General features: G+C 41.4%; 56 protein-coding genes and 1 pseudogene (2 of these 57 cut by a window edge). 31 read left to right on the top strand and 26 right to left on the bottom strand.

Features of this window, described 5'->3' with window-relative positions:
* The 9 genes from otnK to ACTG7L_RS06125 all read left to right on the top strand — a co-directional run.
* Window positions 1–358, top strand: the 3' end of a protein-coding gene (gene otnK, locus ACTG7L_RS06165; RefSeq protein WP_439327863.1) for a 3-oxo-tetronate kinase. Its footprint begins 884 nt before the window's first position; 358 of the gene's 1,242 nt are visible here — the last part of the coding sequence; its start codon lies off the left edge, out of view; it ends in the stop codon at window positions 356–358.
* On the top strand, window positions 355–987 hold the full coding sequence (otnC, locus tag ACTG7L_RS06160; protein WP_439327842.1) for a 3-oxo-tetronate 4-phosphate decarboxylase: 633 nt from the start codon (window positions 355–357) through the stop codon (window positions 985–987). Before otnK ends, otnC begins: the two co-directional genes overlap by 4 nt.
* A 2-nt stretch (window positions 988–989) precedes the next feature.
* Window positions 990–1,769 carry a 2-oxo-tetronate isomerase gene (gene otnI, locus ACTG7L_RS06155; protein WP_439240238.1) on the top strand — a complete coding sequence of 260 codons (780 nt, stop codon included), beginning with the start codon at window positions 990–992 and terminating at the stop codon, window positions 1,767–1,769.
* A gap of 116 nt (window positions 1,770–1,885) precedes the next feature.
* The gene (locus ACTG7L_RS06150; RefSeq protein WP_439240240.1) at window positions 1,886–3,238 is read left to right on the top strand and encodes a GntT/GntP/DsdX family permease; all 1,353 of its coding nucleotides are present in this window, start codon (window positions 1,886–1,888) and stop codon (window positions 3,236–3,238) included.
* 67 nt (window positions 3,239–3,305) lie between these two features.
* Window positions 3,306–4,658: an alpha/beta hydrolase-fold protein gene (locus tag ACTG7L_RS06145; RefSeq protein ID WP_439327841.1), complete on the top strand. Its 1,353-nt coding sequence runs from the start codon at window positions 3,306–3,308 to the stop codon at window positions 4,656–4,658.
* A gap of 14 nt (window positions 4,659–4,672) precedes the next feature.
* Window positions 4,673–5,632: a D-erythronate dehydrogenase gene (denD, locus tag ACTG7L_RS06140; RefSeq protein WP_439327840.1), complete on the top strand. Its 960-nt coding sequence runs from the start codon at window positions 4,673–4,675 to the stop codon at window positions 5,630–5,632.
* Window positions 5,633–5,641: 9 nt separating this feature from the next.
* A complete protein-coding gene (locus ACTG7L_RS06135; protein ID WP_439327839.1) occupies window positions 5,642–7,108 on the top strand; it encodes a GntT/GntP/DsdX family permease in 1,467 nt (488 codons plus the stop codon).
* A 17-nt stretch (window positions 7,109–7,125) separates the two neighbouring features.
* The gene (locus ACTG7L_RS06130) at window positions 7,126–7,812 is read left to right on the top strand and encodes a cyclase family protein (protein ID WP_439327862.1); all 687 of its coding nucleotides are present in this window, start codon (window positions 7,126–7,128) and stop codon (window positions 7,810–7,812) included.
* 58 nt (window positions 7,813–7,870) lie between these two features.
* Window positions 7,871–9,673, top strand: a complete 1,803-nt coding sequence (locus tag ACTG7L_RS06125) for an alpha/beta hydrolase (RefSeq protein ID WP_439327838.1) — start codon at window positions 7,871–7,873, stop codon at window positions 9,671–9,673.
* A 267-nt stretch (window positions 9,674–9,940) separates the two neighbouring features.
* Here ACTG7L_RS06125 and ACTG7L_RS06120 read toward each other — a convergent pair whose 3' ends face one another.
* Entirely contained in the window at window positions 9,941–10,759 is an 819-nt protein-coding gene (locus ACTG7L_RS06120; RefSeq protein WP_439327837.1) for a BRO family protein, read from the bottom strand.
* A 220-nt stretch (window positions 10,760–10,979) separates the two neighbouring features.
* On the opposite strand from ACTG7L_RS06120, the gene trmA reads away from it, so the two are divergent.
* The 3 genes from trmA to ACTG7L_RS06105 are packed head-to-tail and all read left to right on the top strand — an operon-like array spanning window position 10,980 to window position 13,736.
* Window positions 10,980–12,071: a tRNA (uridine(54)-C5)-methyltransferase TrmA gene (trmA, locus tag ACTG7L_RS06115; RefSeq protein WP_439327836.1), complete on the top strand. Its 1,092-nt coding sequence runs from the start codon at window positions 10,980–10,982 to the stop codon at window positions 12,069–12,071.
* A gap of 1 nt (window position 12,072) precedes the next feature.
* Window positions 12,073–12,972, top strand: a complete 900-nt coding sequence (locus tag ACTG7L_RS06110) for a cation diffusion facilitator family transporter (RefSeq protein WP_439327835.1) — start codon at window positions 12,073–12,075, stop codon at window positions 12,970–12,972.
* Complete coding sequence (locus tag ACTG7L_RS06105; protein WP_439327834.1) at window positions 12,969–13,736, top strand: class I SAM-dependent methyltransferase; 768 nt, start codon at window positions 12,969–12,971, stop codon at window positions 13,734–13,736. The genes ACTG7L_RS06110 and ACTG7L_RS06105 overlap by 4 nt, the downstream gene beginning before the upstream one ends.
* Here the strand turns inward: ACTG7L_RS06105 and ACTG7L_RS06100 are convergent.
* Together ACTG7L_RS06100 and mutS are read right to left on the bottom strand one after the other, a co-directional pair.
* Window positions 13,719–14,216 carry a hypothetical protein gene (locus ACTG7L_RS06100; protein ID WP_439327833.1) on the bottom strand — a complete coding sequence of 166 codons (498 nt, stop codon included), beginning with the start codon at window positions 14,214–14,216 and terminating at the stop codon, window positions 13,719–13,721. The genes ACTG7L_RS06105 and ACTG7L_RS06100 overlap by 18 nt on opposite strands.
* A gap of 85 nt (window positions 14,217–14,301) precedes the next feature.
* Window positions 14,302–16,872 (bottom strand): DNA mismatch repair protein MutS, encoded by a 2,571-nt coding sequence (mutS, locus tag ACTG7L_RS06095; RefSeq protein WP_439327832.1) that lies wholly within the window; start codon window positions 16,870–16,872, stop codon window positions 14,302–14,304.
* A gap of 293 nt (window positions 16,873–17,165) precedes the next feature.
* Between mutS and ACTG7L_RS06090 the strand changes: the two genes are divergently transcribed.
* The 5 genes from ACTG7L_RS06090 to ACTG7L_RS06070 all read left to right on the top strand — a co-directional run bounded on the left by ACTG7L_RS06090 (window position 17,166) and on the right by ACTG7L_RS06070 (window position 23,297).
* Window positions 17,166–18,197: an NAD(P)-dependent alcohol dehydrogenase gene (locus ACTG7L_RS06090; protein ID WP_439327831.1), complete on the top strand. Its 1,032-nt coding sequence runs from the start codon at window positions 17,166–17,168 to the stop codon at window positions 18,195–18,197.
* A 12-nt stretch (window positions 18,198–18,209) separates the two neighbouring features.
* Window positions 18,210–19,712, top strand: coding sequence for a xylulokinase (xylB, locus tag ACTG7L_RS06085; RefSeq protein WP_439327861.1), 1,503 nt, complete (start codon window positions 18,210–18,212; stop codon window positions 19,710–19,712).
* 2 nt (window positions 19,713–19,714) lie between these two features.
* Entirely contained in the window at window positions 19,715–21,208 is a 1,494-nt protein-coding gene (locus ACTG7L_RS06080; protein ID WP_439327830.1) for a sugar ABC transporter ATP-binding protein, read from the top strand.
* Between the two features lie 27 nt (window positions 21,209–21,235).
* Window positions 21,236–22,240 carry an ABC transporter permease gene (locus tag ACTG7L_RS06075; protein ID WP_439257525.1) on the top strand — a complete coding sequence of 335 codons (1,005 nt, stop codon included), beginning with the start codon at window positions 21,236–21,238 and terminating at the stop codon, window positions 22,238–22,240.
* A 64-nt stretch (window positions 22,241–22,304) separates the two neighbouring features.
* Window positions 22,305–23,297, top strand: a complete 993-nt coding sequence (locus tag ACTG7L_RS06070) for a substrate-binding domain-containing protein (RefSeq protein ID WP_439257524.1) — start codon at window positions 22,305–22,307, stop codon at window positions 23,295–23,297.
* Between the two features lie 107 nt (window positions 23,298–23,404).
* Here ACTG7L_RS06070 and cysE read toward each other — a convergent pair whose 3' ends face one another.
* The 5 genes from cysE to dtd form a co-directional block, all read right to left on the bottom strand.
* Window positions 23,405–24,202 (bottom strand): serine O-acetyltransferase, encoded by a 798-nt coding sequence (gene cysE, locus ACTG7L_RS06065; RefSeq protein ID WP_439257523.1) that lies wholly within the window; start codon window positions 24,200–24,202, stop codon window positions 23,405–23,407.
* Window positions 24,203–24,213: 11 nt separating this feature from the next.
* Window positions 24,214–25,218, bottom strand: coding sequence for an NAD(P)H-dependent glycerol-3-phosphate dehydrogenase (gpsA, locus tag ACTG7L_RS06060; protein ID WP_439240284.1), 1,005 nt, complete (start codon window positions 25,216–25,218; stop codon window positions 24,214–24,216).
* Between the two features lie 60 nt (window positions 25,219–25,278).
* Complete coding sequence (secB, locus tag ACTG7L_RS06055) at window positions 25,279–25,779, bottom strand: protein-export chaperone SecB (RefSeq protein WP_439257521.1); 501 nt, start codon at window positions 25,777–25,779, stop codon at window positions 25,279–25,281.
* A 9-nt stretch (window positions 25,780–25,788) separates the two neighbouring features.
* Window positions 25,789–26,226: a rhodanese-like domain-containing protein gene (locus ACTG7L_RS06050; RefSeq protein WP_439240288.1), complete on the bottom strand. Its 438-nt coding sequence runs from the start codon at window positions 26,224–26,226 to the stop codon at window positions 25,789–25,791.
* Between the two features lie 78 nt (window positions 26,227–26,304).
* On the bottom strand, window positions 26,305–26,739 hold the full coding sequence (gene dtd / locus ACTG7L_RS06045) for a D-aminoacyl-tRNA deacylase (RefSeq protein WP_439327829.1): 435 nt from the start codon (window positions 26,737–26,739) through the stop codon (window positions 26,305–26,307).
* Window positions 26,740–26,886: 147 nt separating this feature from the next.
* Between dtd and ACTG7L_RS06040 the strand changes: the two genes are divergently transcribed.
* Both ACTG7L_RS06040 and ACTG7L_RS06035 read left to right on the top strand, forming a co-directional pair.
* Window positions 26,887–27,171, top strand: coding sequence for a type II toxin-antitoxin system RelB/DinJ family antitoxin (locus ACTG7L_RS06040; RefSeq protein ID WP_439240292.1), 285 nt, complete (start codon window positions 26,887–26,889; stop codon window positions 27,169–27,171).
* Window positions 27,171–27,446, top strand: a complete 276-nt coding sequence (locus ACTG7L_RS06035; RefSeq protein WP_439327828.1) for a type II toxin-antitoxin system YafQ family toxin — start codon at window positions 27,171–27,173, stop codon at window positions 27,444–27,446. Before ACTG7L_RS06040 ends, ACTG7L_RS06035 begins: the two co-directional genes overlap by 1 nt.
* Window positions 27,447–27,573: 127 nt before the next feature.
* On the opposite strand, the gene glpQ is transcribed toward ACTG7L_RS06035, so the two are convergent.
* From glpQ to ACTG7L_RS06015, 4 genes are all read right to left on the bottom strand, one after another.
* On the bottom strand, window positions 27,574–28,659 hold the full coding sequence (glpQ, locus tag ACTG7L_RS06030) for a glycerophosphodiester phosphodiesterase (RefSeq protein ID WP_439327827.1): 1,086 nt from the start codon (window positions 28,657–28,659) through the stop codon (window positions 27,574–27,576).
* A gap of 72 nt (window positions 28,660–28,731) precedes the next feature.
* The gene (gene glpT / locus ACTG7L_RS06025) at window positions 28,732–30,171 is read right to left on the bottom strand and encodes a glycerol-3-phosphate transporter (protein ID WP_439327826.1); all 1,440 of its coding nucleotides are present in this window, start codon (window positions 30,169–30,171) and stop codon (window positions 28,732–28,734) included.
* 20 nt (window positions 30,172–30,191) lie between these two features.
* The gene (locus ACTG7L_RS06020; RefSeq protein WP_439327825.1) at window positions 30,192–31,748 is read right to left on the bottom strand and encodes an FAD-dependent oxidoreductase; all 1,557 of its coding nucleotides are present in this window, start codon (window positions 31,746–31,748) and stop codon (window positions 30,192–30,194) included.
* 168 nt (window positions 31,749–31,916) lie between these two features.
* Window positions 31,917–32,777, bottom strand: coding sequence for a virulence factor BrkB family protein (locus ACTG7L_RS06015; RefSeq protein WP_439257517.1), 861 nt, complete (start codon window positions 32,775–32,777; stop codon window positions 31,917–31,919).
* 64 nt (window positions 32,778–32,841) lie between these two features.
* Between ACTG7L_RS06015 and trmL the strand changes: the two genes are divergently transcribed.
* Entirely contained in the window at window positions 32,842–33,318 is a 477-nt protein-coding gene (gene trmL / locus ACTG7L_RS06010; protein ID WP_439327824.1) for a tRNA (uridine(34)/cytosine(34)/5-carboxymethylaminomethyluridine(34)-2'-O)-methyltransferase TrmL, read from the top strand.
* Between the two features lie 284 nt (window positions 33,319–33,602).
* On the opposite strand, the gene ACTG7L_RS06005 is transcribed toward trmL, so the two are convergent.
* The 3 genes from ACTG7L_RS06005 to ACTG7L_RS05995 all read right to left on the bottom strand — a co-directional run bounded on the left by ACTG7L_RS06005 (window position 33,603) and on the right by ACTG7L_RS05995 (window position 36,110).
* Window positions 33,603–34,643 (bottom strand): Gfo/Idh/MocA family protein, encoded by a 1,041-nt coding sequence (locus ACTG7L_RS06005; RefSeq protein WP_439327823.1) that lies wholly within the window; start codon window positions 34,641–34,643, stop codon window positions 33,603–33,605.
* A 207-nt stretch (window positions 34,644–34,850) separates the two neighbouring features.
* Window positions 34,851–35,387 carry an NADPH-dependent FMN reductase gene (locus ACTG7L_RS06000; RefSeq protein WP_439327822.1) on the bottom strand — a complete coding sequence of 179 codons (537 nt, stop codon included), beginning with the start codon at window positions 35,385–35,387 and terminating at the stop codon, window positions 34,851–34,853.
* A 33-nt stretch (window positions 35,388–35,420) separates the two neighbouring features.
* Window positions 35,421–36,110 carry a pirin family protein gene (locus ACTG7L_RS05995; RefSeq protein WP_439327821.1) on the bottom strand — a complete coding sequence of 230 codons (690 nt, stop codon included), beginning with the start codon at window positions 36,108–36,110 and terminating at the stop codon, window positions 35,421–35,423.
* Between the two features lie 238 nt (window positions 36,111–36,348).
* Here ACTG7L_RS05995 and ACTG7L_RS05990 point away from each other — a divergent pair, with 238 nt between their 5' ends.
* The 4 genes from ACTG7L_RS05990 to ACTG7L_RS05975 all read left to right on the top strand — a co-directional run bounded on the left by ACTG7L_RS05990 (window position 36,349) and on the right by ACTG7L_RS05975 (window position 39,311).
* Complete coding sequence (locus ACTG7L_RS05990) at window positions 36,349–36,738, top strand: RidA family protein (RefSeq protein ID WP_439240312.1); 390 nt, start codon at window positions 36,349–36,351, stop codon at window positions 36,736–36,738.
* Window position 36,739: 1 nt separating this feature from the next.
* Window positions 36,740–37,414, top strand: coding sequence for a phosphoglycolate phosphatase (locus ACTG7L_RS05985; protein WP_439327820.1), 675 nt, complete (start codon window positions 36,740–36,742; stop codon window positions 37,412–37,414).
* A 39-nt stretch (window positions 37,415–37,453) separates the two neighbouring features.
* Window positions 37,454–38,470 (top strand): tryptophan--tRNA ligase, encoded by a 1,017-nt coding sequence (gene trpS, locus ACTG7L_RS05980; protein ID WP_439327819.1) that lies wholly within the window; start codon window positions 37,454–37,456, stop codon window positions 38,468–38,470.
* Between the two features lie 205 nt (window positions 38,471–38,675).
* Window positions 38,676–39,311, top strand: a complete 636-nt coding sequence (locus ACTG7L_RS05975) for a hypothetical protein (protein ID WP_439327818.1) — start codon at window positions 38,676–38,678, stop codon at window positions 39,309–39,311.
* A 39-nt stretch (window positions 39,312–39,350) separates the two neighbouring features.
* On the opposite strand, the gene glpX is transcribed toward ACTG7L_RS05975, so the two are convergent.
* Window positions 39,351–40,364 (bottom strand): class II fructose-bisphosphatase, encoded by a 1,014-nt coding sequence (gene glpX / locus ACTG7L_RS05970; RefSeq protein ID WP_439327817.1) that lies wholly within the window; start codon window positions 40,362–40,364, stop codon window positions 39,351–39,353.
* Between the two features lie 183 nt (window positions 40,365–40,547).
* Between glpX and zapB the strand changes: the two genes are divergently transcribed.
* Entirely contained in the window at window positions 40,548–40,766 is a 219-nt protein-coding gene (gene zapB / locus ACTG7L_RS05965; protein ID WP_439240327.1) for a cell division protein ZapB, read from the top strand.
* Window positions 40,767–40,814: 48 nt separating this feature from the next.
* Here the strand turns inward: zapB and ACTG7L_RS05960 are convergent, their stop codons facing one another.
* A complete protein-coding gene (locus ACTG7L_RS05960) occupies window positions 40,815–41,633 on the bottom strand; it encodes a Cof-type HAD-IIB family hydrolase (protein ID WP_439327816.1) in 819 nt (272 codons plus the stop codon).
* Between the two features lie 151 nt (window positions 41,634–41,784).
* Between ACTG7L_RS05960 and ilvG the strand changes: the two genes are divergently transcribed.
* The 4 genes from ilvG (at window position 41,785) to ilvA (ending at window position 47,389) form a co-directional block, all read left to right on the top strand.
* Window positions 41,785–43,437 (top strand): acetolactate synthase 2 catalytic subunit, encoded by a 1,653-nt coding sequence (gene ilvG, locus ACTG7L_RS05955; protein WP_439327815.1) that lies wholly within the window; start codon window positions 41,785–41,787, stop codon window positions 43,435–43,437.
* Window positions 43,438–43,450: 13 nt separating this feature from the next.
* A complete protein-coding gene (gene ilvM, locus ACTG7L_RS05950; RefSeq protein ID WP_439240333.1) occupies window positions 43,451–43,675 on the top strand; it encodes an acetolactate synthase 2 small subunit in 225 nt (74 codons plus the stop codon).
* A 196-nt stretch (window positions 43,676–43,871) separates the two neighbouring features.
* Entirely contained in the window at window positions 43,872–45,707 is a 1,836-nt protein-coding gene (gene ilvD / locus ACTG7L_RS05945) for a dihydroxy-acid dehydratase (RefSeq protein ID WP_439327814.1), read from the top strand.
* A 140-nt stretch (window positions 45,708–45,847) separates the two neighbouring features.
* Entirely contained in the window at window positions 45,848–47,389 is a 1,542-nt protein-coding gene (gene ilvA / locus ACTG7L_RS05940; protein WP_439327813.1) for a threonine ammonia-lyase, biosynthetic, read from the top strand.
* A gap of 134 nt (window positions 47,390–47,523) precedes the next feature.
* On the opposite strand, the gene tuf is transcribed toward ilvA, so the two are convergent.
* The 4 genes from tuf to rpsL form a co-directional block, all read right to left on the bottom strand.
* Window positions 47,524–48,708, bottom strand: a complete 1,185-nt coding sequence (gene tuf, locus ACTG7L_RS05935) for an elongation factor Tu (protein WP_439327812.1) — start codon at window positions 48,706–48,708, stop codon at window positions 47,524–47,526.
* Window positions 48,709–48,777: 69 nt separating this feature from the next.
* Window positions 48,778–50,880 (bottom strand): elongation factor G, encoded by a 2,103-nt coding sequence (fusA, locus tag ACTG7L_RS05930; RefSeq protein ID WP_439327811.1) that lies wholly within the window; start codon window positions 50,878–50,880, stop codon window positions 48,778–48,780.
* A 97-nt stretch (window positions 50,881–50,977) separates the two neighbouring features.
* Entirely contained in the window at window positions 50,978–51,448 is a 471-nt protein-coding gene (gene rpsG / locus ACTG7L_RS05925) for a 30S ribosomal protein S7 (RefSeq protein WP_439240344.1), read from the bottom strand.
* 123 nt (window positions 51,449–51,571) lie between these two features.
* Window positions 51,572–51,946 carry a 30S ribosomal protein S12 gene (gene rpsL, locus ACTG7L_RS05920; RefSeq protein WP_034616415.1) on the bottom strand — a complete coding sequence of 125 codons (375 nt, stop codon included), beginning with the start codon at window positions 51,944–51,946 and terminating at the stop codon, window positions 51,572–51,574.
* 256 nt (window positions 51,947–52,202) lie between these two features.
* Here rpsL and ACTG7L_RS05915 point away from each other — a divergent pair, with 256 nt between their 5' ends.
* Entirely contained in the window at window positions 52,203–52,457 is a 255-nt protein-coding gene (locus ACTG7L_RS05915) for a DinI-like family protein (RefSeq protein ID WP_439240348.1), read from the top strand.
* 76 nt (window positions 52,458–52,533) lie between these two features.
* Here the strand turns inward: ACTG7L_RS05915 and ACTG7L_RS05910 are convergent, their stop codons facing one another.
* The 5 genes and pseudogenes from ACTG7L_RS05910 to ACTG7L_RS05890 all read right to left on the bottom strand — a co-directional run bounded on the left by ACTG7L_RS05910 (window position 52,534) and on the right by ACTG7L_RS05890 (window position 57,281).
* Entirely contained in the window at window positions 52,534–52,830 is a 297-nt protein-coding gene (locus ACTG7L_RS05910) for a YfcZ/YiiS family protein (protein ID WP_439240350.1), read from the bottom strand.
* Between the two features lie 144 nt (window positions 52,831–52,974).
* Window positions 52,975–54,639 (bottom strand): fructose-specific PTS transporter subunit EIIC, encoded by a 1,665-nt coding sequence (locus ACTG7L_RS05905; RefSeq protein WP_439327810.1) that lies wholly within the window; start codon window positions 54,637–54,639, stop codon window positions 52,975–52,977.
* Window positions 54,640–54,642: 3 nt separating this feature from the next.
* Window positions 54,643–55,587, bottom strand: a complete 945-nt coding sequence (gene fruK / locus ACTG7L_RS05900) for a 1-phosphofructokinase (protein ID WP_439327809.1) — start codon at window positions 55,585–55,587, stop codon at window positions 54,643–54,645.
* 5 nt (window positions 55,588–55,592) lie between these two features.
* Window positions 55,593–56,708 (bottom strand): annotated as a pseudogene (gene fruB / locus ACTG7L_RS05895) (fused PTS fructose transporter subunit IIA/HPr protein); the annotation flags it as partial.
* A gap of 60 nt (window positions 56,709–56,768) precedes the next feature.
* Complete coding sequence (locus ACTG7L_RS05890) at window positions 56,769–57,281, bottom strand: hypothetical protein (RefSeq protein WP_439327808.1); 513 nt, start codon at window positions 57,279–57,281, stop codon at window positions 56,769–56,771.
* Between the two features lie 164 nt (window positions 57,282–57,445).
* On the opposite strand from ACTG7L_RS05890, the gene ftsB reads away from it, so the two are divergent.
* A protein-coding gene (ftsB, locus tag ACTG7L_RS05885; RefSeq protein ID WP_439240364.1) for a cell division protein FtsB crosses the window boundary here: on the top strand, window positions 57,446–57,671 show its 5' portion. Its footprint extends 53 nt past the window's final position; 226 of the gene's 279 nt are visible here — the first part of the coding sequence; its start codon is at window positions 57,446–57,448; its stop codon lies beyond the right edge, outside the window.

Genomic DNA, 57,671 nt, shown 5'->3' with positions numbered 1-57,671 from the left:
TAACAACCTAGAGGGTGAATTAGCACCGATGGTTTACGCTACGGTTGCAGCAAATCAGCTTAAACAAATTCAAACTCAATTTGGCGGTGACAAAGCCAGTCATGCGATTGAAAACGTTTTTGCCCAACTTGCAGAAAAACTCAAAGCCTATGGTGTGACAAATTTCATTACTGCAGGTGGTGAAACCTCAAGTATTGTGGTGCAACAATTAGGTTTTGCTGGATTCCATATTGGCAAACAAATTGCCCCTGGTGTGCCGTGGTTAAAAGCCGTAGAAGAACCCATTTATCTTGCCTTAAAATCAGGTAATTTCGGTAAAGAAGACTTCTTTGAATATGCTCAAGGGATGTTCCTATGACGGAATTAGAACAAAAAAAACAAATGGTTGAGCTAGCTCGCTCGTTTTACCAACGAGGTTATAGTGTAGGCGGTGCAGGGAATCTATCGGTACGGTTAGATGAAAATCGCATTTTAGTGACCCCAACAGGATCATCGTTAGGACGTTTAGATGCTGAACGCTTGTCTGTGGTGGATATGCAAGGCAATTGGATTTCAGGAGATAAACCGTCTAAGGAATATGTATTCCATTTAGCGTTATATCAACAAAATCCAAAATGTAATGCGATTGTACATTTACATTCGACCTATTTAACCGCTCTTTCTTGCCTTGATGGGTTGGATAAAGACAATGCGATTAAAGCCTTTACACCATACTATGTGATGCGAGTAGGTAAGTTACAGGTGATTCCTTATTATCGCCCAGGCTCACCTGAAATTGCCCGAGAGCTAAGAGAACGAGCATTAACGGCGAAAGCCTTTTTATTAGCCAACCACGGCATTGTCGTGACAGGTTCGGATTTAATTGATGCAGCCGACAATGCAGATGAATTAGAAGAAACAGCAAAATTACATTTTATTTTGCAAGGACAAAAAATCCGTTATCTCACCGATGACGAAGTAAAAGATTTAGAAAATAGAGGGAAATAATTATGCCTAAATTTGCAGCCAACTTAACCATGATGTTTAATGAAGTACCATTTTTAGATCGCTTTGAAGCGGCCGCTAAAGCTGGTTTTAAATTTGTAGAATATCTTTGGCCTTATGATTATCCTGCCCAAGAGCTCAAAGCCAAATTAGATCAATACGGATTAAAACAAGTGTTGTTTAATACCAGTGCTGGTGATGTATCTAAAGGAGAATGGGGACTAGCTGCTATTCCAGGGCGTGAAGTAGATGCTCGACGTGATATTGATCAAGCTTTGGAATATGCGTTAGCGTTAGAGTGTCCAACCGTGCATGTCATGGCGGCGGTAGTTCCTGAAGGGGTAGATCGAAGTGCCTACCAAGCTACCTTTGTAGAAAATATCCGTTACGCTTCTGAAAAATTTAAACCGCATGGCATTAATATCTGTCTTGAGGCCTTAAGTCCAGAAGTTAAACCGAACTATTTACTCAAAAGCCAGTTTGACACTTTAGCCATAGTGGAAAAAGTAAACAGAGAAAATGTGTTTGTACAACTAGATTATTTCCACGCTCAAAATGTGGATGGTAATTTAGCTCGCCTAACAGATAAACTTAACGGTAAATTCTCACATGTGCAAATTGCATCTGTACCAGATCGTCATGAACCTGATGAAGGAGAAATCAATTATCAATATATTTTCGACAAACTCGATGAAATTGGCTATGACAGCTATGTGGGCTGTGAATATAAACCACGAGGTGAAACTGTGGCTGGATTGGGTTGGTTTGAGAAATATAAAAACTAATCAAAATTACACCGCGCTTTTATGAAAACCTAATCATTTGAAACAATAGAATGATTAGGTTGAAATAAAAGTAAGGGGTTTAAAAATATAATATATCTTTTATTAAGGAATAGTTTATGTCTAATGAAATGCTTATTTTAATTGGTATTGCTAGTGTACTTGCGTTGTTATTTATTATGATTAAAGGCAAGGTTCATCCCTTTCTGGCATTAGGTATCGTGAGTATTGCGGTGGCGTTAAGCACAGGCATCCCGATGGCTGATGTGATCCCTACCTTAGTAAAAGGAATGGGCGGCACACTAGGTAGTGTAGCATTGATTGTTGGTCTAGGAGCAATGCTAGGCAAAATTATCGAAAAATCCAACGGAGCTGATGTCTTAGCTGGTTGGCTATTAGCTAAATTTGGTGAAAAAAATGCCCCCTTTGCTTTAGGTGCCACAGGTTTTATTTTTGGTATCCCTGTGTTTGTGGATGTAGGTTTCCTTGTTTTATTACCGATAATTTTTAGTGTTGCACGCCGAATCGGTGGCAATATGTTGACCTATGCTTTGCCGATTGGACTCTCCATGTTAATGGTGCATGTTGTGTTACCCCCACATCCTGGGATTGTGGCAGGTTCTCAATTATTAAATGCAGATATTGGCTTAGTATTAGGTGTCGGTTTAGCCGTTGCTTTACCTACATTTTTAGTCGGTCAAGTGTTTATTCCATTTTTCACCAAACGTCATTTTGTTGAAATTCCAACATCTACTGATTTGGTGCAATACCAAAAACAATTATCTCAAAATGAAAGTGGCTTACCAAAATTTTCAACAGTTTTATCTATGATTGCCTTTCCTTTAGTATTAATTATGCTAGGAACAATCACGGCGACAACCTTACCAAAAGAAAATATGATTCGCCAAATTTTCAGTATGATCGGGAGTTCACCTTTCGCATTATTGTTAGCAGTATGCCTTTCTTCCTATGTATTAGGTTTACGCCGTGGTTGGAATAAAGAAAAAGTAGAAGAAATTTTAAATTCTGCTCTCGCACCAATCGCAGGCATTATTCTAATTACAGGGGCTGGCGGTATGTTTGGTAAAGTATTAGATGCAAGTGGCGTAGGTAAAGCACTTTCCGATGTATTATCTAGCACTGGGTTACATGTTCTCGCTCTTGGTTTTATTTTATCTGCTCTATTACGTGCAGCTCAAGGCTCTGCCACGGTTGCAACAATTACGACCACGACTATCCTTGCTCCAATGATTACATCAGCAGGTTATGACGGTATTCATATTGCCTTAATTACTTCCGCCGTTGGTGCAGGCTCAATGACCTTATCTCACGTCAATGACAGCCTATTCTGGGTATGGACAAAATTCTTTGGTATTTCAGTTTCCCAAGGCTTAAAAACATGGAGCATACTCACCACTATTTATGGCTGTATTGCTTTTGGGCTAGTAAGTTTGATTTGGGTGGTTATTTAATAATATGTTAAGTGAGCTATCTGATTAGAGTAGCTCACCTTTTTCTTTTCTATATTAGGAGTAATTTATGTTAAAAAATAGCAAATTTCTTTTTCCTTTATTACTTTTATCCACAAGCATTTACGCCTCCCCCGAACAACCACAACCACCTAGTAAATCAATACAGACTTTACTACTTGCTGAGATCACCGCTCAAGGGCAGAAAGTAAATGGGGTAGCGTTAGAATATGAAGATAATATTTTATCGGGCAATGACTTACGCAAAACCTATCAAATTTACACCGCAGTTGATAGCCAAGAAAAACAAGCTCGCACCATTTTACGGGCTTATGTGAATGATCGTCCTGAACTCACCGCTCACCCCCACGCAGGGAAGTTTGTAGTCATTGAGCTAGATGAGCAAGATCGCAATGCGGATCTTTATATGCTCAAAACAGAAAATGATAAGCCGATGTCGTTTCGGGCGAAAGATGACAGTGGCAAGATTGTACTGGTTGAGAAAACACAAGCGACCAAAGTGCCTGAATATTATGGCGACCGCCTGACCTATTATATTGAGCAAACGGGTTTCCTAAAATTAACCAATGGCAAGACCCTTGAGCATACTCAAATCCAACAAACTGCGGTGAAAAGTCGGGTTAAAACGCCGTTCCTTGATCAGTTTGTGGCAAAACAGGTGACGGGGAAAAATCCTGATAATCAATTGGCTTATCAATTGTATGTACCTGAAATGGAAGCCAATAGAAAATATCCGTTGACGATTTTCTTACATGGTTCAGGGCAAGTGGGAACGGATAATCTCGCTCATTTACTTTCCAGCCTTGGGGCAATTGCCACCCTACCTTACGAACAAGGTTTTGTTCTCGCTCCCCAATATAGCACGGTGTTTGATCCCTTTGATGATGTCAACAAAGGGCAAAAAGGCGGTATTCACTGGCAAACTGACAACCGCATCAATTTGTTATTAAACATGATTGATGACACCGTGAAAAATAACCCCACCATTGATCCAAATCGCATTTACTGCACGGGGCTTTCTCGTGGTGCGGAAGGTTGTTTAAATCTGTTGTTAAAAAGACCGCGGTTTTTTGCGGCGGCTTTACTTGCCAGCGGTCGTGAAGCCCACACCGTTGAATGGATAGATGGTAATGCCAGCAAAGAAAATTTAGCAGCCATTAAAGATGTGCCAATGTGGTTTTTCCATAGTAAAGAAGACAAAATTTCCCCCGTGCAAGGATCTCGAATTAACGTTCAATTGTTAACCGAACTTGGTGCGAAACACACCAACTATACCGAATTTACCACCGAACAAGTGGGCGATAACGGTATTTTAAACAACAATCCACACAATACTTGGGATGCGGTGTTTAGCAGCCCTGAAGTGATGCGTTGGTTGTTAAGTCAATATAAAACACCTTAATACAGGAGTTTGTTATGCAAATTATTATTACGGGTGGACAAGGTTTTTTAGGGCAACGGCTTGCCAAAACCCTTTTAAATCAGTCCCAACTGAATATCTCAGAATTAGTGTTAATTGATGTGATTCAACCCACTGCACCCAACAATGATCCCCACAATGATACGAGAGTTCGTTGTTTGCAAATGGATTTACGCGATCCTGTTGGGCTGGAAAAAATCATCACGCCACAAACCACCGCCATTTTTCATTTAGCCGCCATTGTGAGTAGCCATGCAGAACAAGATCCTGATTTAGGTTATGAAATCAATTTCTTGGCCACAAGAAATCTGCTTGAAGTTTGTCGGCAAAATAATCCGAAAGTGCGGTTTATTTTCTCCAGTTCCTTGGCAGTGTTTGGTGGAACATTGCCTGAAATTATTTCCAATGACACGGCGGTCACGCCACAGTCTACCTATGGCACACAAAAAGCCATGTGCGAATTACTGATTAATGATTACAGTCGAAAAGGTTTTGTGGATGGTATTGTGGTACGTTTACCCACTATTTGTATTCGCCCAGGGAAACCAAATAAAGCGGCATCGTCTTTTGTGAGTAGCATTATGCGTGAACCTTTGCATGGCGAAAATGCCATTTGCCCAGTATCCGAAGACTTGCGTTTATGGCTTTCTAGCCCCAATACCGTGATTAACAATTTTATTCATGCTCTCCAACTTCCGCCATTACCGCCTCGAGATTGGCATGTGATTAATTTACCTGGTTTTAGTGTCAGCGTAAAACAAATGTTGGCAGATTTAGCGGAAGTGAAAGGACATCAAATCTTGCAACATATCCAATTTGAGCTTGATGAAAATATCAACAATATTGTGGCAAGTTGGCCACCGGAAATTAACAATACCACCGCCTTAAAACTCGGTTTTAACGCAGATGTTAATTTCCAAACGGTTATTCAACAATTTATTCGTGACGACATGTAGGAGTTAGCTATGTTTGGATTACCTATTCCCATTATTGGATTAATTATTGCGGTATTTGTGTTAGTTATTTTGGTGTTAAGAACCCGAGTGCATGCCTTTATTGCCATGTTGATTGCTTCTGCCATTGCTGGTTTAGTCGGTGGCATGTCGGTCAACCAAACCCTTGGGGCAATTTCCACGGGCTTTGGTGGTACATTAGGCGGTATCGGGATTGTGATTGGTCTTGGTGTCATGATGGGGAGCATTTTGGAAGTGTCAGGTGCTGCCGAGAAAATGGCATATAGCTTTATTAAATTTTTAGGCAAGAAAAAAGAAGAATGGGCGTTAGCCATTACGGGTTACATTGTCAGTATTCCGATTTTCGTGGATAGTGCCTTTGTGATTCTTTACCCCGTGGCTAAAGCTTTGGCGAAAAACGGCAAACGTTCCTTATTAACCTTAGGCGTAGCATTAGCAGGTGGCTTGGTCGTGACACATCATACCGTGCCACCAACACCTGGTCCGTTAGGTGTAGCAGGGATTTTTGGTGTAGATATTGGCACCATGTTATTAGCGGGTGTGGTGTTAGCCATTTTACCTGTAGTGGGGATTGTATTTTATGCCAAATGGTTAGATAAAAAATATCCCACCTTTAACCAAGAAGTCTTCACCCAAGAAGAGCTTAAACAAAAATACGATGATTACATTGCCAGCCGTGAGCAAAAACAGCTACCAAGTTTAACGTTATCTTTAATGCCGATTGTGCTACCCATTGGATTAATTTTCATTAAAGCCATGTTTGATTTGGTGGTGAAAAGCAACGCAGAGCTTGGTGAAACGGCGATTTATCAATGTATTGCTTTTATTGGACACCCAATGATTGCCTTGGCGATTAGTGTGTTAGTTTCAGTTTATACGTTGTTACCAAAAACAGACAAAGAAACCACAGCGGTTTACCTTGAAGAAGGGGTAAAAACCGCAGGGATTATCTTGCTTGTGACGGGAGCAGGCGGTGCATTAGGGGCAGTATTGCGTGACAGTGGTGCAGGCAAACAATTAGCAGAACAAATTGCCACCTTGCCAATTTCACCAATTTTAATTCCTTTTATTGTGTCAACCTTAGTTCGCTTTATTCAAGGCTCAGGCACGGTGGCGATGATTACAGCCGCCTCCATTTCTGCCCCAATTTTGGCACAAATCCCTGGGGTAAATATGTTACTCGCTGCTCAAGCCGCCACCATGGGTTCACTGTTTTTCGGTTATTTTAACGACAGTTTATTCTGGGTGGTGAATCGCATGATGGATATTAGCGATGTGAAAAAACAAATGATCGTTTGGTCTATTCCTACCACGATAGCTTGGGCAATTGGCGGCAGTTTAGTGATTATTGCCAATCTGATTTGGGGTAATGACGGATCGGTCTTTGATCTGATTTTCCCGATTGCGGTGTTGCTCGCTATCTTGTTTTATGTCAACCGACAAAATAAAACCCTTTAATCGATAGGAGAAAAATGATGTTTATGTATCTCTCTCACCCCTTAGATCCAAAAGATTTAGCATGGCCTGGTGAACCTACTGTAGAAGTGAATCGTTGTACTGATGTAAGCGAAGATTGCCCGTTTAGTAGTTTTCTTACCAAGTTACCCAACCATTGTGGTACACATATGGATGCACCCCGTCATTTCGTCAAAAATGGGTTGAGTATCAATGAATTGCCATTGGAGTATTTCTGCCACAAAAACGTGGCGTTACTGGAAATTCCCAAAGGAGAAGCAGAAGGCATTACCAAAGAAGATCTTGAACCCTATGCAGAGATTCTCTCTCAAGTGTCCTTTGCCTTTCTCCGCACAGGGTTTGAACAATATCGGGAAAGTAATCCGCTCATTTATCAACATGAATGTCCGTATATTTCAACAGGTGCGGGGCAATATCTGTCTGATAATTTTAGCAATTTAAAAGGGGTAGGCATTGATTTTCTCGCCTTGGGGTCGCCGTCAAAACGTGTGCCTGATGCGGAAAATCCGAAAAATTGCCATCGTGCGATTTTAGGCTATTACACAGGGCGTTTCACCACAGTCATTGAAGATATGCACTTATCTGAATTGCCTAAAAATGCCCAAATCAAGCAATTTTTCAATGCCCCTTGGCGAATTGTTGGGTTAGACTCCAGCCAAGTGACTTGTATTGTTGAACTTGAATAGTCTGTATTTTAGTGGGGAAAATAGCGTAATTTTTCCTCACTAAATTTAAGGATACTTTATGAAAAATACCAAATTAAGTTATATCTTTGCGCTTTTCTTTCTAACACTAAGCCTTACTGGTGCATTTTTAGCATCATTAATTGAACGTGATTTTGGGCGGATTGATGTCACCACCGTGAGTTTTATGACAGTAGAAAATAAACCCATGGTCGCCAAATTATATCGCCCAATTTCAGCCACAGCAGAAACACCGAAACCTGCGTTATTGGCGTTGCATGGTTATCAAAGTGATAAGGAAGCCACTAGCACTTTTGGAGCATTAGAGCTGGCAAAACGGGGTTTTGTGGTGTTAGCCATTGATCATTTTGGTCATGGTTATTCAACCCAATTACCCGCTGCCAATAAAAATATGAGTGGCGCAAATAATGGCTATCAATATCTGAAAACCTTACCTTTTGTGGATAAGGATAAACTGGGTATTTTCGGGCATTCCACAGGTGGGCTAAATGCCATTCGTGTGGCAAAATTAAATCCCGATCATAAAGCCGTAAATGGCTTGAGTAGCAGCGCAGGTGATAACGAATTACACAATTATCTTCTCACTCAAGGGCTTTATGAAGAAATTGGGGGCTACCGAGAAAAATCCTTTCCTGTCAAAGCATTAATTCATCATGAAAGCAGATTAACGGCTGTTGGATTGTCTACTAACGACACCTTACAATGGGATCATACCTACGGCAATAAAGAAGACGGTTCTGCTCGCCGAGTGGCGTTAGTTGATGGCACGCATTTAGGGGTGATGATCGCTAAACAAAGTAATAAAGAAGCGATTTTGTGGTTCAACCAAACTTTGCAAAATGGTCTGCAAGATCAGGATTGGATTAATCCAGATGAGCAAACCTATTGGTATAAAGAATTTGCGGGATTATTTGCTTTGTTTGCGGCCTTGGTTTCTGCTTTGTGTTTAGCCAATGCTTTATTGAAAAATGCCTACTTTTCCGCAATTACACAAACAGTTACTCATAAAATGGCGATTTCTAAAACTACATGGAAATTATTTGCCTTAGTGAATATTATTGCCACCATTATTCTTTACCCAATATTCACTCAATGGGGTGGGGCGAATGAACCTATTGCCTCTGTATTGCCTTTTATGCCATTGGAAATGGGCAATGGCATTGTACTTTGGTTAGTGGTAAGTGCGGTGATTAATTTGCTCTTTTTTGTATTATGGAAAAAAGGTTCTACGATTTCATTGCGTGAATTTGGTGTATTCACCAACAATTCATCTTTAACCACATTTAATCTGATTTCTCGTTCATTGTTATTAGCCATATTACTTACGGCTTGGTTATACGCCATAGCGAGTTTTGTCCATACTTACTGGGGGGTAGAATTACGTTTCCTTTGGCCGTTACTCAAACCACTCACTGCCGAACGCATGGATTTATTTTTAGTTTATTGGTTACCAATTTTATTTTTCTTCTTTGTATTCAATGGATTAATTATTGGTGTACAAATGAAACAAGAAAACGGGAAATCCTTTACATCCACACTTCTCACTTGGACAATTAAAACCAGCATTTTTGCCGCAGGTGGTTTAGTGATTTTATGGCTATTTCATTTTATCCCGAATTTTATGCAAATCGGTCCCGGTTTTGATGTGATTGGTTTACCACAATTTGGCGGACGTTGGATGATGATGTTAGCCGTCATTATTCCCCAATTTATTGTATTCAGCTTGATTAATCATTGGTGTTATTTAAAAACTGGCTATATTTATTTAGGCGTTTTCTTTACATCTATTTTAATGACGTGGATTTTGGTTGGAGGACAGGTCATTGGGCGATTTTTGATTTAGTTTGACCATTCATGTGTTAAGGAAAACATATTATTAACTTAGAGGGGAGAAGACGATCACCCCATATAATAAGATCTAAAATGGATTATTACTTTTTTAGCCTTATTCAAAACTTCCGTCTACAGCAATTCAGTTTAATCTAAGATTGAATCTTAAATTAAACTGAATTTTTTGCTAAGAAACACTAATCACATCATATTTACTCTAGCATGATGTCTGTTATAACAATTCCCGGCAGTGCAACAAAACATAAATGCGCGGTACTTTTTACGCTTTTTTCTTACCAATTCTCAACTGTTTCGCTGATAGCTCACTCACCACTTTTTGTCCGGTGCGTTGTTCCAATGCTACTCTAGCGGTGTGTGCTACTTCGCCACCTTGTTGAGCTACTTGTTTATTTTGCTCAAAATTTTCAGGGTTAACGGCATATGAAATGTCCTTGGCGGACGCTTCGGCAAGCATATTTAAAATCAGTTCGGTATTGGTCATATTATCTCGCAGATTTTCTTTTTTTAGCCCCTTGTGCTGTTTGTATTCTTTCACTGTTTTACCGCTCCACGCTTTGGTTAAAATATTGGTGAGAACGGCGAACTGTTGCCCTTCTTGCACGCCAGTGCGTTTCCATTCATCCGTGAGTTCTTTGCGGATTTCAATGCTTTTTAGGCGTTGGTTAATCCAATCGTCTGAATAGCCTAGTCGTTGGTAATCTCGCAACGCTCTTTCAATAGTGAGTTCAGGATCTTGCAGTTCATCTAACCGTTCACGTCCCACTTGGGCTAACCACAACTTAAATGGCTCGGCTTTAGGGGATGGAATGGATTGAATTAAGCGAAATATTTGCTCCGTGTCGGCGACATCGGTTAAACGCATTTTGCCGTCTGGGGATGGCATTTTCAACTGTACGATTTTTTCGTACAGTTCGCTCCCTTCTTTTTGTAGCTTGATTTTCAAGTCGCTCCAATAACGTCTTGGATTTTGGCTTTCAGTTAAAACCGCCACCACATCAATCACGGAAAAATACCATTTTTCTTGATTTTCGTCCCAGTGAGAACGAATTTCTTGTTGCTCAAAAACTTGTAGGCTCATTGTTTTTCTCATTCTATCTCAATTAATATACTGATTAAATTAACACTAAATTTTTAATCAGTCAATACTGTATAATTTGTTTTTATTAATCAATTTTTCCCTTTGATAAATAGGTTTTGGATAAACAGAAAATCTGGTGAACATGCCGATAAAATATATTTAAAAGTTATTTTATGCTAGAATCTTGCCAATATTTTTACGCTATTTAATTAACTGATAAATGAACTTGCCCACTGAACAATACGATAATTTACTCGCTGAAAAGTGCGAAAAACTCACCGCACTTTTTGCCCCTTTTCATGCTCCCAAATTAGAGATCTTTGCTTCGCCTACGCAACATTTCCGCATGCGAGCAGAATTTCGGGTGTGGCATGATGGGGATGATCTTTATCATATTATGTTCGATCAAGAAAGCAAAAAGCGTTATCGGGTGGACAATTTTCCTATCGCTAGTGAGCTGATTAATCAGATGATGCAAAGCCTATTGCCGTTATTAAAACAGCAAGATGTACTGCGAAATAGGTTATTTCAAGTTGATTATTTAAGCACTTTAAGCGGACAGATTATTGTGAGTTTGTTGTACCATAAAAACCTTGACGAACACTGGGTTGAACAAGCAAAACAGCTCAAACTGCGGTTGGAAAATCAAGGGTGTTCGGTACAAATTATTGGGCGAGCGTCCAAGCAAAAAATTTGTTTAGACCAAGATTATGTGGATGAAATTTTACCGATTAACGGTAAAAATTATGTCTATCGTCAGATAGAAAACAGTTTTACTCAACCGAATGCGAAAGTAAATTGCAAGATGTTGGAATGGGCGGTGGATTGTACACAAAATAGCCAAGGAGATTTACTTGAGCTTTATTGTGGTAACGGCAATTTTTCGGTGGCATTAGCTCAAAATTTTCGTAAAGTATTAGCTACTGAAATTGCCAAACCATCAGTGAATGCGGCACAATTTAATATTGTGGCCAATCACATTGATAATTTGCAGATTATTCGTATGTCTGCGGAAGAATTTACCCAAGCCATAAATGGCGTACGTGAATTTAACCGCTTGAAAGGTATTGATTTGAATGCCTACCAATGTAATACAATTTTTGTGGATCCACCACGTGCGGGGCTTGATGCGGATACCCTAAAATTAGTCCAACATTATGATCGGATTTTATATATTTCATGCAATCCGCATACCTTATGCGATAATTTGCAAACCTTAAGCCAAACCCATCGTATTGAGCGAGCCGCCTTGTTCGATCAATTCCCTTACACCGAGCATATGGAATCGGGTGTGTGGTTAGTGAGAAAATAACATGGAAGAAAATTACGCTAAATTTGTGAAACGTGCCAGCCAGCTTGCCATTGCTGTGGCGAGTATGCTGATTTTAATTAAAGCCTTTGCTTGGTGGCAAACTGGATCCATTGCGATTCTCGCCGCTATGACGGATTCCGTGGTGGATTTATTTGCGTCGATTACCAGTATTTTAGTATTGCGTTTTGCCCTGTTACCGCCCGATCATAATCATGCGTTTGGACATGGTAAAGCGGAATCGTTGGCCGCTTTGGCACAAAGTGCGTTTATTGCGGGTTCGGCGGTATTCTTGCTGTTGCAAGGCATCCACAAATTAACCAATCCGCAATTTATCGACAATTCAGAAATGGGGATTTGTGTCAGTGTTATCTCCATTGCGTTTACTGCTGCGTTAGTGGGCTATCAGAAAAAAGTGATTAAACTGACCGAAAGCCCTGCCATTCAAGCGGACTGTTTGCATTATCAAACGGACTTATTGATGAACGTCGCCATTCTTGTGGCGATGTTGTTAAATATGTATGGTTTTATTTATGCGGATGCGATTTTTGCCATTGGGATTGCACTTTATATTGCCTATAATGCCTTTAAAATGGCGTGGGATGCGTTGCAAATTTTACTGGATAAGGCGTTGCCACAGTACGAAATCGACCAGATTAAAGTCATGGCAGAACAGCATCGTAATATTCTCGGCATTCATAGTATTTGTACTCGCCGTGCCGGTGCGGTGCGGTTTATTCAACTGCATTTAGAATTAGATGACAGTTTAACTTTATATCAAGCCCATCGCATTACCGATGAACTGGAAGATAAAATTCATGCCCTATTTCCCAATGCCGATATTATTATTCATCAAGAGCCGAAATCGGTGGTGGATTTAGAAAGGGCTCAAGGTTTGATATGATTCAACTGATTTGTGAAACTGAAAATTCCGAATTTTTCACCGCACTTTGTGCAGAGCAAGGGTTAATTCACACCCCAGACAGCCCATTAGCACTGGTACAAACGGCTGTCGGGGACGAAGTGCGGTTGGAATTACGCAAGTTAGATGAACCTAAATTAGGTGCGGTATTTGTGGACTTTGTCGGTGGTGCCATGGCACACCGCCGTAAATTTGGTGGTGGGCGTGGTGAAGCCGTGGCAAAAGCGGTTGGTATTAAAGGCAGTGAATTGCCTACGGTCATTGATGCGACTGCAGGCTTGGGGCGAGATGCTTTTGTGTTAGCTTGTATTGGCTGTCAAGTTCGCTTGGTAGAACGTCATCCCGTCGTCAGATTATTATTGCAAGACGGTTTACGCCGTGCCTATCTTGATCCTGAAATTGGTGAGATGTTACAGCAGAATTTACAGCTTTTGCCGGTGTCAAGCATTCATGAACTGGACCCCAAACAACATAAAGCTGATGTGGTTTATCTCGATCCCATGTATCCCCATAAACAGAAATCCGCCTTGGTTAAAAAAGAAATGCGTCTGTTTCAACACCTTGTGGGGGCGGATGAAGATGCCGACCTGTTGCTTGCTCCTGCCTTGCAATTAGCACAAAAACGTGTGGTGGTGAAACGCCCCGATTATGCGGAATTTCTCGTCCAAAAAGCACCGCAGTTTAGCCGAGAAACCAAGAATCATCGCTTTGATGTGTATCTTACGTCGTTATTTATTGACAACTAATCTTGAACCATCAACATAAGTGATTGATTTAGCCACATTAAGTAAATCTATTTTAGAACCATTATTCGTGGCAGTAATAAACGGTTTAGGTAATTTGGCCACGGGAATAGGTAAGGCAATTTGCACTTCTTGACCGCCTACTAAACCTTTTTTATTGAAGTTAACGGGAATATCGTAATTTAGCACTAACTTCTTATCACTCAAAAAATTAGACGCCCAATGAACTGTTTTAATCGCTTTTTTACCCACATTTTTAATTTTGTATTTAAAGGAAATCATTGGCTGTTTTTGCTCATCCACTCCGCTATCAACCCCAAGAAATTGCAATGAAATAGATTGATTAAAACGTTTAAGCAACACCTCTTTGCTCGTTTCTGTTTGTTTGGCGGTAGATTTTGAGGATTGCGCCGTTTTAGCATTGGCTTGTACCGCCACAAGTGCAGATAACGTGATGGCCATTAAAGCCGGAAATAATTTCATAATGTTCTCCTATTAATCATAGTCTAAAAAGTTACAATACTCATTGTACCTTTATTCGTGAATGCTGTAAAAATTTTCTCAGGATCTAACCGCTGATTATTTTTTTCAACTGATACAAATAACTCAACGCCTGTTTTGGGCTTAACTCGTCTGGATCGAGTTTTTCTAACATCTCTAACACTTCGTTTTTACTTTCATCTTCATTTAACAAAGGTAACTCGGCCTGAAGTGATAAAATATCCGATTTTTTCACCGCACTTTTATTTGATAATTTCTCAAGCTGCGTTAATTTCTGCTTGGCTAACTTAATCACATTTTTTGGCACACCCGCTAACGCCGCCACGGCTAAACCATAACTTTTACTGGCGGCCCCCTCTTGCACATTGTGCATAAAGGCAATGCTGTTGTTATGTTCCAACGCATCTAAATGCACATTTACTGTGCCACTAAGCTGTTCAGGCATCGCAGTCAGTTCAAAATAATGAGTAGCAAATAAGGTTAAACAACGGATTTGATTCGCTAACCATTCGGCACAAGCCCACGCCAGTGATAAACCGTCATAGGTAGATGTGCCACGTCCTATTTCATCAATCAAGACTAAACTTTGTGCGGTGGCTTGATGGAGGATATTTGCCATTTCGGTCATTTCTACCATAAAAGTAGAACGCCCAGATGCCAAGTCGTCACTGGCACCAATCCGTGTAAAAATACGGTCAATAGGGCCAATCACCGCTCGTTCCGCAGGCACAAAACTACCGATATAGGCCATTAAGGTAATCAAGGCGGTTTGTCGCATATAAGTACTTTTACCGCCCATGTTCGGCCCTGTAATAATCAATAAATGACGCTCTTGATTAAGCTCCACAGGGTTGGCAATAAACGGATCTTTTAATACTCGTTCCACCACGGGATGACGGCCGTTTTCAATGTTAACCCCAATTTCATCACTAAATTCGGGTTGTACGTAATGTAAGCTGTCTGCACGTTCGGCCAAATTGACCAACACATCCAATTCCGCCAAACTCAAACTAGCCAACTGCAAACCGCCTAAGTGCGGTAGAATTTGATCGAAAATCTCATCATAAAGCTGCTTTTCTAACGCCAAACTTGCCCCTTTAGCTTTGAGAACTTTATCTTCGTAGGTTTTTAATTCCGGAATAATATAACGTTCGGCATTCTTCAAGGTTTGACGGCGAACATAGTGAATCGGTGCTTTGTGAGCTTGCCCTTGGCTAATTTGAATGTAGTAACCATGTACCGCATTAAATCCGACTTTCAAGGTATCAATCCCTGTGGTTTCTCGTTCACGGCGTTCTAAATCGTCTAAATATTGGGTTGCCCCTTGGGCTAAACTTCGCCATTCGTCTAATTCGGCATGATAGCCTTCGGCGATCACGCCACCGTCACGGATTAACAGAGGCGGATTGTCAATAATCGCTCGTTCTAGCAAATCTAAAATGCGTGGAAATTCGCTGATTGCTAAGGAAAGTGCGGTGAATTTCTCCGAATTTTTGAGAACTTGATTAATTTCAGGTAATTGTGCTAACGCCAAGCGTAAACGAGAAAAATCTCTTGGGCGAGCGGTGCATAATGCCACTCGAGCTAAAATCCGTTCCATATCGCCCACTTGTTGCAACAAGGGTTGTAGTTGATCAACTAAATCCAGTTGCAAGATTTCCGCAATATAGCTGTGACGTAAACGTAACTTTTCCACTTGACGAATCGGTTGATGCAACCAACGTTTTAGCAAACGGCTCCCCATCGGTGTCACACATTTATCCAATACCGCAGACAAGGTATTTTCGGCGCCACCACTGAGATTTTGGGTCAATTCCAAATTGCGTCGAGTAGCCGCATCTAATTGAATATTCTCACTATGTTGAATAAGGCTGATGCTTTGAATATGGGGTAATGCCGTGCGTTGGGTGTCTTTCACATATTGAATTAAACAGCCAGCCGCACATAAGCCTCGCACGGCTTTCTCCACCCCAAAGGCGGTGAGATTTTGTGTACCGAATTGACGATTAAGTAACTGTATGGCTGTACCTAATTCAAATTCCCAAATAGGACGACGGCGTAAGCCTTTGCTGTTGGCAAGCATATCCATTTCAGCAAAATCTTCGCAATATAATAATTCGGCAGGAGCAAGCCGTTGCAATTCAGCTTTTAAGGTTTCTTTATTTTCAGGTTCGCTAATTTGAAAACGCCCTGAACTCATGTCAATAGTAGCTAAACCAAATTTATCTTTTTCTTGATAAACGGCCACAATCAGATTATCTAAACGTTCCGGCAACAAATTTTCATCACTCACCGTGCCTGGTGTAACGATACGTACAATTTTGCGTTCAACAGGCCCTTTACTGATAGCTGGATCGCCAATTTGTTCACAAATCGCCACACTTTCGCCCAACTGCACTAATTTGGCTAAATAGCCCTCTACCGCATGATATGGCACGCCTGCCATAGGAATCGGTTCTCCTGCGGAGGCACCACGTTTCGTCAGTGAAATATCCAATAGGTGAGCGGCTTTTTTCGCATCATCATAAAACAGCTCATAAAAATCGCCCATGCGATAAAACAACAGAATATCGGGGTTTTCTGCTTTAAGCGTTAAATATTGTTTCATCATGGGGGTGTGTTGTGGATTTATCATCATAAGGAGTATCCAGTTATATTCTTAATTTATCAATTTTTAATTGATGTTTTAATATGTCTTACTTTTTTTATATACTATCACAATACCTTATTTTAGTGCATATCTACTTTCTAGTTACACCGCTATCACCCCAAAGACAATATTTTTCCTTTATGGAAAAGATCTAAAAATTTTTCATCAAATCCTAAAATTGTGATCTCGATCACGTTAATCATTTTTAAAATAAAATATACTGTAAAAAAAAACAGGATTTAAACCATCTAAAAGATCAAAAATCAATAACAGGAGTAGTTATGAAATCATTAGTACTAGATTCAGGTAAATTGTACATTCGTGATAAAGACGTTCCAACCACTGTTGGGGATGATGATGTAGAAATCAAAATTCATACCGTAGGTATTTGTGGTAGTGATGTACATTACTATAAACACGGAAGAATTGGCCCTTTTGTGGTGAAAGAGCCGATGATTTTAGGACATGAAGCATCAGGAATTATCACTAAGGTCGGCAAAAATGTTAAGCATTTAGCGGTTGGTGATCGGGTTTGTATGGAACCTGGTATTCCGAATTTATCGTCTATTCAATCTAAATCAGGTTTTTATAATTTAGATCCAGAAGTCAGATTTTGGGCAACTCCACCCATTGATGGTTGTTTGCGAGAATCTGTTGTACACCCAGCCGCATTTACTTTTAAACTCCCTGATCATGTGAGTTTTACCGAAGGGGCAATGGTTGAACCTTTGGCTATCGGTATGCAATCAGCAACAAAAGCACAAATCAAACCTGGGGATATTGCTCTTGTCATGGGGGCAGGTCCAATTGGTGTGATGACGGCATTATCTGCATTAGCAGGTGGTTGTGCTGAAGTCATTATTTGTGATGTCGTAGATGATAAATTATCTATTGCCGCACAATATCAAGGTATTCATACGGTAAATAGTAAAACTACCAATTTAGTTGATGTCGTCAAAGAATTTACAGATGGAAATGGCGTAGATGTACTCTTTGAATGCAGTGGTTCGCCCAATGCAATCGCTCAGTTAACCGATTATGTTGCCCCAAATGGTACAGTTGTCTTAGTGGGTATGCCTATTTCTCCGACACCGATTGATATTGTTTCAGCACAAGCTAAAGAGATTACCTTTAAAACTATTTTCCGCTACGTCAACATGTATCCGAAAACCATTCGTTTGTTAGCCTCTGGAAAAATTAATCTAAAACCGCTAATTTCAGCTGTTTATAAATTTCCACAAGCGGTTGAAGCATTTGATCGAGCAGCCTCTGGCAATCCACAAGATGTAAAAATTATTATTGAAATGGAGTAAATAACAATGGGGATCTATGTAGGTGTTGACTGTGGTACGCAAAGTACTAAGGTTATTTTAATTGATACAAACAAAAGCAAGATCTTAGCTGAAGCCTCATCTCCACATGAGTTAATCAGCGATACCAATGGCAAAAGAGAACAACAACCGCAATGGTGGATCTCTGCTTTTATTGAAGCCTTTAAACAAGCAATTAAGCAAGCAAAGATAGATCCCCAAGAGGTTCTTGCCATATCTGTTTCAGGTCAACAACATGGTTTGGTGGTATTGGATAAAAAAGGATTACCTTTGTACCCTGCCAAACTGTGGTGTGATACTGAAACTGCGGTGCAAAATGAGCAACTTTTACAGATGATAGGCGGTGAAGAACAATGCTTAGCAAAACTGGGATTAGTGATTGCAACGGGATATACTGCCTCCAAATTACTTTGGTTAAAGCAATCTTATCCTGACATTTGGCAACAAGTGGATAAAGTATTGCTTCCGCATGACTATATTAATTACTGGCTAACAGGACAAGCGGTAATGGAATATGGTGATGCGTCTGGCACTGGATTATTAGATATCTATTCTCGTTGTTGGAATAAAGATGTGATTGAACTCATTGATAAAGATGGCATATTAACCAATGCGCTACCTACTTTAATCAAAAGTAATACCGTTGTTGGCAAATTGAAAGCAGATATCGCTCAACTGTTGAATTTAAATCCTGATGTGTTGGTGGCATCAGGGAGTGGTGATAATATGATGGGTGCCATTGGCACAGGAAATACGAAAGATGGTATTGTAACTATGAGTCTAGGCACCTCTGGGACGTTATATGCTTATTCTTCAACACCAATAAAACCTGCATCAAAACTGATAGCCAATTTCTGTTCAGCTAATAATGGCTGGTTGCCATTAATCTGTACAATGAACGTCACCTCTACGACATCCTTATTACAAAAACTATTAAAAATAGATTTAACGGATTTTAATCTTGCAGTTTCATCTGCGCCTATTGGAGCAAATGGCATCACAATTTTACCATTCTTTAACGGCGAAAGAGTTCCAGCATTACCTACTGCCAAAGCAAGTATCTATGGTTTAGATTATAACAATTTTACGGTTGAGAATTTATGCCGTGCAATGGTTGAAGGAACAACTTTGGGATTACGTTATGGGCTAGATTTATTTAGACAGAAAGGGGTAAACCCCACCCAAATTCGCTTAATTGGTGGCGGTGCTAAAAGTCCAATATGGCGACAAATCGTTGCGGATATGATGAATTGTGAAGTCATTTGTTTAGCCTACTCCGAAGCAGCTGCATTGGGTGCAGCTATTCAAGCGGCCTTGGTTCATATTTGTTCTTATTCTACGAAAGATGAACAACAATTACTCAATGAATTAACCGATCAATTTGTTATTTTAGAGCAAAGCACTTTAACCACGCCCAATATTCAAAACGTACAGCAATATGAAAAAGTGTATACAAAATATTGTGCCATTTTAACCAAAAACTATTTGGAAGATTAACTATGACAAATTCATCAGATTATTTACTGGAAGTCACTGGTATTAGTAAAAAATTTGGCGAAGTAATCGCATTAAAAAATATTGAATTTGCCTTAAGACGTGGTTCTATTCACGCTTTATGTGGTGGCAATGGTGCGGGAAAATCCACCTTTCTCAGCATATTAATGGGATTTATCCAACCAGATACAGGGCATATTTTTATTCAAGGAAAAGAATGTCATTTCGCCACCCCAAAACAAGCCTTACAAGGTGGAATAACCATTGTTCAGCAAGAATTAAGCGGTATTCCTGATTTATCCGTAGCGGAAAATATTTACTTAGGCAATGAGCCGAAAAAGATGGGCTTTGTAGATTTTGAACAACTGAATAAACAAGCTCAGGCGTTATTAGATGATTTAGGTTTTAATGATATTTCAGCTAAAACCAGATTGCGAGATTTAAGTGTAGCAGAACAACAATTAGTGGAAATTGCTAAAGCACTTTCTCATTCTAATGCCGATATTATCATTATGGACGAACCAACCTCTGCCATTGGTGAGGAAGATACCTTGAAATTATTTCAAGCGATTCGCCAATTAGCTGAAAAAGGTAAAGGGATTATTTATGTTTCTCACCGTCTTTCTGAAATTTTTGAAATTGCCGATACCTTTACGGTGTTTCGTGATGGTACGTATATTTATGAGGGAGAAATCGCAGACATTACCCGAGAAAAACTCATTGAATACATCATTGGTGGCGAATTAAGTCAGGAATTTTCTAAATATAACAGCCCAACAGAAAATGTCGTATTGGAAGTGAATAATCTACATTGGAATCATTTTCTTGAAGATATCAGTTTTAATCTAAAACAAGGGGAAATCTTAGGTATATACGGCTTAGTTGGATCTGGACGAAGTGAAATTCTCGATCTGCTGTTTGGTTTAGAAAAACCTGCCTCTGGTTCAATCCGCTTTAAAGGCAACACACTTCAGTTAAATTCACCACAACAAGCTATTGAAGCAGGTCTTGCTTATGTGACTGAAGATAGGAAAGAAACAGGCTTAGTGTTGTGCCTTTCTGTCGGTGAGAACATTAATTTATCTTCTCTTAAAGAGGTCACAAAATCAGGCTTAATTAATGATAGTCAAACCAAAGCCAGAGCCATAGATATGATTAAAAAATTCAATATAAAAACACCAAACCAAGATCAAAAGGTGATTAATTTAAGCGGCGGAAATCAACAAAAAGTTATTTTAGGCAAATGGGCATTGTTAGATCCTGAAATATTGCTATTAGATGAACCGACTCGAGGCATTGATGTGGGTGCTAAAAAAGAAATCTATGATTTTATGTCTGATTTTGCCAATCAAGGGAAATCTATCATTATGGTGTCCTCTGAATTACCTGAAATTATTGGTATGAGTGATCGTGTCATTGTTTTAAAAGATGGAAAAATCAATGGCATATTATCAAGAGATGAATTAACTCAGTCCAAACTAATGAATTTGTCCGTATAACTTTCTTCAATAATAAAAGGATATATTATGAAAAACAATGTGTTAAAACAGAATATGAATAAATATGGCATTATTTTAGCCTTTCTTGTGCTGTGTATTGTAATCTCTATTGCGGGGGAAATTTGCGTTTATTATGGTTATTGGGCAGATAACTATTTTCTAAGCAAAGATAATGCGTTGATCGTGTTAAGACAGGTGTCAATTAACGGTATATTAGCTATTGGTATGACTTTCGTTATCATCACAGCTGGGGTTGACCTTTCAGTGGGGGCAGTACTGGCTTTGGCTGGTATTGTGGCCGCTCGTTTTGCCACAACAAATAGCGGTTTGGCGATTGGCAATACCGATATGGCATTATGGTTGCCTATTTTTGTGGCAATTTTGGTTGGAGCGATAGCTGGATTTATTAATGGTGCTGTCATCGCAAAATACAACTTACAGCCCTTTATTGTGACAATGGGTATGCTTTCTATTGCAAGGGGATTAACTTTACTTTCCACAGATGGTAACCCAGTTTCTCAGCTAAATTCAGATTTTCGTTGGTTAGGAAATGGTTATTTATTTGATGCTATTCCAATCCCTATTATTTTGTTCTTACTGATCTTTATTTTTGCTTGGATTGTGTTGAATAAAACCACTTTTGGTCGCTATGTTTATGCAGTAGGTGGTAACGAAAAAAGCACCAGAACATCAGGTATTAATGTTAATAAAATCAAAACCCTTGTTTATACCCTTTGTGGTGTACTTTCTGCCATCGCTGGATTAATTCTTACAGCACGAACAGGTTCCGCACAAACCAACGCAGGAACAGCTTATGAATTAGATGCTATTGCTGCTGTCGTTATTGGGGGAACCAGTATGGTAGGCGGAATTGGTACATTAATGGGAACATTCTTTGGGATTCTAATTATTGGTGTGTTAAACAATGGACTGGATTTATTAGGGGTGCAATCTTATTATCAACAATTAATTAAGGGGGTATTAATCGTCGTCGCAGTGATGTTAGATCCGTCAAGAAAAATTCGCAGATAGTTTTAGGGTCTGTTGACCCTATTTAAACACTCAATCTTTTATTTAATCCAAAGAGGAAAATGCTATGAAAAAATTACTATTAACATCTATTGCTCTCGCTGTTTCATCTGTTGCAGTGGCACAACAAACACCTGTTAAAATTTCTATTTTAATGTATGGTATGAAAGCAGAATTTGTTCAACTAATGGATAAATATGCCAAAGAACATCCTGCAGTTAAACAGGGTATTGCAACCCTAACGGTTTATGACGGTCGTTATGATCCGCTTGTACAAAACAATCAAGCGGAAACCGCTATCCAAACCAAGACTGATGCTATTGTCATTAATCCGATGGATTATGAAGCCAATATTGATGTCGTCACCATGGCAAATAAAGCCAATATCCCCGTGGTGGTCACAAATGCTCGTTTAAATACCGATAAAATGACCAGTGAAGTCGTTTCAGATGATGTAGAGGGTGGTTATTTAGAAGCGAAAGCGGTATTAGAAAAAATGGGATGCAAAGGCAATGTGGTGATTATTGAAGGTCCTAAAGGGGGATCGGGTGAAATCCAACGTGGTCAAGGTAACGAAAAAGCTATCGCAGAATGTGGCAAAGATAACATCAAAATTCTAGAACGTAAAACCGCTAACTGGTCACGTTCAGAAGCTATTCCATTAATGGAAAACTGGCTACAAAAACACCGCGGTAAAATCAATGGTATTATTGCTCAAAATGATGAAATGGCATTAGGTGCCATTGAAGCCATTCAAAGTGCGGGGCTAAATGTGAATGATTTTGCAATTGCTGGGGTGGATGGTGTCAGTGATGCGATTTATGCCGTAAAAGAGAAAAAAATGACCTCAATTTTGCAAGATGCTAAAGGGCAAATTCAAGGTTCTATTGATGTGGCTTTAAGAGCAGTTATTGGCGATAGTTATCAACCAATGTCCGATATTTGGGAACAATACAAGGGAAAAATGGAGTGGAATGACGGTAAATCCAAACGTTATGATGTACCTTGGACAAAAGTGACTTTGGATAATGCAGATCAGTTGTTGAATAGTCGGAAATAATCTACACATTTATTTGTTGTTAATAGTGTTACATCTTTTATAAAAATAAATAATGAGATGTAACACTACTTTTTGTACAAATGGAAAAATTTGTAGATAAAATTCCATTAAATATTCAACATTTCCGCATCATCAATAAAATACTGGTTCATATCAAAGGCTGGTTTGGCATCTCGATCTTTGCCGATAATCCGAGCTGGCACGCCAGCAGCAGTGGCATGTTCAGGAACAGGTTGCAACACCACGGAATTGGCCCCGATTTTGGCGTATTTGCCCACTTCAATATTGCCGAGAATTTTTGCTCCCGCCCCGATCATCACGCCCTCACGGATTTTAGGGTGACGGTCGCCGGTTTCTTTGCCTGTACCACCGAGTGTGACACCTTGTAAAATAGACACATCATTTTCAATTACAGCAGTTTCCCCCACCACAATGCCGGTGGCATGGTCGAACATAATGCCACAACCAATCCGTGCGGCGGGGTGAATATCCACATCAAAGGCGACTGAAATTTGGTTTTGTAAATAAATGGCAAGTGAACGGCGTTCGGTTTGCCATAAATGATGGGTAATGCGGTAGCTTTGAATGGCGTGGAACCCTTTCAAATAAAGCAACGGAGTTGACCATAATTCCACCGCAGGGTCACGTTGGCGGACGGCGTGAATATCGCAAGCGGCACTTTCAATAATACTCGGTTGATCCTGATACACATCTTCGATAATTTCACGCAAGGTAATGGCGGGCATGGTGGCGGTGGCTAATTTGTTCGCCAGAATATAGCTCAACACACTGCCCAGATTTTTATGCTTTAAAATGGTGGAATGGAAAAAGCTCGCTAACACAGGTTCGTGATCCACCAATTCCTTGGCCTCATCACGAATTTTCTGCCATACCTCATTCAACATGGTTTACTCCCTTATTCTGCTTTTTTCTCACGCCCTAATAATGCCATGGCGGCATCTTTGGCGTTTTTATGTTGGAACAACACTTGATACATTTGCTCTGTAATCGGCATTTCCACCCCTTGCCGTTGGGCTAACAACGTGGTTTCCTTGGTATTATAATAACCCTCCACCACTTGACCAATCTCTTGCATGGCTTGTTCTGCTGACACACCTTGCCCCAACATTAGGCCAAAACGACGGTTACGAGATTGATTGTCAGTACAGGTTAACACTAAATCGCCCAAGCCTGACATGCCCATAAAGGTTTTCGGATCTGCACCTAAAGACACCCCTAATCGGCTGATTTCGGCAATGCCACGGGTAATCAATGCGGTTCTGGCATTGGCGCCAAAACCCATACCGTCCGACATGCCCGCCGCAATGGCAATCACGTTTTTCACCGCACCGCCGAGCTGTACGCCGATCATATCTTGATTTAAATACACTCGAAAATGCTTACTGCAATGAATGCGATTTTGTAATTCCACCGCAAATTGTGGATCGTTAGACGCCAAGGCAATCGCTGTGGGTAAACCGGCGGCGAGTTCTTTGGCGAATGTTGGGCCAGATAACATGGCCAAAGGATAATGCGTCCCCAACTTTTCTTCAATCACCGTTTGCAATAACCGCCCTGTATCTCGTTCCAATCCCTTTGTTGCCCACGCAATACGGCTATCGGGGCGTAAGTGCGGTTTAATTTGATCGATCACCTCCGCAAATACATGGCTTGGTACCACGATCAACAAATCTCGGGATTTTTGCACCGCAGTTTTAAGATCCGATTCAATATGCAACGCCGTAGGAAAGGGAATTTCCGGCAAGAAACGGGCATTTTGTCGGGCATTTTCTAATTGACGACAATGCTCAGGGTTGTGTCCCCAAAGATAAGTGGGGAAGTTATTACGGGAAAAGGCAATGGCTAAAGATGTGCCATAAGATCCAGCCCCGAGAACGCTAATTGGTGTTGGAGTGGTCATGACTAACGCCTTAAAATTGGATAATGAGGGCGGAAATCGCAATCCGCCCCGACAATTTAATTAATGAGTCGTCGGTTTTTCCGCTTGCTCTTCTTCTTGCTCAATGCGACGTAAATGTTCCATAAACAACGCATCAAAATTGACTGGCGCAAGATTCAACGCAGGGAATGTACCACGATTCACTAAGCTCGAAATTAATTCACGTGCATAAGGGAACAGCATATTCGGGCATTGTGACGTTAAACAATGGGCCATTTGCATATCTTCCAAACCGCTAATCGTAAACACACCGGCTTGTTTGACTTCGCAAATAAAGGCGACTTCTTTGCTGTCCTCCATAGTGGTTTCCGCCGAAATGTTTAACACCACTTCGTACAAATCATCACCCAATTGTTTCGCCTCTGTGCTTAAATCAAAGCTCAAATTCGGTTTCCATTCTTGATGAAAAATATGCGGTAAATTCGGCGCCTCAAAAGACACGTCTTTCACATAAATACGTTGAATTTGAAAAACCACTTCAGGTTGTTGTTCTTGTGTTGGTGCTTGTGTTTCTTCAGTCATATAAAATCCTTATTTCACTAATGGTAAATTGGCAGCGTTCCAACCCGCAATGCCCTCTTGTAACGCATACACTTCGCTAAAGCCTTGTTTTGACAAGATTTCCGCAGAGGTATTCGCCACGGCACCGGTGGCACACACTAAAATCATTGGCATCTCTTTATGTTGTTCTAGTTTGCCTAAATTGTGTTTCTTAATATCGCTTGGCAAAAATTGTTTACTATGAATAATGTGGCCACGTTTAAACTCGTCAATACTACGCAAATCAATCACCACGGCATCTTTGTTATTGATTAACGCCACCGCTTGTGAATTTGTAATTAATTTCACTTTGCTTAAGGCAGATTTGACGAATACATAAATGGTTGCCACAAAAATAGCGACCCAAGCGACCACTAACAAGGTATGGTTTTTGGCAAATTGTGTTGCCAACGGCATAAATTCTTCCATATTGTTCTCAAATGCAAATAAATAAAAATAGGCGTTAAGTATAACCGACTTTCCGCATCTTGCAAAAACTAATTTTTGTTAAGCCGTTAACCAGAACGTAACGGGGCCATCATTGGTTAAACTCACTTGCATATCGGCACCAAACTGCCCCGTAGAAACGGCGATTTTTTCACCGCACTTTTGCACAAAATAACGATACAATTCATTGGCTAAATCAGGCGAGGCCCCTTTAGAAAAACTCGGGCGCAAGCCTTTTTGTGTATCTGCCGCCAAAGTAAATTGTGACACCACCAATAGCGAACCGCCTGCTTGTTGCACATTGAGATTCATTTTACCCTGTTCATCCGCAAAGACCCGATAATTCAGCACTTTCTCCACTAATTTATCCGCTTTCGCTTGATCATCTTCTTTTTCCACACCGAGCAATACCAATAAGCCTTTGTCTATTTCACCGACAGTTTGGTTGTCTACGTTCACATTGGCGTGAGTGACACGTTGGATTAATGCGATCATTTATTTCTCCAGAAGAAGTAAGGAACATTATTATACATCCCTTAATCATCATAATTAAACTGTATATTGAAAGCGTCACTAATTGTATTGATATTTTTAGCTTTTATCATTACAATGTCATTATTTGTAATGACAAAAGGGGGTATTATGGCGACTTCAAATCTAAATTTCCGTATTGATGAAAATCTAAAAAATGAGGCCAAAGTAATTATTGACGGTTATGGGTTATCCTTTACCCAGTTATTTAAAATGCTTTTGAACCAAGTGGTAAAAACTGGCGAGATTCCTTTATCTCTGAGCTATAACAGCACAAAGGGCTATCGGGCAGATGTTGAAAAAGAGCTTTTAGAACAATTTGCCGCCGCACGCTCAAATGATAACGAAAATGTCTGCAAATCGACTGAAGATCTTATTAAATGGGTACAAAGTTAGTGGCTAAATATGACTTTTTACCGCAGAAAACATTCAAAAAAGATGCGAAGAAACATCAAGATGTCTTTTATTCACCAGAATGGATCGAAGTTGCTGATTGTCTTTTGAGTGGCGTTGATATGCCTGCGAAGTATCGAGATCATCAGTTAAAAGGTAATCTCAAGCAGTTTAGAGAGTGCCATGTGCGTAATGATCTGCTTTTAGTCTATGCAATCAACGAAGAAGTTCAAGGCATTGAATTGTATCGGTTAGCGACCCATTCAGAATATTTTTAAAAAATTGACCGCACTTTTTGGGCGATTTTACTTTAAGAACATAAATTAAGGGGCATAAACTTGCATAGTATGCCCCTTAATCATAGTTAAACAGCCTAACCTACAACGATTGTTTAACTTTGTATTATTACTTATGTTTCAGAAATTCTACTGCAGTATCTGGAAAATCAGTAAATACTCCTGTTGCTCCTGATTTATTTAATAACGCATCATACATCTGATTAACATCACTAAAAAATTCAGGTAAGGCATCTTTACGAACCGTATAAGGATGAAGTTCTAATTTCGTTTTAGCAATATCTTGCACCATTGGGGTTAATTTAACATCACCTAATTTAGATGCTTTGTCATCCACCAACATATACCAACCTGGTCCGACTCCGTCTGCATATTTTGCAATTTCTTGCATTGCACCCGATTTAAACATCCAGTCATAATTATAGTTGATCCATTGACCTTGACTATCCTTTTCCTCTGTTTCGTGCCAGTCGGTATAAGCGACTAATTGAACCAATTTTAAATCCATACCCAATTTTGGCATTAATTCATTTTTAATGCGTTTTAACTCATTAAAGTCAAAGGTTTGTAAATAAATAGGATCGGATTTATGTGTATAACCGTATTTTTTCAATACATTTAATACTTCAAGTGCAATATCTTTACCATTTTGATGATGGAACCATGGCGCTTTGATTTCAGGATAAATACCAACCTTTTTACCTGTTGATTTCTCTAAACCTTGAATAAATTCCAATTCATCTTCAAAAGTATGAATTTTAAAATGGGATTTCCACATAGGGAAACGATTTGGGTAAACCTGTTCTTGTTTACCATTTTCTACTTTAAAATTCTCCGTCATATTCAGGCTTTGAATTTCATCTAACGTAAAATCAATCACGTAGTAACGGCCATCAGGACGATGACGGTCAGGAAATTTTTTCGCAACATCGGTTAAACCATCTAAAAAATGATCATGAATAACAATCAAACGATTGTCTTTTGTCATTGCAAGATCTTGTTCTAAATAATCAGCCTTTTGAGCGAAAGCCAACGCCTTTGATTCTAAAGTATGTTCAGGTAAATAACCACTTGCGCCACGATGAGCGATCACAATTTTATTTTGATCGTGATCTGCCGCTTGTACCTGAATAGGGTTTGCTAACCCAATAAAAGTTGACATAGCTAATGCTAAAGTTAATTTGCTTAGTTTCATTGGAAGTCTCCTTATCTTATTGATAAAACTAAGGAACGATATATTGTATCGTTCCTTAATACATGAAATTAATTATTTACCGTAGTGATCCGCTAATTTCGCTTTGTGTTTACCCTCTTCTACCATCACGATAAACAACAAGATAACAGACAAGATACCACCAGCGATCATCACATAGAAACCACCGTCCCAGCCGTAATATTCTGCTGCCCAACCTACAATCGCAGAGGCAGAAACAGTACCACCAAGATAACCGAATAAACCAGTGAAACCTGCGGATGTACCAGCGGCTTTTTTCGGTGCTAATTCAAGGGCATGTAAGCCGATTAGCATTACTGGGCCATAGATTAAGAAACCGACTGTGGTCATTAAAATAAAGTCTGTTAATTGGTACGGATTTTCATACCAGTTAGCATAGTTGGCTAATTCTGCCTCTGGTGTGGCTGGGTTTTTCCATAATGCTACTACTGCAATCGTGGTTAAAATCATAAAGATGAACCCAGTTAAACCACGTTTACCTTTAAAGACTTTGTCAGATACCCAACCGCATAATAACGTACCAGGGATCGCCGCTAATTCATAAATAGTGTATGCCCAAGCGGTACCTTTAATATTGAAGTGTTTGACTTCGCCAAGATATACTGGTGACCATTTTAAAACACCATAACGGATTAAATAAACGAACACGTTTGCAATAGCGATATACCATAACAATTTGTTTTTCAACACATAAGTCACAAAAATTTCTTTAGTTGTTAATTCTTGTTCGTTAGTTTTTTCATCATAGTTATCAGGGTAATCATTACGCCATTTTTCGATAGATGGTAAACCGCAAGATTGTGGGGTATCTTTCATCACAAAATAGATTAAGAATGACACCACCATAGCGGCAATACCTGGATAATACAAGGTTTGTTGCCATACATCTTTCGCTGTGGCTTGTACACCGTGAGTGTTGAAATAAATGGCACTGGCTAATAACACCATGGCACCCGGTACCATACCGCCTAAGTTGTGTGCGGTGTTCCAGATAGACACGATAGTACCCCGTTCAGATTTTGACCACCAATGCACCATGGTACGTCCACACGGAGGCCAACCCATCCCTTGGAACCAACCATTTAAGAAGATCAACGCAAACATAATCATCACGCCAGAAGTCGCCCATGGCATAATGCCCATTAACACCATACAAAGGCCAGAAAGGAACAAACCAAAAGGTAAAAACACTTTCGGATTAGAGCGGTCAGACATACCCGCCATTACGAACTTAGAGATACCGTAGGCTAACCCCAAAGCCGAACCGATAAAACCCAGTTCTGCTTTATTATACATACCTGCCTCAATCAAGCCTTTTTGGGCTAAATCAAAGTTACCCCGCACAAAATAATAAGCGGCATAACCAAAGAAAATCCCAGCAAAGACTTGCCAACGTAATTGTTTATATTTCGCATCCACTTTATCCGCAGGCAATTCTGCGATATGGGGTGCTGGTTTAAATGGACCAAACATAGTGTTTCTCCCTTATGTGATTAAAAATGATATTGTGTACACAACTGACGGAATTCACTCACTTGTTGAGCAACCCAATCGGCATCTTTGTTTAATTCTGGGGCAATGTAATTTGCCACCTCTTCTGCGACCGCTGAAGCTACTCTTGCATCTAAGAACAAGAAACGGATTCGGCGAGCCAGCACATCTTCCAGTGTTTGCGCCATTTCTTCACGCACTGCCCATAAGGCCTCGGCGTAAAGGAATGGATAGTCTGGATGAATTTTGCTCCCTGCTTTTGGATCACTTGCCGCAAGCTGCTCAATATGCGCTCTATCGCTACCGTAGTAGCCAAGGTGACTAGCCATATCCGCAGGGTGGTGTCCGTGAATTTTTAAATCTACGGTAACACATTGTTTTTTCGGTAAAATACCCTTATCAATCGCTGCCTCTAAGGCATCTTCTGCCATTTGACGATAGGTTGTCCATTTACCGCCAATAATATCCACCAAACCAGAATCACTAATATGGATTTTATGGCTACGGGACACCTCTTTGGTGCTTTTATTTTCGCCTTTTGGTGCCGCTAATGGACGCAAGCCCACAAACACACTGCGCACATCTTCACGTGTTGGCGCTTTGACAAAATAATCTTTGGCGGTTTGTAAAATAAATTCCACTTCTTGCTCTAATGGACGAGGTTCATATTCGGCATTTTTCACGAGCGTATCGGTGGTGCCGACCACTAATTTATCATGCCAAGGCACGGCGAATAACACCCGACCGTCCGAGGTTTTTGGCACCATTAAAGCGGATTCATTCGGTAAGAAATCACGGTCAATCACGATATGAATACCTTGACTTGGCACAATACCGTCCATTTCTTCTGGGTTATCCATGGCATTGATTTCATTGGTAAATACGCCCGTCGCATTCACGACACATTTGGCTTTTACCGCAAAATGTTCACCGCTGAACACATCTCTGGCTTGCACACCGTTAATTTTACCTGCCTCATTTTTATCTAAACCCACCACTTCGCAATAGTTGACTAAGGTTGCCCCTTGTTCTGCAGCGGTTTGTGCTAAGTTGATGGCTAAACGAGCATCATCAAACTGGCCATCATAATAGCACACGCCATTATTGAGTTTTTCGGGTTTCACCCCTTTTAATTGGGTTTGGGTTTCGTTTTTGCTCAAATAGCGAGTATGCCCAATGCTTAATGCACCCGATAAACGGTCATAAATCCACAAACCTAAGGTGTAATAATAGGCGGTCCACCATTTTTCACCGGGGATAATAAAGGATTCGCTTTTAAATAAGTGCGGTGCATTTTTGCCGAGTCTGCCACGCTCACGCAAGGCCTCTTTCACCAAAGCAATGTCCCCTTGTGCCAAGTAGCGTACGCCACCATGCACCAATTTGGTACTGCGGCTTGAGGTGCCTTTGGCAAAGTCGACACGTTCCAATAACAGGGTGGAAAACCCACGGCTCGCAGCATCGACGGCTATGCCCAATCCTGTTGCGCCGCCACCAATAATGACGACATCCCATTCTCGGTCTGTTTTGGCCTGTTGTAAATTTTGATTTCTGTTCATAATAAAATTCTCATCAAGATCAAAAAAACTATGATAAACATACTCATTTTTTTCTTAATGAGAAAGTACTTTGTTTCAAAATTGTGACATTGATCACAATATTTTTTTCGTTTTCACTCAAAAACAACAAAAAACCCAGAAAATGTGCGGATATTTATTCGGAAAAGATTACATCATCTCCTTTTCTCGCACTTGGTGCATATCCAATTCCCCCGCTTTAATCAAACGCATATCGCCCAACACAGCGGCCAGTTGCGCACCAAGTAGAATAAAGGTCCAACTTAACCAAATCCACAATAACATAATCGGCAAGGTGGCCATGGCGCCGTAAATCAGTTGATAAGAGGGGAATGTGGTGATATACCAAGCGAAACCTTGTTTACCGAGAGTAAAGAAAATCGCTGCAATTAAAGCGCCCGCAGCGGCATGTTGCCAATAGATTTTTTGATTAGGTACGAGCAAATAAATCAACGTAAAACTCAACCATGTGAGAAAAAACGGCACAAAGCCCAATAATTTCAAGCCAAAGGGTAAATTAATCCCCTCGTTAAATAATTGAAAAGAGGTAATATAGCTTGAAATGGCAATGCTCGCCCCGATAAAAATCGGGCCGAGGCTTAAAATGGTCCAATAAATGGCAAAAGAAAACACCAGACTGCGGCTTTTGGCTCGCCAAATTTGATTTAACATGTCATCAATGGATTTAATCAACATCAATGCCGTGACAATTAACCCCACCACCCCGACGGCGCTCATTTGTTTAGAATTGCCTACAAATTCATCAATATATTGACCAACCACATCACTGGCGGAGGGGGCGAAATTGGTAAAAATAAATTCTTTTAATGCGCCTGTCATTTCGTTAAACATAGGAAATGCGGAGAAAATGGCGAACACCACCATCACCAATGGCACAATGGCTAACATGGTGCTATACGTTAGCGATCCTGCGGCTTGCGTGAGTTTATTTTGCTGGAAACGTTGCCAAAATACGTCAATAAATAACCGAAACAGAGATGTTTTATTCATAAAGATTTTTCCTTGAAAGTGCGGTACAATTTGTCATTATTTTTTATGAACGCACTAAATTATTATGTTAGACATTGTTTTATACGAACCTGAAATTCCACAAAATACAGGTAATATCATTCGCTTATGTGCCAATACAGGCTTTCGCTTACATTTAATTGAACCGCTAGGTTTCACGTGGGACGATAAAAGATTACGCCGCTCGGGACTAGATTACCACGAATTTGCGGAAATCAAAAAACATAAAACCTTTGAATTATTTTTGCAAAGCGAGCAACCCAAACGCTTATTTGCCATGACCACCAAAGGCGGACCGGCACACAGTGAAGTGCGGTTTGAATTGGGGGATTATTTGATGTTTGGCCCTGAAACTCGTGGCATTCCTATGCAGATTCTCGATCAAATGCCGATGGAACAAAAAATTCGTATTCCCATGACGGCGAACAGTCGCAGTATGAATTTATCCAATTCCGTGGCGGTGGCAGTGTATGAGGCGTGGCGACAATTAAATTATCAAGGCGCAATCAATTTAAATCGTTAAAAGCAAAAAGTGCGATGAAAAACTCACTGATTTTTCATCGCACTTCTATCACTACTTTCCAATCCAAATGGAGAGAATCCCTTTTTCTCTCAAGTTCCTAAACATACCCTACTTTAGGCGTCCCCACGCCTGTAAGATATGTGGTGAATTATAAAGAAAATCTGATGTGTGTAAATGACAAAATTGTAAAGGGAGTGTAAAGGTTATTGATTTTAAATGTAAAATATAAAAAAATTATTTTAAAAAAAGAGCAAATACGCCTTGTTATTTGCTCATTTTGAGCGTTAAATTGCAATTTTTTGAGCAGTTTTGGCGCTTTCAAAGGCTTTTTCGATGATGGTTAATACTAAAATGACTTCATCTAACGTCACAAAGGGTGATGCCTTTTGCACAAGATGATCATAGAGATTATCAAACAAGGCTCGATAGCTGGTGTTGGCATTCGGATAAGCATAACGCACGAGGTCGTTATTCAATTCGGTATGCAAAATCCCCCAATCCGTTTCCTTTTCCGCATTCCATTGCCCCACAGGCGCCACGCCGTCAATAAGCAAACGTTCTTGTGAATCAGCTTTAGCTTTCACATAGGAACCACGTTTTCCATGTAAGGCAAATTGCGCATTAGGTTCACGCACATATTTGCTCGCCATCAAGGACACTTTCAGGCCATTAGCATAATACAAATGCACATCAAAATTATCATCCACAATGGAATCTTCATGTTGCGAACGAATATCCGCAAACACGGCTTGAGGTTTGCCGAATAAATACACCGCCTGATCGATTAAATGGACGCCTAAATCATACATCAAGCCTGTTCCCTGTTCGCCGGTTTCTTTCCATTGTTTTGGATTTTTGCTTTTAGCATAACGCTCCATGCGGATTTCACAATCCACCGGTTCGCCCAATAAGTCTTTGTGTAAAATTTCACGGGCAGTCGCAATATGGCTATCCCAACGGCGATTTTGATACACATAGAGCGTAACGCCTTGCTGTTCCGCCAAGGCTTTTAATTCCATGGCTTGTTGTGATGTTGCTACTAACGGCTTTTCGACTAACACATGTTTACGTGCCAAAATCGCCTGTTTCACCATATCATAATGGGTTTGATTGGGCGTGGTAATCACCACGAGATCGATATCGTCGGTTAAAAGTGCGGTGTAATTTCGCACGATTTCCACATCAGGCAACCATTCCTTTGCTCGCTCGGTGGTGCGTTCATATACTTTACGAATGCAATAACGAGGATCGGTGTTGAAAAAAGGCACATGAAATAATCGAGCGGAATAACCGCTGCCGGCAATGGCGACGTTAATTGGGTTCATTGTTTTCCTTGGGGTTGTAACCCTCACCCTAGCCCTCTCCCAAAGGGAGAGGGGACTGTTCGGTGGAGTTAATTGATTTGATTTACCTCATTCAGACTCTTTCCCCTAAACAGTTCCCTCTCCCCTAAACAGTTCCCTCTCCCTTTGGGAGAGGGCTAGGGTGAGGGTTTAGACTGAGGGTTTAGAGTAAGGGTCATCTATTAAATACTACACAAACTCAGCAAACTCTTTGATAAATTTTTGCAAATTCGCTTTAACTTCTTCGGCGGCAATTTCGCCTTGTTCATTAAACACACCACCAAAAATCCCCGCTACTTGTGCGATATTTGGTAATAATTTGGTGTTGACATAATGCGCTGTCACTAAGGCTTTTAAGCTCGCCGTGACGCCAGCGCCATCCGTTGCGGTCACAGTCACCACGCCCGCCGGCTTGCCAATCCAAAGGCTTTCGCCTGATGGGCGTGAACCAATATCCACCGCATTTTTTAACACCGCCGGCACGCTGCCGTTGTGTTCAGGGCTGACGAATAAAACCCCATCCGCTGCTGCAATTTGTTGGCGAAAACGCACATATTGCGTTGGGCTGTTTTCGTCTAAATCACGGTCATATAAAGGTAAATCCGCAATCTCAACAACATTCAGTTGAATATTTTCAGGCGCAATGGCTTGTAAGTGTTTCGCCACGATTTGGTTAAATGATGTTTTGCTGTGACTTCCCACTAAAACGGCAATCTGTTTTGTCATGTTATTTTCCTTATAATTGTATGGATAGAAAGATTAGACCAAATCAAACAATAAAAATTCAACTTGGTTTTCGGTTTTAATTTGTAACGCCTGTTCGGCTTTAATCGCTACGGCGTCGCTCGTCTTTAATGTCTCGCCATTCACGGATAAGCGACCATGCACCACTTGCAACCAATAACTGCGGTGTAAATCTAGCGAAATTTCCACCGCACTTTCGGCCTCAAATTGGTAGCGCCATAATTTCATATCCTGATAAATTTTAAATGATCCCTCACTCGCCTCAGGAGACAAAATCAAGGTGCCGCCTTGTTTATCGGCAAAGTGACCTTGAGCATATCTTGGCGTAATGTCTTTTTTATTCGGGATAATCCAGATTTGATATAAATGTAAAGTTTGCTCTGCATCTGGGTTGATTTCTGAATGGAAAATCCCCGAACCTGCCGACATAATTTGAAATTCGCCCGCCTTTAATTCGGTTTGATTTCCCATGCTGTCTTGGTGCGCCACACGGCCATTTAACACATAGGTCAAAATTTCCATATTGTCATGGGGGTGTTTGCCAAAACCTCGTTCTGGCGCAATAAAATCTTCATTGATCACCCGTAAATGGGAAAAATGAATATGACGAGGATCGTAATAGCTGCCGAACGAAAAAGTATGGGCGCTTTTTAGCCAATCAAATGAACCATCACCACGGTCTTGTGCGTATCTTGTTTGTAGCATTAATTTCTCCAATTTTATTTAGGATTCAGTTTACTCGCAAGGTGAGCGGAAATAAATAGCCATTTTATGAAAACATTATTTACCATCAGGAAAATATACAAATAAAAACCACCGCACTTTTTACTGGAAAAGCCCTATTTTTTCTGGTAGCTTATAACTGCTGCCAAGTGTGTTCTTGGCTATTTTTTCATGTTCTTACGTAATAGACTATTTATTCAGATTAAGAGGAAAAATAATCATGACCAATATCATTCATACCGACAACGCCCCCGCCGCCATTGGCCCTTATGTCCAAGCCGTGGATCTCGGCAATCTTGTTTTCACGTCGGGCCAAATTCCCGTCAATCCTGCCACCGGTGAGGTGCCAACGGATATCGTGGCGCAAGCCCGTCAATCTTTAGAAAATATCAAAGCCATTGTGCAACAAGCGGGTTTAAGCGTGGCGGATATTGTGAAAACCACGGTATTTGTGAAAGATCTCAACCACTTTGCAGCGGTGAATGCGGAATATGAACGTTTCTTCCAAGAAAATCAACACCCGAATTTCCCTGCGCGTTCTTGCGTGGAAGTCGCCCGTTTGCCAAAAGATGTGGGCTTAGAAATTGAAGCCATTGCCGTGAGAAAATAATATGGCCTCCGCATTTAAATTAATCGGTTTCGATTTAGACGGCACCTTAGTCAACAGCTTGCCTGATCTGGCCTTATCGGTCAATTCAACCTTGGCTGAATTTGATTATCCACAAGCAGATGAAAATTTAGTGCTGACGTGGATTGGTAACGGCGCCGAGGTGTTAATTAGCCGTGCCTTGAGTTGGGCAGAACAACAAACCAGTCGCACCTTAGACGAAACACAAATCACCCAGTTAAAACAACGTTTTAATGTGTTTTATGGTGAAAATTTATGTAACGTAAGCCGTTTATACCCGAATGTCAAAAGCACATTAGAACAATTAAAAGCCCGTGGTTTTATCTTGGCGGTGGTTACCAATAAACCGACACAGCACGTATTGCCCGTGCTACAAGCCTTTGGGATCGACCATTTATTTAGCGAAACCCTTGGCGGACAATCTTTGCCTGCAATTAAACCACACCCCGCACCGCTGTATTATTTATGCGGTAAATTCGGGTTTTATCCGCACCAAATGTTATTTGTGGGGGATTCCCGCAATGATATTTTAGCCGCACATAATGCGGGTTGTGCAGCCGTCGGCTTGACTTACGGCTACAATTACAATATCCCAATCAGCGACAGTCAGCCCGATTGGGTGTTGGATGATTTTGCGGATATTCTCAATATCGTGTAAACTGCGGTGAATTTTATTAACGTTTTTAAGGAACAGAAAATGAGCAAACCCGTTGTATTAAGTGGCGTACAGCCATCTGGTGAATTAACCATTGGAAATTATCTGGGTGCCTTACGTCAGTGGGTGAAAATGCAAGACGATTTTGAATGTCTGTTTTGTATCGTGGATTTACACGCCATCACAGTGCGCCAAGATCCTGCGCAATTACGCAAAGCCAGCCTTGACGTCTTGGCGTTATATTTAGCTTGCGGTATCGATCCAAGCAAAAGCACCATTTTTATTCAATCCCATGTGCCAGAACATACGCAATTAGCTTGGGCGTTGAACTGTTACACTTATTTCGGTGAAATGGGGCGCATGACGCAGTTTAAAGATAAATCCAGTAAACATGCGGACAATGTGAACGTGGGGCTATTTACTTACCCAGTGTTAATGGCCGCAGATATTTTGTTATATCAAGCCAACCAAGTGCCTGTGGGCGAAGATCAGCGTCAACACCTTGAAATTACCCGTGACATTGCGCAACGTTTTAATGCCTTATACCCAACGGAAAAAGGCGAGATTTTTGTGGTGCCAGAAGCCTTTATCCCGAAAGCAGGGGCAAAAATTATGGCATTGCAAGAACCGACCAAAAAAATGTCCAAATCGGATGACAACCGTAACAATGTGATTACGTTGTTAGAAGATCCGAAATCTGTCGAGAAAAAAATCAAACGTGCCATGACCGACGGCGAAGAACCGCCAGTAGTGCGTTATGATCCGCAAAACAAAGCGGGCGTGTCGAATTTATTGGAAATTCTGTCGGTGATTCGTGATGTGCCGATTGCGGATCTCGAAAAAGAATTCGAGGGGCAAATGTATGGTCATTTAAAAGGTGCCGTGGCGGAAAGCGTGGTGGCAATGTTAACCGAGTTGCAAGAACGTTTTTATCACTACCGCAATAACGAAACCTTGCTCAATCAAATTGCCGCAGAGGGTGCAAAAAAAGCCCGTGAACGTGCGTCGAAAACCTTGGCGGATGTTTATCAGGCGATTGGGTTTGTGCCGGCGCAATAAGGTTTTACCCTCACCCTGGCCCTCTCCCAAAGGGAGAGGGGACGGTTTTGAGGTTAATTACAATTTAAATATTCCCCTATTCAATTCCCTCTCCCTTTGGGAGAGGGAACGATTTTGAAGTTAATTACAATTTAAATATTCCCCTATTCAATTCCCTCTCCCTTTGGGAGAGGGGTAGGGTGAGGGTAATATTTCAGGAAAGTCTATGAAATTATTCAAATTAATTACCGCACTTTGTGCCTTAACCACAGCAACGCTAGCGCAAGCCGTGGATTATAATATCAAATACAGTTCAAACTACCTGATGCCCGCCTACGTGCATTTCAGCGAAAGCGGCGCCAACTATTCCATCACGGCTAAAATTAACGTGCCATTATATAATATCCAGTTTATTTCTTCTGGCACCCATGACAACCGTAATTTTACCATGTTGAATTACAAAGACACCCGCAACAGCAACACCTATGCCCTCGCCAAAATCAACGGTAAACAAATTGAATACGGCAAAGTCAAAAGCGGTTTAAATACAGAAAATGTTGATAACACCGTGTACGATTTATTTACCATGGCATTTCAGCTCACCTATTACGATAAATTGCCGAATAACTTTATTATTACCAACGGTAAAAAACTCTATCCAATGGATAATGTATTTGTGAAAAAAAGCCAACAAAATTTGAGTGTTGCAGGACAAAACGTGACGGAAATCACCTATACCTTTAAAACCGGTGATAAAGACATTACCGTGAAAAAACACCAAGGTGAGCAATTTCCACGCTATTTAAAATACACCCGTGATGGCGATAATTATGAATTGACCTTTAGTGAAATGGTGAAATAACCTCGCACTGACGCACGAGGTTAAACATTATTCTTACGGTTAATCCCCAATCAATTCATAAATCGCTGCCTCTTTACGATCCAAATAATGGGTCGATTGAATGCGGCGAATGGTGCGAGATTTGCCTCGAATAAGTAAGGTTTCAGTGGTCGCCAAATTGCCCTCACGTTGAATCCCTTTCAGCAATTCGCCGTTGGTGATGCCTGTGGCTACAAAAGCAAGATTATCGTCTTTGGCTAAATCTTCTAAACGTAGAATCTGATTCACGGCAACGCCTTGTTGTTCACAACGGCGAATTTCCTCCTCGCCAATTTTTCGATTTTCAGGGCTGTCGCCTTTCACTTGATGACGTGGCAATAAACGGGCTTGCATATCGCCACCCAAGGCACGCACGGCTGCTGCCGTCACCACGCCCTCGGGTGCGCCGCCAATGCCATAAAGCATATCCACACCGCCATTCGGCAAGCAGCATAATAACGCACCCGCCACATCACCATCAGGAATTGCAAACACTCTGGCGCCCACTTGCTGAATTTTCTTAATCACCTCATCATGACGAGGTTTAGCCAATACCATCACGGTCACTTGGCTCATGGATTTCCCCAATTTTTGCGCCACACGGCGGAGGTTTTGTTCAATCGGCAGACTTAAATCAATCATGCCTTGCATTTCTGGCCCCACCACCAATTTTTCCATATACATATCGGGCGCCCGCAAGAACGTCTCTTTTCCGCCCGCCGCCAACACAGAAATGGCGTTCGCTTGCCCCATTGCCGTCATACGAGTGCCATCAATGGGATCCACCGCAATGGCCACTTGCTCGCCTTTTCCTGAGCCTAATTTCTCGCCAATATACAACATCGGCGCCTCGTCAATTTCGCCCTCGCCGATCACCACTTCCGCATCCATCTCCATTTGATTCAGCATAAAGCGCATGGCTTTCACCGCTGCGTCGTCCGCCGCATTTTTATCCCCTCGCCCTAACCAAGCAAAAGCAGCCAGTGCAGCGGCCTCGGTAATACGTGAAAATTCTATCGATAATAATCTGTTCATGTTGCCATTTCCTCTGTTGGATTAAATTGCCGTTATTTTAGCACCAGTTTGCGCCCTGTGTTATGGTGAGCATGAAAAAATTCGCTGTTCTGACCATTTTTTCTCATTTGCCACTTTTAAAAACGGGCATATATGGGTAGAATACCAAGTAACACTTACATTATTTTTTTAAAGGAATTTATTATGTCATTAGAAATTTTAGATCAGCTAGAGGGTAAAATCCGACAAGCCGTTGAAACCATTCAATTACTTCAATTAGAAGTAGAAGAATTAAAAGACAGAAATCAACAAGCTCAACAAGCCTATGATGCGTTACGTAATGAAAATGAGCAATTAAAAGTGGAGCATGACAGTTGGCAAGAACGTTTACGTTCATTGTTGGGGCAGATTGATAACGTTTAAATATTATCTCAGAAATGAAAACCCACTTTCGTGGGTTTTTCTTTATGCTTAATACACCCCAAATACCGCTCGCAAATAACTCGCCACCGATTCATCTTTATTCAAGCCAATTCGTTCTAAGTCAGGTAAGGCGGTGAGTAATCTCGGATCAGCATTGGCCATAATGCAACCTTTGCCCACTTCTTCTAGCATTTCTTTATCATTCATGCCGTCGCCGAAAGCGATACATTGAGATAAATCGTAGTCACGTTGCTTTAATAGCTCGGAAAGTGCGGTGGCTTTTGACACGTTTTTATTCATCACTTCTAGGCATTGTGGTGTGGAATAAATAATGGCGGTTTGGTCACCGTATTTTTCTTTTAGGCGTTGTTCTAAAGGCAATAAATCGTCCAACGTACGTCCGATAAAAAAGATTTTTTGGCAATGTTTGCCATGATGTTTGGCAAAATCTACCACCTGATAAGTAAAGCCACTTTCTTGGTGATATTTGTTTAATTCGGGAATATCCACATTGATAAACCAGTCCTCACCTTGATAACTGTTTAAACAAATTTTGTACGGATCAAAGGGTTCTTGCATTATGTCAAAAGCCAGTTGTTCAGGTAAATAGTTGCTGTAAATTAACTCGCCTTGCAAATTATGCACTTCCGCACCGTTGGAGGTGATCATGGCGGCGTTTTCGATGTTCATTTTATTTAAAATAAATGCCACATCTGGATAGCCACGCCCTGTGGCAAGTACAATATCCACATTTTTAGCCGCCACTTTTTCAAGGGTCGCAGCGGTAAATTCACCGACCACGTGATGAGCGTTTAACAAGGTGCCATCCATATCGGACACTACGGCACGGTAAGGCAAGTTTTGCATTTTTTATCCTTAAATCTGGTATTTTTTGAAATTATAGCAAAAATCACTAAAAAATGACCGCACTTTTCTCAATAAATAGTGGGAATAATAAGAAAGATCGTTATAATGAAGAATATTACGCTAAAACAATAACGAATTTGCAGGTACAACAATGAATGGAGCAAGATTAGTCACTGAATGTCTGAAAGCTCAGGGGGTCAACATTGTGTTTGGTTATCCCGGTGGAGCGATTATGCCTACGTATGATGCCCTTTATGATTGTGGCATTGAACATTTTCTGTGTCGTCATGAACAGGGTGCAGCCATGGAGGCCATTGGTTATGCCAGAGCCTTGGGCAACGGCACTGTGGGGGTGTGTATTGCCACCTCTGGCCCCGGTGCAGCCAACCTTGTCACCGGTTTGGGGGATGCGTTTATGGACAGCATTCCGGTGGTCGCCATTACAGGGCAAGTGGCTAGCCACTTAATCGGCACGGATGCGTTCCAAGAGGCGGATGTGTTGGGGTTATCCTTGGCCTGTACTAAACACAGTTTTATCGTGCAATCCGTAGATGAACTGCCTGAGATTATTGCCAAAGCCTTTCAAATTGCACGTAGTGGTCGCCCCGGTCCTGTCTTAGTGGATATTCCTCGTGATATTCAATTAGCACCCACCGAGGCGAAACCGGTGGTGTATCCGGCGTTAGCCCCACAAAAAGTCCCGACAAGTAAGCTCGAAAGTGCGGTGCAATTATTAAAAAATTCAAAGAAACCTGTGCTTTATATTGGTGGTGGGGTTGGTATGGCGAATGCCACGACGGCCTTGCGTCAATTTATTGCAACGACCCAAATTCCTTGTGTATCAACCTTAAAAGGCTTAGGCACGATTCCTGCCAATACCCCTTATTATATGGGCATGATTGGCATGCACGGCACGAAAGCCGCCAATTTAGCGGTGCAAGAGGCGGATTTATTGGTGGTGTTAGGGGCAAGATTTGATGACCGTGTGACAGGCAAATTAGACACCTTTGCCCCTCATGCCAAAGTGATTCATGGGGATATTGATGCGGCGGAAATTAACAAATTACGCACCGCAGATGTGGCATTGCAAGGGGATTTAATTCAAATTCTGCAAGGCTTGAGCCAACCGTTAAACATTCAACCTTGGCGTGACAATATTCAGCAGTTAAAACAACAATTTGATTTTACTTATGGGAAAAATCAAGGGGCAGGTAATATTGAACCGACTTGGTTATTGCATGAATTATCTGATAAAAAAGCCCCAACCGATATTATTGTGACTGACGTGGGACAACATCAAATGTGGTCAGCACAACATATTGATTATTACGCCCCAGAGAATTTTATTACTTCGGCAGGGTTCGGCACCATGGGCTTTGGTTTACCTGCGGCTATTGGTGCTAAAATGGCACGTCCGCAAGATCAGTCGATTTTGGTCACGGGTGACGGCTCAATTATGATGAATATTCAAGAATTAGGGGCGGTGAAGTCCTATGATGTGCCAGTGAAAATTGTGCTGTTGGATAACCAACGCTTAGGCATGGTGCGTCAATGGCAATCCTTGTTTTTTAATGAACGCCACAGTTCCACGATTTTAGACGACAACCCAGATTTTGTCACGCTAGCAAAAGCCTTTGATATTGCGGGTGAACGTATTGAGAAAGCCAGTGAAGTAGATGCGGCGTTAGATCGTTTATTGCAATCACCCACCGCCTATTTCTTGCATGTTTGCATTCCACCGGAAGAATGTGTCTGGCCGTTAGTGCCACCGGGTGCATGCAATGCGGATATGTTAGAAAATTAATCGGGGAGAAAATATGTTATTACATGAATTAACCATTGTGGCTAATCCAAGTCCTGAAGTGCTTGAACGCATTTTACGTGTTGTCCGTCTGCGTGGGTATAGCGTGACCAAATTAACCATGAAATTGGAAAACGATAAAGTTTGGTTAGATTTTTGTGTGACCAGTACGAGAGAAATTCATTTGTTGATCAACCAATTAGCGAAATTGCATGATGTGGTTGATGTAAGTTGTGATTAATTAAAGGTTTTAACCCTCACCCCAACCCTCTCCCAAAGGGAGAGGTGGTTATACAGTTTCCTCTCACCAAAGGAGGGAGGTTGTACAGTTCCCTCTCACCAAAGGAGGGGAGGTTATACAGTTCCCTCTCCCTCTGGGAGAGGGCTAGGGTGAGGGTAAAATTTCATAATATTTAAAAATTTTGGAGAGATTATCTATGCCTAAATTACGTTCAGCGACCTCAACACAAGGTCGCAATATGGCTGGTGCACGTTCCTTATGGCGTGCTACTGGTATGAAAGAGGGCGATTTCGGTAAACCGATTATTGCAGTGGTCAATTCCTTTACTCAGTTTGTTCCCGGTCACGTTCACCTAAAAGATTTAGGGCAGTTAGTAGCGGCAGAAATTGAAAAAGCAGGCGGGGTGGCGAAAGAATTTAATACAATTGCGGTAGATGATGGTATTGCCATGGGACATGGCGGTATGCTGTATTCCTTGCCAAGCCGTGATTTAATTGCCGATAGCGTCGAATATATGGTGAACGCTCACTGTGCTGATGCGATGGTGTGTATTTCCAACTGCGACAAAATCACCCCAGGGATGTTAATGGCTGCCATGCGGTTAAATATCCCTGCGATTTTTGTGTCTGGCGGTCCAATGGAAGCAGGCAAAACCAAATTATCTGATCAATTAATTCGTTTGGACTTAGTAGATGCGATGATCGAAGCCGCTGATCCCAACGTTAGTGATGAGCGTATTGATGCCATTGAACGCAGTGCTTGCCCGACTTGTGGATCTTGTTCAGGTATGTTTACCGCAAACTCCATGAACTGTTTAACCGAGGCGCTTGGTTTGAGCTTACCGGGCAATGGTTCTTGTTTGGCCACGCACGCCGACCGTAAGGAATTATTCTTAAAAGCTGGTCGTCAAATTGTGGAGCTATGCAAACGTTATTATGAACAAGATGATGAAAGCGTGCTACCACGTTCCATTGCCACCTTTGATGCCTTTGAAAACGCCATGAGTTTAGATATTGCCATGGGTGGATCCAGTAATACCGTGTTGCATTTATTAGCCACGGCACAAGAGGCAGGGGTGGACTTCACCATGGCGGATATTGATCGTCTTTCTCGCAAAGTGCCTTGTTTAAGCAAAATTGCCCCGAATACCAATAAATACCACATGGAGGACGTCCACCGTGCAGGCGGGATTATGGGGCTTGTGGGCGAGTTAGATCGTGCAGGCTTAATTCATCGCCACACTAACACAGTGCTAGGTTTAACCCTTGAAGAACAGTTAAATCAATACGATATTATCCGTAACCGTGATCCAGAAAACTTAAAATTCTACCGTGCAGGTCCTGCGGGGATTCGCACCACTAAAGCATTCTCGCAAGACACTCGTTGGGATACGGTGGATGATGACCGTGTTAGTGGTTGTATCCGCAACAAAGAAAATGCCATTTCGCAAGAGGGCGGTTTGGCCGTGTTATTCGGTAATATTGCGGAAGATGGTTGTATCGTCAAAACTGCAGGCGTAGATGAATCCATTTGGAATTTCACTGGCGAGGCCATTGTGTTTGAAAGCCAAGAAGACGCCGTATCGGGTATTCTTGGTGGCAAAGTCAAAGCGGGCCATATCGTAGTGATCCGTTACGAGGGGCCAAAAGGCGGCCCAGGTATGCAAGAAATGCTTTATCCGACGAGCTATTTAAAATCCATGGGATTGGGCAAAGCCTGTGCCTTGTTAACAGACGGCCGTTTCTCAGGTGGAACATCTGGGCTTTCCATTGGTCACTGTTCCCCAGAGGCTGCATCTGGCGGTGCCATTGGCTTAGTGCGTGATGGGGATAAAATCGCCATTGATATTCCAAACCGTGGCATTGAATTGTTGGTGTCTGAGCAAGAATTAGCCCAACGCCGTACAGAACAAGATGCCAGAGGTTGGCAACCCGTTAACCGTGAACGTGAAGTATCCTTTGCCTTAAAAGTATTCGGGCATTTTGCGACGTCAGCGGATAAAGGGGCGGTGCGAGATAAAAGCAAACTATAAATTCCTTTCTTCGTTCCCTCTCCCTTTGGGAGAGGGCTAGGGTGAGGGTAAAATCATTTAAACAACCCTCACCCCGACCCTCTCCCATAGGGAGAGGGGGATTTTTTTATAATCATTAACAATAAAACTGCGGTGAAAAAATGACAAATAATTTACCCAATCAACCCACAGGTTCAGACTATTTAAAAGCGGTCTTAAGTTCCAAAGTCTATGAATTAGCACAAGTTACCCCCTTGCAACCCATGCAAAAATTATCGGAAAAATTGGGCAATCAAATTTTGGTGAAACGTGAAGATCGTCAACCTGTGCATAGTTTCAAATTGCGTGGTGCTTATGCCATGATTGCAGGTTTAACCGAACAACAAAAAGCAGCTGGCGTAATTACCGCCTCTGCTGGCAATCACGCTCAGGGTGTTGCCTTATCTGCTCAACATTTAGGTCTAAAAGCCTTAATTGTGATGCCACAAAATACACCGTCAATTAAGGTTGATGCGGTGCGTAGTTTTGGTGGTGAAGTCTTTTTATACGGTGCCAATTTTGACGAGGCCAAAGCCAAATCCATTGAGCTGTCGCAAACCAAACAAATGACCCTGATCCCACCATTCGATCATCCTGCCGTGATCGCAGGGCAAGGTTCATTAGCCATGGAATTATTACAGCAAAATAGCCATATCGACCGTATTTTTGTACCCGTCGGCGGTGGTGGTTTAGCCGCTGGAATTGCGGTGTTAATCAAGCAACTTTTACCTGAAATTAAAGTGATTGGTGTCGAAAGTAAAGACAGTGCTTGTTTATATGCCGCATTAAAAGCAGGTGAGCCAACAGACTTAGAGCGTGTCGGTTTATTTGCTGACGGCGTAGCGGTCAAACGTATTGGAGATGAAACCTTCCGTCTATGCCAGCAATATCTTGATGATGTGGTGCTAGTAAACGGTGATGAAATCTGTGCGGCCATGAAAGACATGTTTGAAAATGTCCGTGCCGTATCTGAACCCTCAGGGGCGTTGTCGTTAGCGGGCCTGAAAAAATACGTTAAACAACATAATATTCAAGGCGAAACCTTAGTCAACGTGCTATCTGGTGCTAACCTGAATTTCCATACTTTGCGTTATGTGTCTGAACGTTGTGAGATCGGCGAAAAACAAGAGGCATTGTTTGCCGTCACCATTCCAGAACAACAGGGCAGTTTCTTAAAATTCTGTCAAATTCTTGGGCAAAATCCGGTGACGGAATTTAACTATCGTTATGCAGATGAAAAACAGGCCTGTATTTTTGTGGGCGTGCGTATTACAGGTGAACAAGAAAAACAAGCGATACTCAAACAGCTCCGTGATAATGGTTATAATGTACAAGATTTATCCGATGATGAAATAGCCAAAACCCATATTCGTTATATGATCGGTGGACGTTCAAACAGCCAGTTAAACGAACGTTTATATAGTTTTGAATTCCCTGAACAAAAAGGAGCATTGCTCAATTTCTTAGCCACCTTGAATACTACCAATACCAATATTTCACTGTTCCATTATCGTGCTCATGGTGCAGATTATGGCAATGTGTTAGCGGGTTTCCAAGTGGGAAAAGACAATCTTTCAGTATTTACGCAACAGCTCGAAAAAATCGGTTACAGCTATCAAGATGTCACGGAAAGTGTGGCTTATCGGTATTTTCTAGTGGGGTAAAAACTGACTGAAAAAATACCGCATTTTTCCAACTTAGGTACACGTATTTTCCGTTTATCGTGACTATCTTGGCAGATATACAAAAGGGGCGTATTCAATAATACGCCCCTACTATTTATTGGTTAAATCGTTAATTATTTAACAATTTTTGCTACCACGCCAGCACCAACGGTACGGCCACCCTCACGGATAGCGAAACGTAAACCTTGGTCCATGGCGATTGGGTGGATTAGGCTAACTGTCATTTTGATGTTGTCGCCTGGCATTACCATTTCCACGCCTTCTGGTAATTCGATTGTACCTGTTACGTCAGTTGTACGGAAGTAGAACTGTGGACGGTAACCTTTGAAGAATGGAGTATGACGTCCGCCTTCTTCTTTTGATAATACGTAAACTTCTGATTCAAAGTCGGTGTGTGGGGTGATTGAACCTGGTTTAGCCAATACTTGACCACGTTCGATTTCTTCACGTTTGGTACCACGTAATAATGCACCGATGTTTTCACCTGCACGACCTTCGTCAAGTAATTTACGGAACATTTCAACACCCGTTACGGTTGTTTTTGTGGTATCTTTGATACCAACAATTTCAACTTCATCACCAGTACGTACGATACCACGTTCTACACGACCAGTAACAACGGTACCACGACCAGAGATTGAGAACACGTCTTCAATTGGTAATAAGAACGGTTGGTCAATTGCACGTTCTGGTTCTGGGATGTAAGTATCTAAGTGGTTAGCTAACTCAACGATTTTTTCTTCCCATTCTGCTTCGCCTTCAAGGGCTTTTAAGGCAGAACCACGTACGATTGGCGTATCGTCGCCAGGGAAATCGTATTGTGAAAGTAATTCACGTACTTCCATTTCGACTAATTCTAATAACTCTTCGTCATCTACCATGTCGCATTTGTTTAAGAATACGATGATGTATGGCACGCCTACTTGGCGACCTAATAAGATGTGTTCACGAGTTTGTGGCATTGGGCCATCTGTTGCTGCAACGACTAAGATTGCACCGTCCATTTGTGCCGCACCAGTGATCATGTTTTTAACATAGTCGGCGTGTCCCGGACAGTCAACGTGTGCGTAGTGACGAGTTGGGGTATCGTATTCAACGTGTGAAGTGTTGATGGTGATACCACGTGCTTTTTCTTCTGGTGCGTTATCGATTTGGTCGAATGCACGAGCTGAACCGCCGTATTTTTTTGCTAATACAGTGGTAATTGCTGCTGTTAAAGTTGTTTTACCATGGTCAACGTGGCCGATTGTACCCACGTTAACGTGCGGTTTTGTACGTTCAAATTTTTCTTTAGACACTTTTCAGTTTCCTTTTGTTGGTCCCTAAAACTGCGGTGCAATTTTAGGGAGTTTTTGTTAAATAAAGTTTTATTTACGACGAGATTCGATTACTGCCTCAGCCACGTTTTTCGGTGCTTCAGCATATTTTAACGGTTCCATTGAGTAAGATGCACGACCTTGGGTTTGTGAACGCAAGTCAGTGGCATAACCGAACATTTCGGATAATGGCACTTCGGCATTGATTTTCACCACAAATTCGTTGGCTTCTTGACCGTTCACCATGGCACGACGACGGCTTAAGTCACCGATTACATCACCCACGTAGTCTGGTGGAGTTTCCACTTCAACTTTCATGATTGGCTCAAGTAACACTGGGTTTGCACGGTTAAATGCAGATTTAAATGCTAATGATGCAGCCAATTTAAACGCTAACTCAGAGGAGTCAACATCATGGTATGAACCGAAGTGTAAACGAACACCTAAATCCACGACTGGGTAGCCCGCTAATGGACCTGATTTAAGTTGTTCTTGGATACCTTTATCAACCGCTGGGATGTATTCACCAGGGATTACACCACCTTTGATTTCGTTGACGAATTCATAACCCGGACCTTCTGGATCTAATGGGTACATATCGATCACAACGTGACCATATTGACCACGACCACCAGATTGTTTTGCGTGTTTACCTTCCACATCGTTAACACGAGTGCGGATAGTTTCACGGTAAGATACTTGTGGTTTACCGATATTGGCTTCCACTTTGAACTCACGACGCATACGGTCAACGATAATATCTAAGTGTAACTCACCCATACCTGAAATGATGGTTTCGCCAGACTCTTCATCCGTGTGAACACGGAATGACGGGTCTTCTTGGGCTAAACGACCTAAAGCAAGACCCATTTTTTCTTGGTCAGCTTTAGTTTTTGGTTCAACCGCTACAGAGATTACGGGCTCTGGGAATTCCATACGTTCAAGAATAATTGGTTTATTCATATCACATAAGGTATCACCAGTACCGACTTCTTTTAAGCCGATGGCTGCGGCGATATCGCCCGCACGGACTTCTTTGATTTCTTCACGTTTGTTAGCGTGCATTTGTACGATACGACCGAAACGTTCACGTTTATCTTTCACTGAGTTTAAGATCGTTGCACCAGATTCAACCACACCAGAGTAAACACGGAAGAAAGTTAAGTTACCTACGAATGGGTCAGTGGCAATTTTGAATGCCAATGCCGCAAATGGTTCATCATCACTTGCGTGACGTTCACCTTCGGTTTCATCTGGGTTGATACCTTTGATAGATTCGATATCAGTTGGTGCTGGCAAGTAATCAATTACCGCATCAAGCATGGCTTGAACGCCTTTGTTTTTGAACGCTGAACCACAAGTCACTAAGATGATCTCAGTGGCTAAGGCACGTTGACGTAAACCGGTTTTGATTTCTTCTTCAGTTAATTCTTCACCACCTAAGTATTTTTCCATTAACTCTTCTGAAGATTCCGCTGCGGCTTCAACAAGGTTTTGATGCCATTCTTCACAAGCATCAGCCATGTCTGCAGGAATATCTTCATAAGTGAATGTCATACCTTGGTCAGCTTCGTTCCAGTTGATCGCTTTCATTTTTAACAAATCAACCACACCCGTGAAGTTATCTTCTGCACCGATTGGAAGTTGTAAAGGAACGGCATTACCACCTAAGCGAGTTTTGATTTGCTCAACCACACGTAGGAAGTTTGCACCTGTACGGTCCATTTTGTTGACGAACGCAATACGTGGTACTTTATATTTGTTAGCTTGACGCCATACGGTTTCAGATTGTGGTTGAACACCACCTACCGCACAGTACACCATTACCGCACCATCAAGTACACGCATTGAACGTTCTACTTCGATAGTGAAGTCAACGTGTCCCGGAGTGTCGATTACGTTGATACGGTGTTGTGGATATTGTTGTGACATACCAGACCAGAATGCAGTCGTTGCCGCAGAGGTGATGGTGATACCACGTTCTTGTTCTTGTTCCATCCAGTCCATTGTGGCGGCACCGTCGTGTACTTCACCGATTTTGTGACTTACACCAGTATAGAACAAAATACGCTCAGTAGTAGTTGTTTTACCCGCATCGATGTGCGCACTGATACCGATATTACGGTAAAGTGATATAGGGGTTGTACGAGCCATTATTATTACCTTGTTTTGGTTTAATTAAATTCTTTATATGGGTAAGGCTTCACCGCCAAAATGCCTGATGAAGCCTTGAATAAATACCGTGATCTGATTACCAACGATAGTGAGCAAACGCTTTGTTTGCTTCAGCCATACGATGAACATCTTCACGTTTTTTCACTGCTGCACCTTTGTTGTCAGCAGCGTCTGAAAGTTCGTTAGCTAAACGTAATGCCATGGATTTATCTCCACGTTTACGTGCTGCCTCAACGATCCAACGCATACCTAATGCGTTACGACGAGTTGGGCGAACTTCTACTGGTACTTGGTATGTAGAACCACCAACACGACGAGATTTAACCTCGACGGTTGGGCGTACGTTTTCTAATGCCACTTCAAAGGCTTCTAACGCATCTTTTTCGGTACGTTGTGCTAAAGTGTCTAACGCATCATAAACGATAGATTCTGCGATAGATTTTTTACCATCTACCATTAATACATTAATAAATTTCGCAAGTAATTCTGAACCGAACTTCGGATCTGGAAGAATTTTGCGTGGTTCAATACGACGACGACGTGGCATTGCTATTTCTCCGTTGTTTTTTCTTCAGGATACCCAAAACTCATCTTGTGCTTTCGCATGTTGACTGGAGTTTATGGTTTAAATGTTTAATTTAGACGTTTGGCCTTACTTAACGGAGAACCATTAAGCTTTAGGACGTTTAACGCCGTATTTAGAACGTGCTTGTTTACGATCTTTTACGCCAGCACAGTCTAATGCACCACGCACGGTGTGATAACGCACACCTGGTAAATCTTTAACACGACCACCACGGATAAGCACAACACTGTGCTCTTGAAGGTTATGACCTTCACCGCCGATATAAGAGGTTACTTCGTAACCGTTAGTTAAACGAATACGGCATACTTTACGTAATGCTGAGTTCGGTTTTTTAGGTGTAGTAGTGTACACACGAGTACAAACGCCACGTTTTTGTGGGCAAGCCTCTAATGCAGGTACATTACTTTTCACAACCTTTTTCACACGCGGTTTGCGTACTAGCTGGTTGATAGTTGCCATTAATAGACTCCAGTTTAATTAAATTCAAAATGAATATGTTTTTTTGTTTAAATCTATTCCATAAAGAAATAGACGTGGAATTCTAATCCTGAAAAGGATCATTGTCAAGAATTAAGCCATTTTTCCATCAAATTCTCCGCACACCGCCCTTTTTTAAAATAATTTCAAAAAAATTACACCTGACATATTTACACTGATATTAAATTCAGATATTATAACTGTACAAATAAACAAAACAACTATACAAGGAAACATTATGAAACAACTCGACATTCGTTTTGTCAAAGAACGTGACAATAAAAAATTAGAATACCAAATGGCACTCGTTGAACGTTTACAACAGGTTCTACCTCAACGCATTGCGGAAAAATTTTCAGATGTTAACGTCCGCATTCGTTTTTCCAGTTCATCAGGTGCAGATATTTCAGGCTTTCGAGATTCTGATGAAAAGCAACGTTTTACGGAATATTTAGAAGAATTATGGATGGATGATTCTATTTTAGAAATGTAGAAATAAGAGAGAAAAAAGAGTGCGGTGAAAAACAATCACCTTTTTCACCGCACTTCAACCAAGATCAAAAGAGAAATTAGATCGCTCTTGTGCCTAATTGGAAGATCACCACTTCGGCTTGACAGCTAAAAGTGAAATTTCCTGTCAATCGGAACCCGCCCTCTACGGGGGTAATATCACTTTCAATTTGACAAGGTTCATCTTCACTTTCTGTATCACGGGCTTTTTGTACCAATTTTGCTAATGCTTTTTCTGCCTCTTCTTGAGTCACATAAATTTTATCAAATTGTGCTGAACGTTCGCTATTATCAATAATTGAACCAACGTCAAAAGTATTACAACCTACGCATTCAATGGGTTTATCTGATTTCATGGCTATTCCTATTTTAATAATGAAAGACTGGGGTTACTTTAATACTAAATGCTTTGGGGATCAACCTTTTCCACTCAATAACAATAAAAAACCCTTGTAAATACAAGGGTTTTGTTAAAAATATGTTATATTAAACTGCGGTCATTATTTCACAAGTTTCGGCTTAATCACAGAATACAACACACCTGTCACTAATGAACCGACTGCAATTGCACATAAATACATCAATGGTTGTGAGACCAACGGCACGACAAATACCCCACCGTGCGGTGCAGGTAAGCTGATATTTAAGCTCATTGAAATGGCCCCCGCTGTCGCACCACCGAGTACGCTTGATAAAATCACACGTAATGGGTCAGCCGCCACAAATGGCAAGGCACCCTCAGAGATAAAGCAAAGTCCTAACACAAAACCGGCATTACCCGCATTGCGTTGAGCGTCGTCAAATTTACTTCGAGCAATCCATGTGGCAATGGCCATCCCAATCGGTGGCACCATACCTGCAGCCATCACCGCTGCCATTGGTGTCGTAATACCGGATGTTATCAAACCCGTACCAAACACATAAGCCGCTTTATTGACTGGGCCACCCATATCGATACACATCATACCGCCGAGCAAAGCACCAAATAAAATGGCATTAGTTGAACCTAAACCGGCTAACCAACTTTCTAACCATTTCATGGCAAAAGCTACCGGTGGATTTAAATAATGAATCAACAACCAACCCACAATAGCGGTACCAAACAATGGCAAAATTAAAATCGGTTTTAACGCACTCATGCTGGCCGGTAATTTGATAAATTGGTTTAATCCTTTCACCACATAACCAGCAAGGAAACCAGCGATAATCCCGCCTAAAATCCCAGCACCAGCACTGGCAGCAAGCGAACCACCGACTAAACCGACTGCCAATCCGGGACGGTCGGCAATGGAATATGCCACATAACCGGCGAACACGGCAATCATCAAACCAAATGCCGCACCACCCAATGTCATCATATCGTGACCAAAGGTACCTACATTTTCTTCATTACCTACGTAAATACCACCAAGGGCAAAAGCAATAGCAATCAATAAACCACCTGCGACGACAATCGGCAACATGTGCGACACGCCTGTCATTAGATGTTTATAAAATCCTTTGCGTTCAGTTTTAGCCGTTTCGTTTTTCTCTCCACTGGCTGGCTGATAAATTTTCGCTTCCACAAAGGCTTTTTCAAATTCCTGTGCGGTTTTCTTTAAAGCTAATCCCGTAGAAGTCCGATACATCGGTTTGCCTTGGAATTTATCCAAATCTACATCAATATCCGCTGCCACAAAGACTAAATCTGCTTTAGCCAGTTCTTCATCAGTAATCGGCGTGCCTGCCCCCACTTGACCTCGAGTTTCCACTCGTACATTCCAACCCATTTTTTTACCATAGGTTTCAATGGCTTCAGCAGACATAAAGGTATGTGCCACACCGGTTGGGCAAGCGGTTACCGCCACAATATTACGTCCAGAAATTGTGCCATTTTGCACCGCAGTTTGTGCTGGTGCAACATAATCCACCGCATTATTGTGTACCTGTTCTAAAGCTGATTCAGGAGATTGGAAAGCGGTTTCTATCTCTACTAACGCCACTTTTTTACCTGAAAGTGCGGTTAAATTGGGTAAGGTTTTCCCCACCACTAAGGCTACATCCGCAGATTCTGCTTGTTCGATGAGCTCAACACCTTGAGTTTGAGCGATTTGAGTTAAACGTTGACGGATTAAAAAGGCTTTGGCCTGTCCAACGTTTTCAGAAAATGTAATAAAAATACGCATAATTTATCCTTCAATAACCGTGATTTTAACTTGTTGCAAAATAGGATCGAGCAATGTTGGATCACTCACGCCCACGTTACTTTGCGATACAGCAAAAGCAGATACCGCACTAGCAAATACCAAAGTATCGGCTTGTGAAAGCTGATTCACCACACCATAAATTAACCCTGCCACCATGGAATCGCCTGCCCCCACCGTACTCACCACATTTTCACAACGTGGCGGTTCGGCTCGCACAATACATTGTTCACTCAACCAAACCGAGCCTTTCGACCCCATAGAAATCACCACATTCGCAATGCCTTGTGCTTGCAATTTTTTGGCTGCTTGAATAATTTCATCAACAGAATTTAACGGCTGACCGATCCAAGCCTCCAATTCACGGTGATTAGGTTTAACCAACCACGGATTAGCCGTTAGTCCTGCTGTCAATGCTGCATTGGAACTGTCTAACACGACTTTCACACCGACGTTAGCTAATTGTTTTAACCAATCGGCAAATTGTTCAGGACTCACACCACGTGGCAAACTGCCACATACCGCCACAATGTCAAACTGTCGGCAATAATCTAATGATGAAATCACAAAGGTTTGCCAATCTTGCGGTTGCACTTGATAACCTAAGAAATTCAGGTCGGTCACATCCGCCTCGGTTTCAGTAATTTTGACATTAATTCGTGTTTTGCCTGCAATACGTTGAAAGCGATCTTCTAAGCCAAGGCTTTGGAATAGATGTTCAAAATCGCCCACATTATCTTCGCCTAAAAAACCACCCACGGCGACGTTCACGCCTAAATCATTGAGTACTTTGGCGACATTAATGCCCTTGCCAGCAGGAAATAACCCTAGCGTTTCCACTTGGTTGACTTCGCCCAATTCAATACGAGCCAAACGCCCGACCAAATCATAGGCAGTATTGAGCGTAATGGTTGCTACTTTTTTGCTCATCATTACTCCCCTAAACCCGCAGCAATCGCCGCACCGATACCGTCAATGGCTTGTTGAGCCTGTTCGCCAGTCGCCACAAAACGTAAGCGATGTCCTTTAACGGCACCTAAAGACACAATTTTCATCGCACTTTTCGCACTCACTAAGGCACCACCACGATCTAGGTTTTGCACGAGTACAGTCGCATTATATTTTTTCACTTCATTAACTAACACGGCTCCAGGGCGAGCATGTACACCATGTTCATTTTTAATCGTAAACGTCCCTTCGACTTCTTGGGCAGAATTTGTATCCGCTACGTTTACAGGTTCAACAACCACCGCTTCGCCATTTAATGCGGAGACAATTTTTGTCACTGAACCTTGCAATAAACATTGTTGCACTGGTGGATCTAGCAAACGAGATAACACCTGATTTACACCCTCATCTTTAGCAGAAACCGTAATTACCACTAATGGATGATTTTTGGCTCGGCTCACGGCTAACCCATTTTTCAGATTTCCTTGCGAACTGTCAGTTAACCATAAACCTTGCCCTAACGGTAACGCAGATGAACTTACTACGTCAGAAACAAAGGATTTTTCCACCGCACCTTGACGTTCTAAATTGCCGGCATTAATCGCCGTTAACGTCAACAGATTATCGGTTTCCACATTTAGCATAATCGTTTCAGCAGACACCACTAAATTTTGGTTCTCTCCTAATAATAACGCACGGAACTTGCTCACGTCCGACTCTTTCGCCAATCTAGCAGCAGTGTCTTCATCCCCTAAAATTTGGGTTAATTGACGCAACAAGGTTAAATGTTCATCAGAACGGGCCGCAATCGCAATCACCACATAAGCGATATTGCCCTCACTCCATTCAATCCCTTGAGGGAATTGAAACACCGCCACGCCAGTTTGTTTCACCAAGTCACGAGTTTCCAATGTACCGTGAGGAATCGCAATCCCGTTGCCTAAAAAGGTCGAGGTTTGCTGTTCACGAGCTAACATACCTTGCACATACGCTGGATCCACTAATCCAGTGTTGCTCAAGGCCGCTGCAGCCATCTCAATGGCTTGTTGTTTATTCTCCGCCGTTTGAGCGAGATGAATATAATTTTCAGGTAAATTAAACATTCAGCATGTCTCCTTAAAAATAAAAAAGAGTTAGATACTCAACGCACCTAACTCACCACGTTATTTACAAACACTGAGCAATTCTTCACTGCCTTTACTCAAGTATTCATCATCTTCCGATTTTACACGATCTTTTTGCAGATCTCGCATCGCATCATAAATCCCCTGTGTCATACTTGGACGATCAATTTTAGACCAACAATCCGCACTTAAACGACTAAAATTATTCTGCAAATCAGAGGCAAACACCACGCCGCTATAATACGCATGCACATTGCTATCAATGCCCGAGGCCAATTTGGCTTTCACTTGTTCCACCGACACTAAAATTCTACCTAAATACCAATCATTCACCCCGCTAGTAAAAGAATTGACATCATAATCCGCTTGCACCGTGCCTTTATAGGTTTGTGCCGCCGCAGAATAAGCCACCGCATAAGACTTCTGATCAATCTGTTCTTTATCCAAATTAATCACGGTTTTCTCACTGCCCATAAACGGAATATAAGACGTCACTGATGAACAGCCAACCAAACAGGCCACCGCCAACATCAGTGATAATTTTTTTAACATAAGTCCTCCTTTCGACTAACGACTTGTTCCACATTATAACGCTAGTCCGCCATATCACCAACAAAAAGCCTCGATTTATCGCCAATCTATATTTTGTATTTGTTTTATGCGCCTTTTTCCCCTAAACTATAAGCGTCACTTTATTCAGAACAATAAACAAGATTATGCGCTTATTAATTCTCCTCCTTACTGCGGTATTACTGATTTTCCAATACGATTTTTGGTTCGGTAAAAATGGCTACTTGGATAACCAACAGGCTAGCGAAGACATTGCGCTAAAAAAAGAAGAAAATAAAAAACTCGAACAACGCAATCAGCTCATTTTAGCGGAAGTCAATGATTTAAAAGATGGCGTGAACGCCATTCAAGAACGAGCCAGACAACAATACG

Origin of the sequence: Lonepinella sp. BR2357 (assembly GCF_051851525.1) — a bacterium.
Taxonomy (GTDB): Bacteria; Pseudomonadota; Gammaproteobacteria; order Enterobacterales; family Pasteurellaceae; genus Lonepinella.
This window is presented reverse-complemented; position numbering and strand designations above follow the sequence as displayed.

Coding starts and splice junctions, on each gene's coding strand:
- trmL (WP_439327824.1), top strand. CDS start 32,842: ATGTTAGACATTGTTTTATACGAACCTGAAATTCCACAAAATACAGGT.
- gpsA (WP_439240284.1), bottom strand. CDS start 25,218: ATGACCACTCCAACACCAATTAGCGTTCTCGGGGCTGGATCTTATGGC.
- ACTG7L_RS05975 (WP_439327818.1), top strand. CDS start 38,676: ATGAAATTATTCAAATTAATTACCGCACTTTGTGCCTTAACCACAGCA.
- fruK (WP_439327809.1), bottom strand. CDS start 55,587: ATGAGCAAAAAAGTAGCAACCATTACGCTCAATACTGCCTATGATTTG.
- cysE (WP_439257523.1), bottom strand. CDS start 24,202: ATGTTGAATGAGGTATGGCAGAAAATTCGTGATGAGGCCAAGGAATTG.
- ACTG7L_RS06105 (WP_439327834.1), top strand. CDS start 12,969: ATGATTCAACTGATTTGTGAAACTGAAAATTCCGAATTTTTCACCGCA.
- ACTG7L_RS06110 (WP_439327835.1), top strand. CDS start 12,073: ATGGAAGAAAATTACGCTAAATTTGTGAAACGTGCCAGCCAGCTTGCC.
- ACTG7L_RS06050 (WP_439240288.1), bottom strand. CDS start 26,226: ATGGAAGAATTTATGCCGTTGGCAACACAATTTGCCAAAAACCATACC.
- ACTG7L_RS05890 (WP_439327808.1), bottom strand. CDS start 57,281: ATGTTAAAAAAATTATCACTGATGTTGGCGGTGGCCTGTTTGGTTGGC.
- trpS (WP_439327819.1), top strand. CDS start 37,454: ATGAGCAAACCCGTTGTATTAAGTGGCGTACAGCCATCTGGTGAATTA.
- ACTG7L_RS05990 (WP_439240312.1), top strand. CDS start 36,349: ATGACCAATATCATTCATACCGACAACGCCCCCGCCGCCATTGGCCCT.
- ilvA (WP_439327813.1), top strand. CDS start 45,848: ATGACAAATAATTTACCCAATCAACCCACAGGTTCAGACTATTTAAAA.
- ilvM (WP_439240333.1), top strand. CDS start 43,451: ATGTTATTACATGAATTAACCATTGTGGCTAATCCAAGTCCTGAAGTG.
- ACTG7L_RS05910 (WP_439240350.1), bottom strand. CDS start 52,830: ATGAAATCAGATAAACCCATTGAATGCGTAGGTTGTAATACTTTTGAC.
- ACTG7L_RS06125 (WP_439327838.1), top strand. CDS start 7,871: ATGAAAAATACCAAATTAAGTTATATCTTTGCGCTTTTCTTTCTAACA.
- ilvD (WP_439327814.1), top strand. CDS start 43,872: ATGCCTAAATTACGTTCAGCGACCTCAACACAAGGTCGCAATATGGCT.
- ACTG7L_RS05960 (WP_439327816.1), bottom strand. CDS start 41,633: ATGCAAAACTTGCCTTACCGTGCCGTAGTGTCCGATATGGATGGCACC.
- ACTG7L_RS06100 (WP_439327833.1), bottom strand. CDS start 14,216: ATGAAATTATTTCCGGCTTTAATGGCCATCACGTTATCTGCACTTGTG.
- ACTG7L_RS06000 (WP_439327822.1), bottom strand. CDS start 35,387: ATGACAAAACAGATTGCCGTTTTAGTGGGAAGTCACAGCAAAACATCA.
- mutS (WP_439327832.1), bottom strand. CDS start 16,872: ATGATGATAAATCCACAACACACCCCCATGATGAAACAATATTTAACG.
- trmA (WP_439327836.1), top strand. CDS start 10,980: ATGAACTTGCCCACTGAACAATACGATAATTTACTCGCTGAAAAGTGC.
- ACTG7L_RS06015 (WP_439257517.1), bottom strand. CDS start 32,777: ATGAATAAAACATCTCTGTTTCGGTTATTTATTGACGTATTTTGGCAA.
- fusA (WP_439327811.1), bottom strand. CDS start 50,880: ATGGCTCGTACAACCCCTATATCACTTTACCGTAATATCGGTATCAGT.
- dtd (WP_439327829.1), bottom strand. CDS start 26,739: ATGATCGCATTAATCCAACGTGTCACTCACGCCAATGTGAACGTAGAC.
- zapB (WP_439240327.1), top strand. CDS start 40,548: ATGTCATTAGAAATTTTAGATCAGCTAGAGGGTAAAATCCGACAAGCC.
- ACTG7L_RS06070 (WP_439257524.1), top strand. CDS start 22,305: ATGAAAAAATTACTATTAACATCTATTGCTCTCGCTGTTTCATCTGTT.
- ACTG7L_RS06145 (WP_439327841.1), top strand. CDS start 3,306: ATGTTAAAAAATAGCAAATTTCTTTTTCCTTTATTACTTTTATCCACA.
- denD (WP_439327840.1), top strand. CDS start 4,673: ATGCAAATTATTATTACGGGTGGACAAGGTTTTTTAGGGCAACGGCTT.
- ACTG7L_RS06005 (WP_439327823.1), bottom strand. CDS start 34,643: ATGAACCCAATTAACGTCGCCATTGCCGGCAGCGGTTATTCCGCTCGA.
- ACTG7L_RS06090 (WP_439327831.1), top strand. CDS start 17,166: ATGAAATCATTAGTACTAGATTCAGGTAAATTGTACATTCGTGATAAA.
- ACTG7L_RS06040 (WP_439240292.1), top strand. CDS start 26,887: ATGGCGACTTCAAATCTAAATTTCCGTATTGATGAAAATCTAAAAAAT.
- glpT (WP_439327826.1), bottom strand. CDS start 30,171: ATGTTTGGTCCATTTAAACCAGCACCCCATATCGCAGAATTGCCTGCG.
- otnI (WP_439240238.1), top strand. CDS start 990: ATGCCTAAATTTGCAGCCAACTTAACCATGATGTTTAATGAAGTACCA.
- ACTG7L_RS06080 (WP_439327830.1), top strand. CDS start 19,715: ATGACAAATTCATCAGATTATTTACTGGAAGTCACTGGTATTAGTAAA.
- ACTG7L_RS06130 (WP_439327862.1), top strand. CDS start 7,126: ATGTTTATGTATCTCTCTCACCCCTTAGATCCAAAAGATTTAGCATGG.
- ACTG7L_RS06075 (WP_439257525.1), top strand. CDS start 21,236: ATGAAAAACAATGTGTTAAAACAGAATATGAATAAATATGGCATTATT.
- glpX (WP_439327817.1), bottom strand. CDS start 40,364: ATGAACAGATTATTATCGATAGAATTTTCACGTATTACCGAGGCCGCT.
- ACTG7L_RS05915 (WP_439240348.1), top strand. CDS start 52,203: ATGAAACAACTCGACATTCGTTTTGTCAAAGAACGTGACAATAAAAAA.
- otnC (WP_439327842.1), top strand. CDS start 355: ATGACGGAATTAGAACAAAAAAAACAAATGGTTGAGCTAGCTCGCTCG.
- ACTG7L_RS06150 (WP_439240240.1), top strand. CDS start 1,886: ATGTCTAATGAAATGCTTATTTTAATTGGTATTGCTAGTGTACTTGCG.
- ACTG7L_RS06020 (WP_439327825.1), bottom strand. CDS start 31,748: ATGAACAGAAATCAAAATTTACAACAGGCCAAAACAGACCGAGAATGG.
- glpQ (WP_439327827.1), bottom strand. CDS start 28,659: ATGAAACTAAGCAAATTAACTTTAGCATTAGCTATGTCAACTTTTATT.
- rpsG (WP_439240344.1), bottom strand. CDS start 51,448: ATGCCACGTCGTCGTCGTATTGAACCACGCAAAATTCTTCCAGATCCG.
- ACTG7L_RS05995 (WP_439327821.1), bottom strand. CDS start 36,110: ATGCTACAAACAAGATACGCACAAGACCGTGGTGATGGTTCATTTGAT.
- ACTG7L_RS05905 (WP_439327810.1), bottom strand. CDS start 54,639: ATGCGTATTTTTATTACATTTTCTGAAAACGTTGGACAGGCCAAAGCC.
- ACTG7L_RS06135 (WP_439327839.1), top strand. CDS start 5,642: ATGTTTGGATTACCTATTCCCATTATTGGATTAATTATTGCGGTATTT.
- secB (WP_439257521.1), bottom strand. CDS start 25,779: ATGACTGAAGAAACACAAGCACCAACACAAGAACAACAACCTGAAGTG.
- ACTG7L_RS05985 (WP_439327820.1), top strand. CDS start 36,740: ATGGCCTCCGCATTTAAATTAATCGGTTTCGATTTAGACGGCACCTTA.
- rpsL (WP_034616415.1), bottom strand. CDS start 51,946: ATGGCAACTATCAACCAGCTAGTACGCAAACCGCGTGTGAAAAAGGTT.
- ilvG (WP_439327815.1), top strand. CDS start 41,785: ATGAATGGAGCAAGATTAGTCACTGAATGTCTGAAAGCTCAGGGGGTC.
- ACTG7L_RS06120 (WP_439327837.1), bottom strand. CDS start 10,759: ATGAGCCTACAAGTTTTTGAGCAACAAGAAATTCGTTCTCACTGGGAC.